At 71.5% G+C, this 56929-nt stretch carries 47 protein-coding genes (2 of these 47 cut by a window edge); 25 read left to right on the top strand and 22 right to left on the bottom strand.

Going from position 1 to position 56929, the window contains the following annotated elements; all coding sequences use genetic code 11:
- Positions 1–229, top strand: partial view of a PP2C family protein-serine/threonine phosphatase gene (locus tag ACRY_RS12920; RefSeq protein WP_012039805.1) — the end only. It extends 491 nt beyond the left edge of the window; only the last 229 of its 720 coding nucleotides appear in the window; the start codon falls outside the window, past its left edge; it ends in the stop codon at positions 227–229.
- 7 nt (positions 230–236) lie between these two features.
- Here the strand turns inward: ACRY_RS12920 and ACRY_RS12915 are convergent, their stop codons facing one another.
- From ACRY_RS12915 to ACRY_RS12885, 7 genes are all read right to left on the bottom strand, one after another.
- Positions 237–791: a PqiC family protein gene (locus tag ACRY_RS12915; protein WP_012039804.1), complete on the bottom strand. Its 555-nt coding sequence runs from the start codon at positions 789–791 to the stop codon at positions 237–239.
- Positions 791–2416 carry an intermembrane transport protein PqiB gene (locus ACRY_RS12910; RefSeq protein ID WP_012039803.1) on the bottom strand — a complete coding sequence of 542 codons (1626 nt, stop codon included), beginning with the start codon at positions 2414–2416 and terminating at the stop codon, positions 791–793. The genes ACRY_RS12915 and ACRY_RS12910 overlap by 1 nt, the downstream gene beginning before the upstream one ends.
- The gene (locus ACRY_RS12905) at positions 2409–3671 is read right to left on the bottom strand and encodes a paraquat-inducible protein A (protein WP_012039802.1); all 1263 of its coding nucleotides are present in this window, start codon (positions 3669–3671) and stop codon (positions 2409–2411) included. Before ACRY_RS12905 ends, ACRY_RS12910 begins: the two co-directional genes overlap by 8 nt.
- Before the next feature lie 120 nt (positions 3672–3791).
- The gene (locus ACRY_RS12900; RefSeq protein ID WP_012039801.1) at positions 3792–4409 is read right to left on the bottom strand and encodes a LysE family translocator; all 618 of its coding nucleotides are present in this window, start codon (positions 4407–4409) and stop codon (positions 3792–3794) included.
- Between the two features lie 135 nt (positions 4410–4544).
- Positions 4545–5120 (bottom strand): hypothetical protein, encoded by a 576-nt coding sequence (locus ACRY_RS12895; RefSeq protein ID WP_043509177.1) that lies wholly within the window; start codon positions 5118–5120, stop codon positions 4545–4547.
- A gap of 71 nt (positions 5121–5191) precedes the next feature.
- A complete protein-coding gene (locus tag ACRY_RS12890; protein WP_012039800.1) occupies positions 5192–6043 on the bottom strand; it encodes a lysophospholipid acyltransferase family protein in 852 nt (283 codons plus the stop codon).
- Positions 6044–6189: 146 nt separating this feature from the next.
- Positions 6190–7314 (bottom strand): alpha/beta fold hydrolase, encoded by a 1125-nt coding sequence (locus tag ACRY_RS12885; protein ID WP_231295256.1) that lies wholly within the window; start codon positions 7312–7314, stop codon positions 6190–6192.
- Positions 7315–7568: 254 nt separating this feature from the next.
- Here ACRY_RS12885 and ACRY_RS12880 point away from each other — a divergent pair, with 254 nt between their 5' ends.
- The 5 genes from ACRY_RS12880 to ACRY_RS12860 all read left to right on the top strand — a co-directional run bounded on the left by ACRY_RS12880 (position 7569) and on the right by ACRY_RS12860 (position 14101).
- A complete protein-coding gene (locus ACRY_RS12880; protein WP_007423450.1) occupies positions 7569–9221 on the top strand; it encodes an ABC transporter substrate-binding protein in 1653 nt (550 codons plus the stop codon).
- A 3-nt stretch (positions 9222–9224) separates the two neighbouring features.
- On the top strand, positions 9225–10190 hold the full coding sequence (locus ACRY_RS12875) for an ABC transporter permease (RefSeq protein WP_012039798.1): 966 nt from the start codon (positions 9225–9227) through the stop codon (positions 10188–10190).
- The gene (locus ACRY_RS12870) at positions 10187–11038 is read left to right on the top strand and encodes an ABC transporter permease (protein ID WP_012039797.1); all 852 of its coding nucleotides are present in this window, start codon (positions 10187–10189) and stop codon (positions 11036–11038) included. The genes ACRY_RS12875 and ACRY_RS12870 overlap by 4 nt, the downstream gene beginning before the upstream one ends.
- Positions 11035–13065: an ABC transporter ATP-binding protein gene (locus tag ACRY_RS12865; RefSeq protein WP_012039796.1), complete on the top strand. Its 2031-nt coding sequence runs from the start codon at positions 11035–11037 to the stop codon at positions 13063–13065. The genes ACRY_RS12870 and ACRY_RS12865 overlap by 4 nt, the downstream gene beginning before the upstream one ends.
- Before the next feature lie 73 nt (positions 13066–13138).
- Entirely contained in the window at positions 13139–14101 is a 963-nt protein-coding gene (locus ACRY_RS12860) for a LysR family transcriptional regulator (protein ID WP_007423581.1), read from the top strand.
- A 6-nt stretch (positions 14102–14107) separates the two neighbouring features.
- On the opposite strand, the gene ACRY_RS12855 is transcribed toward ACRY_RS12860, so the two are convergent.
- From ACRY_RS12855 to ACRY_RS12830, 6 genes are all read right to left on the bottom strand, one after another.
- Positions 14108–15226 (bottom strand): NAD(P)/FAD-dependent oxidoreductase, encoded by a 1119-nt coding sequence (locus ACRY_RS12855; RefSeq protein ID WP_012039795.1) that lies wholly within the window; start codon positions 15224–15226, stop codon positions 14108–14110.
- A complete protein-coding gene (locus ACRY_RS12850) occupies positions 15223–16401 on the bottom strand; it encodes an NAD(P)/FAD-dependent oxidoreductase (RefSeq protein ID WP_012039794.1) in 1179 nt (392 codons plus the stop codon). The genes ACRY_RS12855 and ACRY_RS12850 overlap by 4 nt, the downstream gene beginning before the upstream one ends.
- On the bottom strand, positions 16398–17891 hold the full coding sequence (locus ACRY_RS12845) for an FAD-dependent oxidoreductase (RefSeq protein WP_012039793.1): 1494 nt from the start codon (positions 17889–17891) through the stop codon (positions 16398–16400). The genes ACRY_RS12850 and ACRY_RS12845 overlap by 4 nt, the downstream gene beginning before the upstream one ends.
- Positions 17888–19138, bottom strand: coding sequence for a PLP-dependent transferase (locus tag ACRY_RS12840; RefSeq protein WP_012039792.1), 1251 nt, complete (start codon positions 19136–19138; stop codon positions 17888–17890). Before ACRY_RS12840 ends, ACRY_RS12845 begins: the two co-directional genes overlap by 4 nt.
- Position 19139: 1 nt before the next feature.
- Positions 19140–20381 (bottom strand): aromatic ring-hydroxylating oxygenase subunit alpha, encoded by a 1242-nt coding sequence (locus tag ACRY_RS12835; protein WP_012039791.1) that lies wholly within the window; start codon positions 20379–20381, stop codon positions 19140–19142.
- 302 nt (positions 20382–20683) lie between these two features.
- Positions 20684–21982, bottom strand: coding sequence for an MFS transporter (locus ACRY_RS12830; protein WP_007423676.1), 1299 nt, complete (start codon positions 21980–21982; stop codon positions 20684–20686).
- A 366-nt stretch (positions 21983–22348) separates the two neighbouring features.
- Here ACRY_RS12830 and ACRY_RS12825 point away from each other — a divergent pair, with 366 nt between their 5' ends.
- Positions 22349–24466, top strand: coding sequence for a putative bifunctional diguanylate cyclase/phosphodiesterase (locus tag ACRY_RS12825; RefSeq protein WP_012039790.1), 2118 nt, complete (start codon positions 22349–22351; stop codon positions 24464–24466).
- Positions 24467–24481: 15 nt separating this feature from the next.
- On the opposite strand, the gene ACRY_RS12820 is transcribed toward ACRY_RS12825, so the two are convergent.
- Complete coding sequence (locus tag ACRY_RS12820) at positions 24482–24952, bottom strand: Lrp/AsnC family transcriptional regulator (RefSeq protein WP_007423678.1); 471 nt, start codon at positions 24950–24952, stop codon at positions 24482–24484.
- A 120-nt stretch (positions 24953–25072) separates the two neighbouring features.
- On the opposite strand from ACRY_RS12820, the gene ACRY_RS12815 reads away from it, so the two are divergent.
- Together ACRY_RS12815 and ACRY_RS12810 are read left to right on the top strand one after the other, a co-directional pair.
- Complete coding sequence (locus ACRY_RS12815; protein ID WP_012039789.1) at positions 25073–27478, top strand: transketolase; 2406 nt, start codon at positions 25073–25075, stop codon at positions 27476–27478.
- A 125-nt stretch (positions 27479–27603) separates the two neighbouring features.
- Positions 27604–28815 (top strand): MFS transporter, encoded by a 1212-nt coding sequence (locus ACRY_RS12810; protein ID WP_012039788.1) that lies wholly within the window; start codon positions 27604–27606, stop codon positions 28813–28815.
- 8 nt (positions 28816–28823) lie between these two features.
- Here ACRY_RS12810 and ACRY_RS12805 read toward each other — a convergent pair whose 3' ends face one another.
- Positions 28824–30614 (bottom strand): patatin-like phospholipase family protein, encoded by a 1791-nt coding sequence (locus ACRY_RS12805; RefSeq protein ID WP_012039787.1) that lies wholly within the window; start codon positions 30612–30614, stop codon positions 28824–28826.
- 181 nt (positions 30615–30795) lie between these two features.
- On the opposite strand from ACRY_RS12805, the gene ACRY_RS12800 reads away from it, so the two are divergent.
- Together ACRY_RS12800 and ACRY_RS12795 are read left to right on the top strand one after the other, a co-directional pair.
- Positions 30796–31236, top strand: coding sequence for a DUF2267 domain-containing protein (locus ACRY_RS12800; RefSeq protein WP_007423744.1), 441 nt, complete (start codon positions 30796–30798; stop codon positions 31234–31236).
- Positions 31237–31246: 10 nt separating this feature from the next.
- Complete coding sequence (locus tag ACRY_RS12795; protein WP_012039786.1) at positions 31247–31912, top strand: phosphoribosyltransferase; 666 nt, start codon at positions 31247–31249, stop codon at positions 31910–31912.
- Here the strand turns inward: ACRY_RS12795 and ACRY_RS12790 are convergent.
- The 4 genes from ACRY_RS12790 to ACRY_RS12775 are packed head-to-tail and all read right to left on the bottom strand — an operon-like array spanning position 31888 to position 36353.
- On the bottom strand, positions 31888–32724 hold the full coding sequence (locus tag ACRY_RS12790) for an RMD1 family protein (RefSeq protein ID WP_012039785.1): 837 nt from the start codon (positions 32722–32724) through the stop codon (positions 31888–31890). The genes ACRY_RS12795 and ACRY_RS12790 overlap by 25 nt on opposite strands.
- Positions 32714–33673, bottom strand: a complete 960-nt coding sequence (locus tag ACRY_RS12785) for a ribose-phosphate diphosphokinase (RefSeq protein WP_012039784.1) — start codon at positions 33671–33673, stop codon at positions 32714–32716. Before ACRY_RS12785 ends, ACRY_RS12790 begins: the two co-directional genes overlap by 11 nt.
- The gene (locus ACRY_RS12780) at positions 33670–35013 is read right to left on the bottom strand and encodes a phosphotransferase (protein ID WP_012039783.1); all 1344 of its coding nucleotides are present in this window, start codon (positions 35011–35013) and stop codon (positions 33670–33672) included. The genes ACRY_RS12785 and ACRY_RS12780 overlap by 4 nt, the downstream gene beginning before the upstream one ends.
- A 2-nt stretch (positions 35014–35015) precedes the next feature.
- Positions 35016–36353, bottom strand: coding sequence for a nicotinate phosphoribosyltransferase (locus ACRY_RS12775; protein WP_012039782.1), 1338 nt, complete (start codon positions 36351–36353; stop codon positions 35016–35018).
- An 88-nt stretch (positions 36354–36441) separates the two neighbouring features.
- Here ACRY_RS12775 and ACRY_RS12770 point away from each other — a divergent pair, with 88 nt between their 5' ends.
- The gene (locus tag ACRY_RS12770) at positions 36442–37719 is read left to right on the top strand and encodes a DUF445 domain-containing protein (protein ID WP_012039781.1); all 1278 of its coding nucleotides are present in this window, start codon (positions 36442–36444) and stop codon (positions 37717–37719) included.
- Between the two features lie 2 nt (positions 37720–37721).
- The gene (locus ACRY_RS12765) at positions 37722–38702 is read left to right on the top strand and encodes an NAD(P)-dependent oxidoreductase (RefSeq protein WP_007424144.1); all 981 of its coding nucleotides are present in this window, start codon (positions 37722–37724) and stop codon (positions 38700–38702) included.
- Here ACRY_RS12765 and ACRY_RS12760 read toward each other — a convergent pair.
- Positions 38696–39385, bottom strand: coding sequence for a YggS family pyridoxal phosphate-dependent enzyme (locus ACRY_RS12760; protein WP_012039780.1), 690 nt, complete (start codon positions 39383–39385; stop codon positions 38696–38698). The genes ACRY_RS12765 and ACRY_RS12760 overlap by 7 nt on opposite strands.
- Here ACRY_RS12760 and ACRY_RS12755 point away from each other — a divergent pair.
- The 6 genes from ACRY_RS12755 (at position 39384) to holA (ending at position 46351) form a co-directional block, all read left to right on the top strand.
- Positions 39384–39986, top strand: a complete 603-nt coding sequence (locus tag ACRY_RS12755; protein ID WP_043509345.1) for a thiamine phosphate synthase — start codon at positions 39384–39386, stop codon at positions 39984–39986. The two genes, ACRY_RS12760 and ACRY_RS12755, sit on opposite strands and share 2 nt — an antisense overlap.
- A 170-nt stretch (positions 39987–40156) precedes the next feature.
- Positions 40157–41461 carry a porin gene (locus ACRY_RS12750; RefSeq protein WP_012039778.1) on the top strand — a complete coding sequence of 435 codons (1305 nt, stop codon included), beginning with the start codon at positions 40157–40159 and terminating at the stop codon, positions 41459–41461.
- A gap of 231 nt (positions 41462–41692) precedes the next feature.
- Positions 41693–42241: a DUF3576 domain-containing protein gene (locus tag ACRY_RS12745; protein WP_007424347.1), complete on the top strand. Its 549-nt coding sequence runs from the start codon at positions 41693–41695 to the stop codon at positions 42239–42241.
- A gap of 4 nt (positions 42242–42245) precedes the next feature.
- Entirely contained in the window at positions 42246–44840 is a 2595-nt protein-coding gene (gene leuS / locus ACRY_RS12740; RefSeq protein ID WP_012039777.1) for a leucine--tRNA ligase, read from the top strand.
- Entirely contained in the window at positions 44824–45342 is a 519-nt protein-coding gene (lptE, locus tag ACRY_RS12735) for an LPS assembly lipoprotein LptE (RefSeq protein WP_012039776.1), read from the top strand. The genes leuS and lptE overlap by 17 nt, the downstream gene beginning before the upstream one ends.
- Before the next feature lie 4 nt (positions 45343–45346).
- Complete coding sequence (gene holA, locus ACRY_RS12730; RefSeq protein WP_012039775.1) at positions 45347–46351, top strand: DNA polymerase III subunit delta; 1005 nt, start codon at positions 45347–45349, stop codon at positions 46349–46351.
- Between the two features lie 3 nt (positions 46352–46354).
- Here the strand turns inward: holA and ACRY_RS12725 are convergent, their stop codons facing one another.
- On the bottom strand, positions 46355–46588 hold the full coding sequence (locus ACRY_RS12725; RefSeq protein ID WP_043509175.1) for a hydantoinase/oxoprolinase family protein: 234 nt from the start codon (positions 46586–46588) through the stop codon (positions 46355–46357).
- Positions 46589–46716: 128 nt separating this feature from the next.
- Here ACRY_RS12725 and uvrA point away from each other — a divergent pair, with 128 nt between their 5' ends.
- Together uvrA and ACRY_RS12715 are read left to right on the top strand one after the other, a co-directional pair.
- Positions 46717–49590, top strand: coding sequence for an excinuclease ABC subunit UvrA (gene uvrA / locus ACRY_RS12720; RefSeq protein WP_007422974.1), 2874 nt, complete (start codon positions 46717–46719; stop codon positions 49588–49590).
- Positions 49590–50666 carry a class I SAM-dependent methyltransferase gene (locus ACRY_RS12715; RefSeq protein WP_012039772.1) on the top strand — a complete coding sequence of 359 codons (1077 nt, stop codon included), beginning with the start codon at positions 49590–49592 and terminating at the stop codon, positions 50664–50666. The genes uvrA and ACRY_RS12715 overlap by 1 nt, the downstream gene beginning before the upstream one ends.
- A 54-nt stretch (positions 50667–50720) precedes the next feature.
- Here the strand turns inward: ACRY_RS12715 and ACRY_RS12710 are convergent, their stop codons facing one another.
- The gene (locus tag ACRY_RS12710) at positions 50721–53009 is read right to left on the bottom strand and encodes an FdhF/YdeP family oxidoreductase (RefSeq protein WP_012039771.1); all 2289 of its coding nucleotides are present in this window, start codon (positions 53007–53009) and stop codon (positions 50721–50723) included.
- A gap of 323 nt (positions 53010–53332) precedes the next feature.
- Here ACRY_RS12710 and ACRY_RS12705 point away from each other — a divergent pair, with 323 nt between their 5' ends.
- The 4 genes from ACRY_RS12705 to ACRY_RS12690 form a co-directional block, all read left to right on the top strand.
- Positions 53333–54265 (top strand): LysR family transcriptional regulator, encoded by a 933-nt coding sequence (locus ACRY_RS12705; RefSeq protein WP_007424563.1) that lies wholly within the window; start codon positions 53333–53335, stop codon positions 54263–54265.
- Positions 54266–54304: 39 nt separating this feature from the next.
- A complete protein-coding gene (locus ACRY_RS12700) occupies positions 54305–55216 on the top strand; it encodes a bestrophin family protein (protein WP_012039770.1) in 912 nt (303 codons plus the stop codon).
- A gap of 66 nt (positions 55217–55282) precedes the next feature.
- Positions 55283–55924 (top strand): GbsR/MarR family transcriptional regulator, encoded by a 642-nt coding sequence (locus ACRY_RS12695; protein WP_012039769.1) that lies wholly within the window; start codon positions 55283–55285, stop codon positions 55922–55924.
- Positions 55921–56929, top strand: the 5' portion of a protein-coding gene (locus ACRY_RS12690) for a cytochrome ubiquinol oxidase subunit I (protein ID WP_012039768.1). Its footprint extends 410 nt past the window's final position; only the first 1009 of its 1419 coding nucleotides appear in the window; its start codon is at positions 55921–55923; the stop codon falls past the right edge of the window. Before ACRY_RS12695 ends, ACRY_RS12690 begins: the two co-directional genes overlap by 4 nt.

The following is a 56929-nucleotide window of genomic DNA, read 5'->3' as shown; positions in this document are numbered from 1 at the left end:
CGTCGGCGCCGACGACGCGGATCTCGAACTCGACAAGGTGATCGGCCGGATCGAGCCGGGGGACCGGTTCCTGCTCTGCTCGGACGGGCTGAGCAAGACATTGCCCGAGGCGGAAATCGCCGCCCTGCTCGGTTCGCCGGACGGCGTGCCGCCGCCGGAACTGCTGATCGCGGCCACCCTCGCCCGCAAGGGCAACGACAACGTGACGGCCGTGGTCGTCGCGGTCTGACCGCCCCTCACCGTGAAAGCCGCGCCGCGATCCGGTCGGCGAGCCGGCCGAGCGCGACGCTCATGGCGTGCGCTTCCGCCGCCGCGCCTCCGCCGCAACGCTCGGCGATGCGCACCCGCCCAGCCGCCACGGCCTTGCCCGCCCGCACCCCGCGCCAGTCCGCGGCGAGCTCGACATGGCCCGGATGCGGGATGAAGTCCGTCACCTCGACATGCACCAGCAGCGCCGCCCGCGGGACGGGATCGCCGGGCATGGCCACGCGCCGCTCGGGCAGGCGGCGCGCCAGGTCGCGTGCCAATATGGCCTGCGCCTGTCCCGCCAGCGGGGCGGTCCATCGCGCCCGCCGCGAGACGGCGCGCGTGTTCGGGCCGGTCGCGGTGGTCAGGTAGATCCGGTCGATCGTCGGCGGCATCAGCACGTGCGCCACCGCGATCGCCGCTCCACGGGTGTGGAATGTCGGCCCCGATGTCGGCGATAGCGCGAGATAGATGGTCCGCTGGCCGGCGCAGCCGGCAAGGCCGAGGGTCAGGGCCATCGCGAGTGTGGCGATCGTTCGGGTCATCAGCGTCCCTTGCCGAGGATCAGCGCATTGGGATGCGCGTTCAGTTCATCGACCAGTTCGCGCAGCGCCCGCGCGGCCCGGCCGAGTTCGTAGAGCGTATGCGGCATCGTCTGCGACTCCGGGGCGTTGGCCGCGCTGCCCTGGGCGCCGATCATGCCGCGCAGATCGCGCAGCGCTTCATCCGCCTCGTTCGCTGTCCGTCGCAGGTCGGCGAGAAGGTGCGGCGCCTGGCCGCGCGTCGTGCGGGTGATGGCCGCGACGTTCGCGGCGGTTTGCGCGAGCCGCTTCAGCGCGGCCCGCGTCCGCGGCGCCCGGCTGAGCGCGGCGAGACGCGCGCTGACGGCATGGAGGTTGGCCAGAATGCCGCCGGCTTCGGCCATGAGCCGGCCGATCGAGCCGCCGGCGACGGCTGGAACCGCGGGCGGCACGCCCTTGCCGAGCGTGGCCGGCGCTGCCCCGCGCATGATGGCGAGGGCGAGTTCCTGCTGGCCGATCACCGGTGTCGCGCGGGCGAGGTGGGCGCGCAGCCCCCGGTGGATCAGGCGCGCGAGCATCGCGTTCATCTGCGGGCGCGGATGCCGCAGGTTCCACGTCGCACCGGCAAGGCCGATCCGCGACGGATCGAGCGCGAAGCGGACCGTGCTCCGTATCGCGCCCGCGCGCGGCGCGTAGGCCATGGCCACGCCGGTCACCGCGCCGACCGTCGCACCCTCCAGCGTTACCGGCGCGCCGACCGCGAGGCCCCGTGGCCCGCCTGGCAGCACCGTTCTGTAGGCGACGGCATGCGGGCCCGGCGCGTCGCGCGCCGCGGCGGCGCTGGGGTAGAGGCGGAAACGGGCGCCGTCGATGGCCTGGCGGCCGCCGGGCGGCGTCGTCACTCCCAGCGCGCCGGAGACGAGCGCGGGCACCGACTGCATCGCGAGGCGGGGGCCGCCGCCGGAGGCCGTCACCCGTACGCCGCCGGCGTTCCAGAAGCGGCTGCGCGTGGTGATCAGGCGCTGGTAGCGCCGGCTGATGAAGGCGCCGATGGCAAAGCCGCCGCCGTTCGGGCCGAGCGCGATCTTCCGCACGGTTCCGATCCGGAACCCCTTGTAGAAGATGCCCGCGCCGGTCGAGATGTTGCCCTTCTTCGCCGCCGTCAGCATGACCGTCAGTCCGGCCTTCGCGGGGTTGACGGCTGGCGCATGGGCGAGGCCGGCGGCATGATGCCGGATCGGCCCGTTCCGTGGCGCCACCGCGATATGCGGACCCGCGATCACCGATTTCAGCGAGGCAAGGTTGCCGAAACTGACGTGCCGCCCGGCGATCCAGTATCTGGTGCCGCGCCCCAGATGTCCGTCCATGTCGGGATCGAAGCGCAGGCGCACCTTCATGGCGGCGAGCGAGGCATCGAGATGCACGCTGACCACGTGGCCCACCGTCGCGCCGCGATAGGTCACGTCGGTGCCGCCGGGCCTGATGCCGCCGGTGATCGGGAACGTGACGACGACTTCCGGGCCGCGCGTCGCCAGTGCCGCGACGCCGAGCCAGGCGACGATGAGCGCCGCGGCCACCGGAACCGCCCAGATCAACCCCGGCCAGCGCGTGCCACGGAAGCGGGCCTCCGGCGCGTCCGGATCAGCCATGGGCCGGCTCCCGTGCGGCGATCCAGATGCGGCGGGGATCGAGCGCCCGCGCGGCCAGCATGGTCAGCACGACGACGGCGAGAAAGGCCGGCAGCCCGTCGGCGACATCGATGCTCAGCAGGCCGGAGAGGTGCAGCAGCGGCAGGAACACGGCGACGGTGAAGACATCGATATGCGACCATCGGCCGATCTCGACGATGAGGCGGCAGACATGCCCCTTGAGCCGCAGCCGCCGGGTGGAATGGCGGTGCGAGGACAGGATGATCCAGGCGATGCCGAACAGCTTGATCAGGGGAATTGCGACGCTGGCGGTGAAGATGATGAGGCCGAGCGGCCACAGCCCGGCCTGGAACAGCTTCATCACGCCGGAGAGGATCGAGTGCGCATGCGCGGTGCCGGCGCGCATGTCGATTTCCATCGGGTAGAGATAGGCGATCGGGTAGAAGATGAAGCCGGCCAGGGTGAGGGCGAGGGCCTGCGCCGTGGCGTGGGGGCGCTGGCGCCAGAGCGTCGCGCGGCAGCGCGGGCAGCGCGTGCCGGCATCGGCGGCGGCGGCGACGTGGCCGCAGGCCGCGCAGGCGATGGCGTCGTGCCCGGCATGGCTGGATTCCGGCCCGATGGACCGCCAGATCGCCCGGCGCTCGAGCGTTGCCCGGGTGATCATCGTCATGAAGGCGGCGGCGATCACGCAGGCGCCGCCGGCGCCGATCCGCACCGGCAGGAACGGTGCCACGCGCGAATAGCCGATGATGCAGCCGATCAGGAAGACGTCGATGGTCGCCCACTCGTCGAGCCGCTCGGCGATGCGGAAGGCGGGGCCGAGCCATGCCGCCCGTCGTCTGGCGCGCAGCATCGCCAGGACCGCCGCGAGCAGGCCGAAGCGCGCCAGCGGCAGCGCGATCAGTTCGGCGGCCAGGACGATGCCGGCCAGCGGCCAGCCCTGATGCCAGAGCCCGGCGATGCCGGCGGTGATCGTGCTGCGGTTGGCGGTCCCGAGCAGCGAGACGCGCATCAGCGGCAGCAGAATGGCCGGCGGCAGCAGGACCAGCGTGGCCACGGCGCAGGCGAGGGCGGCATCGAGCCCGCGGCCCGACATGCGTTCGAGCGGCGCATCGCACCGGCGGCAATGGATGACGCCGGGCCCTGAACGCGCCGGCAGGCGCTGCACGAGACCGCACCAGGCGCAACCGATGACCCCATGGGGCGGGTCGCGCACGGCATCCGGCGTGCCGAACAGGAAGGACGCCAGGCTCATGCGCGCCACCGATGGTGGAGGCGGCGGGCATTCATCTGGCGTGACATAAGAAGGCGGCGGCGGCGGCGCAGCCGGAACGGCCGCGAATCGGCCGATCTCACGCGACAGTGATCGGCGGACTCAGGGGCGGCGGGCGATCGCGAGGCCGAGGGCGGCGCCGCAGAGCAGGCCGCCGCCGATCCGGTTCGGCAGCCGCCCGACGCCGGCGAGGCGCCGGCCCAGCGCGCCGCCGAGCAGCACCCAGAGACTGTCGATCGCGAGGGCGAGGCCGAGAAAACTGCCGGCGAGCACGGCGACCTGGGACGAGGCGGGGCGCGCCGGATCGATGAACTGGGGAAACAGCGCGCCGTAGAAGAACAGCGTCTTCGGGTTGGTGAGCGAGACGACGAAGCCGCGCACCCAGATGGCGCGCCGCCCGGGCGGGCTGGCCGGCGGCGCCGCCGCATCCACCGGCGGGCGCCGCCAGGTGGCGATGCCGATCCAGAGCAGGTACGCGACCCCGGACCAGCGCAGGACGCCGAACCAGGCGCCCAGATGGGCGAGCAGGGCGGTCAGCCCGAAGGCCGTGACCGCGAGCTGCACCGCCATGGCGGACGCCGTGCCGGCCAGGGTGGTGAAGCCGGCGGACCGCCCGTGCGAGATGCTGTTGCCGACGAGCAGCATCACGTTCGGCCCCGGCAGGAGCATCAGCAGCGTCACGGCGGCGATGAAGCCGAGGAACAGGTCGGGCGGCGGCATGGCGGGCATCCTGACGGAAACCGCGCGCCGCGTCATCCCTGAACGCGAGGATGACGGCGACGCCGCGGGATGGGCGCGCGCGGGCGCATCCGGCGGCGTTCGCCGTCGGGGGGTGAAAGGCGTCCGGTTGTCGGGTCAGGCGGGGGCGGGCGGCGCGCGCGGGCGGCGCGGCGGGCGCGGATGCGGGCTGGTCCGGGCCGGGCGGTGCGGCCGGGTCGGCGGGTCGGCGGCGGCCGGGGTGCCGGGTGCGCGGGTGCGGCGCGGGCAAGATTGCGGTGCTTCGGGGAGCAAAATCCCGAGGGTGCGGCAGAGCGGGCGGAGGATGCGGCCGAGCCGGGGTTCGGCGGCGATGAGGGCGCGGGTTTCGGGTTCGGCGAGGAAGGCGCGGAGTTGCGAGGCGGCGGCGGTGGCTTCGGGCACCGGGGCGAGCAGCCAGCCCCGGCGGCGCGGCAGGTCCGGCACGCCGCGGGCGCGGGCCGGGCGCGGGGTGTGCGGGCGCGGGCGCGGCGGCGGGGCGCCGGCGGCGAGGCGGGCGAAGCGGGCGATAGCGCGTTGCAGGCGGGACCAGAGCAGGACGGTCAGGGCGTGCGGATCGGCGAAGGCCGAGCCGCGACGCGACGTTTCGCGCACGAACGCCCCGTTAGCGCCGCGCCTGGCGACGGCGGCGCAGAGGCCTTGGATGATCGCGGCGAAGCGGGCGGCCAGGTTCATGCGGCGCAGAAGACCATGGAGGGGCGGGGGTGGGCAATCGCTTTTTCGCCGCCGCGGTGGCGTGAGAAAATCTAACGGAGTCGCCGCGCCCGTTCCGGGGCGAGGGCGAGGACGTGAAGCTGGAGCAGGGCGGTGAGCGCGTGGCGGTCGGTGATGGCGGCGAGGCGCTCGTAGGGGATCACCTCGCCGATCCGCACCTTGAGCGGAAGGCCGATGCGGCGCACCGCCTCGGGCACGATCAGCGAGAGGCGGAGGAACATGCTCACCCGGCTCGCCGCGTGGAACAGCGGGCTGTTCTGGCCGGGGAAATGGACCGGCAGCACATCCGCCCGGGCGAGATGGATCAGCTTCGCGGTGAACAGTTTCCAGGGCAGGTCCTCGGCGCGGCCGAACGGGTTGCGCGCCGTCGCGATGCCGCCGCTCGGGAAGACCGCCACCGTCTCGCCGCGATCGAGGCAGGCGAGCGCCTCCTTGCGGCTTTCGAGATTCCGGCGCAGCGCCTCCTTCGTTTCGGAAAAGTCGATCGGCAATGCGTAGCGCGCCATCTCGGGGACGCGCAGCAGGTCGTTGTTGATGAGGATGCGGACCGGACGGTCGAGCTGCTCGGCGAGGGCGAGGATGGCGATGCCGTCGGCGATGCCGAACGGGTGGTTCGCGATCATGACCAGGCGGCGGCCGGGCGGGTGCTCGACCGGCCAGCGCGGCGCCTGCACGTTCAGCGCGATGTCGAGAAGTTCGAGCAGGCGGTTCATCGGCCGCGCTTCCGCTCCGGCCAGCAGCGACTGCCAGGCGGCATAGCAGCGATTGGCGCGCGAGATGCCGCACATCGCCTCCAGCGACAGCAGGAACAGGCGGCGGGCGAGCGACATCTCCGCCGACGCGTAGCTCAGCGCGCTGCGGGGCAGGAACCTCGGCGAAGCCATGAGCGTGTTTCGTGCTGCCTTGACTGGAGATATGTGACGACTGGAGATATGTGACGGTTCGATGACGCGCTGTCGCGTTTTCTGACAGCATAAGTCTTTCGGGCCCGCATCGCAACGATGATCGGCGGCGCAAGCGGGCCGGCGCGTCAGTGCTCGGCGAGGAAGATCATCGCGTCGGTCGCGGCGGCGGAGGGGAGCGGGCGGCGCTTGTGGCGGAGGAAGGACAGGATGTCGCCGATCGGGGGGCGGCGTTCATGGTCGAGCAGCATCAGGTGATCGCCGGCGGGATACCAGGCGAGGGTCGCGCGGGCGCCGCGCGGAATGGCGCGCCAGCAGGCGGCGGTGGCGTGCGGCGGGATGACATCGTCATGCCCGCCATACATCAGCAGGACGCGGGGCGCGGCGAGGCGGGCGCAGTCGCGCTGGGCCGCGCCCATCATCCGCACCATGCCGGCGAGCATGCCGAGCGGGGCGGCGTGGAGGGTCAGCGGGTCGGCGGCGAGCGCGCGGAGGGCGGCGAGATTGTCGCTGAGGCGCAGGTGCAGGCTCCGGCCGGTCAGGCGCAGGCGGGGGGCGAGCGTGCCGGCGGCGGCCACCACCCAGTGCAGCGGCAGCGGAAACGTCGCGGCGCCCCAGACGGCGGGGGCGATCGCGACATAGGATGAAATGGCGGGATCGCCGGCGGCGGCGACGATGATCGCGATGGCGCCGCCCATGCTCTCGCCCATCAGCGTCAGGGGAATGAAGGGGTCGCGGCGGTGGAGGATGGCGGCCATCTGCCGCGCGTCGGAGACCAGGGTGGCGGTGCCGGGCCAGCGCCCGCGCCCGGGCGCGGCGCCGAAGCCGCGCTGGTCGGGGGCGTAGACCGCGATGCCATCCGCGGCGAGCTCGGGGCCGAGCGTGGACCAGGCGTTGCGGCTGTCCTCGAAGCCGTGCAGGGCGAGGACGACGGCGCGCGGCCGGCCGGGCGGCAGCCAGTCGCGATAGGGCAGGCCGATGGTCTCCCGCGGCGCCGGCGAGGCGGCGATGCGGAAATATCCGTCGGTGACGATCCGGGCGCGGGCGGCGGCGGATGGCGTGGGCGCGCGCGCCGCGCAGGCGGCGAGGCCGGCGGAAAGGGCGAGGGCGGCGATCAGGCGCAGGCAGGCGGGGGTGCGGCGGATCATGGCGGGGACGATCCTCGTCGGCAGGGCGGCGGGCGCGGGCATGACCGGCCGGCGCGGGCCGTGGCGTGGAACGGTGGGCGGGGTGCGGCGGGGCGTCAAGCTCATCGGTGTTTTCGCGGGATGATTTTCTGAAACGAAACTGTAATGGAATAAACGCTGGGCAGTCACGGCGGAACCGGCGATAGTGCGGACGGTCGGGGAGAGCCGACCCTATGACAAAAAATCAATTGAACTTGACTATATTTCACGCCAGACTGCCCAATGACAGGGAGATTTGAAAAAAACAAAGGCGCGGGCAGGGTTTTTCGCGCCTCGCGCGGCGGCGCGCCGCGCGGGATAACGGAACGGAGAACGGGGACATGAAGTTCAGACTGCCGAACCAGCAGGCGCGTTCAGGGCTCGACGAGCTGCAAAATCACGTGATCGACGAGTTCCTGGCCGGGCGGATCGACCGCCGGGGGCTGCTGCGGCATGGCAGCGCCTACGGGATTTCCGCCGCCCTGCTCGGCGGCATGATCGGCGAGGCGCCGGGGCGGGCGCTGGCCGCGGGCGGGGAGGGTGCGACCATCCGCGTCTCGATCACCGCGCCGTCGACCGCGATCAACCCCGTCGTCGCCGGGGATACCGGCAGCCTGTGCATGTTGCAGCAGGCGGGCGAATTCCTGCTGTTCGACAATCCGAAGACGCTGCGGCTGGAGCCGATGCTGGCGACGTCGTGGAAGTCGAGCCGGGATGGCAGGGTGTGGACCTTCACGCTGCGCAAGGGGGTGAAATTCCACAGCGGCGGCACGATGACGGCGGATGACGTGGTCTATTCGCTCGCCCGCCTCGCCGACCCGAAGAACGGCTCCAACGCGCTTTCCACCTTCAAGGGCGTGCTGAAGCCGGAGGGGGTGGTGAAGGTCGACGATCATACCGTCGCGTTCCATCTCGAAGCGCCGAACGGGAATTTCGCCTATCTCGTCTCCTCGGACAATTACAACGCGATCATCCTGCCGAAGGGATCGGTCGCCGCGGATTACGAGAAGACCTTCGATGGCACCGGGCCGTTCCGGCTCGACGCCTACACGCCGGGGCGCGGCGCGAGCTTCGTGCGCAACCCCGCCTGGTGGGGCGGCAAGGTGATGCCGGCGCGGACCGAGTTCGGCTTCTACAGCAACCAGCAATCGCAGGTGCTGGCGCTGCAGGGCGGGCAGGTCGACGTGATCCAGCAGATCGTGGTGCAGGGCGCGCAGGGGCTGCTGCACGACCCTTCGGTGAAGATCCTCAACATCCGCTCCTCGAACCATCGCGAGGTGCACATGCGCTGCGACAAGCCGCCCTTCACCGACAAGCGGGTGCGCCAGGCGGTGGCGCTGACGCTGAACCGGCCGGGCATCGTGCACGCGCTGTTCGGCGGGCTTTCCGACCTCGGCAATGACAGCCCGTTCGCGCCGATCTATCCCTCGACCAACACGAGCGTGCCGCAGCGGCACCGGCAGATCGCGCGGGCGAAGCACCTGATGGCGGAGGCCGGGCTCGCGCATGGCGCCGAGGTGACGCTGACCACCGAGCAGGTGCAGGAAATCCCCGACTATGCCGTGCTGATCCAGAACGCCGCGGCGGAGATCGGGCTGAAGATCAACCTCAAGATCGAGACAAGCGCCGCCTATTACGGAAAGGCAACGTTCGGCAATTCGGACTGGCTCGATTCCACCATGGGAATCACCGATTACGGCCATCGCGGCGTGCCCAACGTGTTTCTCACCGCGCCGCTGGAATCGGGCGGTTCGTGGAACGCCGCGCATTTCAACAACAAGACCTACGACAAGCTGGTGGCCGATTACATCGCCACCGTCGACCTCACGCGCCAGCGCGAATATTCCGGGCGGATCGAGCGGCTGCTGCTCGACGAGACGCCGATCATCTTCGCGTATTTCTACAACTACCTCGCGGCCACGAAAAAGACCGTCAGCGGGGTGGTGGTGACCGGGATGTCGCAGGTGTTCCTGCAGCACGCCACGGTGGCATAGGGCATGGCGCGGCGGCTGCTCGGCCTGCTCGCGGGGCGGCTGATGCTCGGCCTCGTGACGCTGCTGCTGCTGAGCATGGTCGTCTTCGCCGGGGCGCAGCTGCTGCCCGGCAATGTCGGCCGGGCGATCCTCGGGCCGCTGGCGAGCCCCGTCGCGGTCGCCGCCCTCGACCGCCAGCTCGGCACCAACCTGCCGGTGCCGGTGCAGTACTGGCACTGGATCAGCCGGTTCGCCACCGGGAACATGGGCGAGTCCTACGCGTTCCGCCGGCCGGTGGCGAGCTTCGTGGTGCCGGCGCTGCTCAACTCGCTGAAGCTCGCGTCCATCGCCTTCGTCATCGTCGTGCCGCTGTCGATCGGCGCCGGGGTGTATGCGGCGATCCACGCGCGCTCGCGGATCGACCGGGCGATCAGCCTCACCGGCCTGTCGATGACGGTGATCCCGGAATTCGTCTCCTCGATCGTGCTGATCCTGATCCTCGGCATCTGGCTGCGGGCGCTGCCGGTGACCGCGACGGCGCCGCGCCATGCCGGGGCGCTGGGGCAGATCCATCACCTGATCCTGCCGGCGCTGCCGCTGGTGTTCGTGCTGTTCGGCTACATCGCGCGGATGGCCAGGGCGGGGACGATCGAGGCGCTGGAATCCGATTACGCGCGCACGGCGACGCTGAAGGGCCTGCCAAGGCGGACCGTGATCGTGCGGCACGTGCTGCGCAACGCGCTGCCGCCGACGATCACCGTGGTGGCCACCCAGGTCGGCTATCTCGTCGGCGGGCTGGTGATCGTGGAGACGCTGTTCCGCTACCAGGGCATCGGCAGCCTGATCCTGACCGCCGCGCGGAACAAGGATTTCCCGATGCTGGAGGCGGGGATTCTCGTCATCGGCGCGGTGTATGTGCTGGTGACCGTCGCCGCCGACATGCTGCTGATCATGCTCAATCCGCGGCTGCATCGCGGGGCGGCGAAATGAGCGGCGCCGGGGCGGCGATGCCGGAAGCGGCCGCCGGGCGGGCGCGGCTGATCCTCGGCTCGGGCAGCGCGCGGGCGGGCATCGGCATCGTGCTGTTCTGGGCCATCTGCGCGCTGTTCGGCCCGTGGATCGTGCCCTGGAACCCCTATCACGACAGCCTGATGCACACGCTGGCGCCGCCGAGCCTCGCGCATCCGTTCGGCACCGACCAGCTCGGCCGCGACATCTTCTCGCGCGTCATCGTCGGCTCGCGCTCGATCCTTTCGGTGGCACCGCTGGCCACGCTGCTCGGCACCGTGCTCGGCACCTCGATCGGGCTGGTCACCGGCTATTTCGGCGGGCTGATCGACACCGTGCTGAGCCGGCTGATCGAGGTGCTGCTGGCGCTGCCGCTGATCATCGTCGCCCTGCTGGCGCTCGTCGCGCTCGGCCCGTCGACGCCGACGGTGGTGATCGTCATCGGGCTGATCTTCGCGCCGCTGATCTCGCGCACGGTGCGCGCCGCGGTGATCGCGGAGCGCGAGCTGGACTACGTCGCCGCCGCGGAGCTGCGCGGGGAGGGGGCGGCGCACATCATGTTCGTCGAGATCCTGCCCAACGTGATGCCGCCGATCCTGGTGGAGGCCACGGTGCGGCTCGGCTACGCGATCTTCACCGTCGCCTCGCTCAGCTTTCTCGGCTTCGGCATCCAGCCGCCCTCGGCCGACTGGGGGCTGGCGATCTCGCAGAACTACGCCATGATCACCGGCGGCTACTGGTGGACCGTGGTGTTCGACGCCATCGCCATCGCCTCGCTCGTGGTCGGCGTGAACCTCGTCGCCGACGGCGTGCAGGCGGCGCTGGAATGAGCGCGGTGCTGGCCGGCACGGAGCGGGACGGCGCCACCGCGGCGACCCCGGCCCTGGCGGTGGAGGGGCTCGAGGTCGCCTATCGCACGCGGGGGCAGGAACTCGCGGTGCTGCGCGGCGTGTCGTTCTCGATCGCGCCGGGGGAGTCGTTCGGCCTGGTCGGCGAATCGGGGTGCGGCAAGTCGACCGCGGCGCTGGCCGCCCTCGGCGCGCTGCCGCGCAACGGGCGGGTGCGGGCGGGCAGCATCCGCATCGGCGGCGAGGATCTCGCCCGCCTCGACGCCGGAGCGCTGCGGCGGCTCAGGGCGCGCCGGGTGTCGATGGTGTATCAGGACGCGAGCCGCGCGCTGAACCCGGCGCTGACCATCGGGGTGCAGCTGCGCGAGGCGTTCGAGCTGCTCGGCATTACCGGGGCGGCGGCCGGGGCGCGCTCGCGCGAGGCGCTCGACCAGGTGCGGATCGCAGCGCCGGGGCGGGTGCTCGCCGCCTATCCGCACGAGCTCTCGGGCGGGATGCTGCAGCGGGTGGTGATCGCCATGGCGCTGGCGAAGGACCCGGCGCTGCTGGTGCTCGACGAGCCGACCACGGCGCTCGACGCCACGGTGGAGGCCGAGGTGCTCGACCTGATCGCCACGCTGCGGGCGGTGCATGGCACCTCGGTGCTGTTCATCAGCCACAATCTCGGCGTGATCGAGCAGATGTGCGACCGGATCGGCGTGCTCTATGCCGGCAGCCTGGTGGAGCAGGGCGGTGCCGCGCGGCTGCTGGAGCGGCCGCTGCATCCCTACACGATCCGGCTGCTGCGCTGCCTGCCGGCGCCGGGGCGGAACAAGGTGACGTCGCGGCTCGACACGATTCCCGGCTTCCTGCCGCCGCCGGGGGCGATGGTTCCCGGCTGCGTGTTCGCGCCGCGCTGCGACCTGGCCGATCAGACCTGCCGGACCCGCCCGCCGCCGCCGCACCGCGAGGGGGAGCAGACGACGCGCTGCCATCACTGGCAACGCGCGGGCACGCTGGCGGACGCGCCCGCCGCCGCACTGGCGCCGCCGGAGGCCGCCCCGGCGGAGACCGTGCTGCGGGCGGAGAATCTTTCCAAGACCTTCGCGATCGGCGGGCGGGCGCTGCGCGCGCTCGGCGAGGTGTCGCTCACGCTCGGGCGGGGGGAGACGCTCGGCATCGTCGGCGAGAGCGGCAGCGGCAAGACGACGCTGGCGCGGCTGCTGCTCGGCCTCGTCCGCCCGGATGCGGCGAGCCGGGTGGAGCTTGCCGGGGAGATTGCCGCGCCGGAGGCGGCGGGGCGGAGCGATGCCCAGCGCAAGGCGTTGCAGATCGTCTTCCAGAACCCGGATTCGGCGCTGAACCGCGCGCACAGCGTGCGCCACCTGATCGGCCGGGCGCTGCGGCGGCTGGCGGGGCTGGCGCCGGGGCAGGCCGAGGCGCGGCTCGCCGAGCTGGTGGCGGCGGTGCGGCTGACCGAGCGGCATCTCGCGATGCGGCCGCGCCAGCTTTCGGGCGGGCTGAAGCAGCGCGTCGCCATCGCCCGCGCCTTTGCCGGCGAGCCGCGCGTGATCATCTGCGACGAGCCGACCTCGGCCCTCGACGTCTCGGTGCAGGCGGCGATCCTCAACCTGCTCGCCGACCTGCAGCGCGAGCGGCAGGTGAGCTACATCTTCATCTCGCACGATCTCGGCGTGGTCCGTTACATCTCCGACCGGATCGCGGTGCTCTATCTCGGGCGGATCATGGAACTCGGCCCGGCGGAGGCGGTGTTTTCCGGCCCGCACCACCCCTATACCGAGGCGCTGCTCTCGGCGGTGGCCACCCCGGGCGGGCGCAGCGGGCGGATCCGGCTCGCGGGCGAGATCCCGAGCCCGCTCAACCCGCCGCAGGGCTGCGCGTTCCACACCCGCTGCCCGCGCAAGCTCGGCGCGGTGTGCGAGACGACGGAGCCGGCGCTGGAGACGATCGGCGATCACGCGATCCGCTGCCACATCCCGCGCGACGCGCTGGGGCGGCGCGGGGCGTAGCGGCCGGCCGGGCGTGGCACCCCTTGCGCGCGATTCGTTAGAGAGGCAACCTGACGATCCGCATGGTCGTGGCATGACAGACAAATCGCCGATCAACCGACGCTGGCTGCCGCTCAACGCCCTGCGCGCCTTCGAGGCGGTCGGCCGGCATTCCAGCTTCACCGCCGGCGGCCATGCGCTCAACGTCTCGCAATCGGCGCTCAGCCGGCACGTGCAGACGCTGGAGGCGCTGCTCGGCTGCCCGCTGCTGATCCGCCATCCGCACGGGCTGGAGACCACCGAGGCCGGGCGGCGGCTGCTGCCGGCGATCAGCCGCGGCTTCGACGGCATCGAGCGCGAGATGAACGAGATCATCCGCAACCGCGGCCGCGACCGCCACCTGCGCACGCTGCGCGTGCACATGCCGCCGAGCTTCCTCCAGCAGGTGGGGCTGCCGGCGCTGAAATCGTTCCGCCGGGAATATCCCGACATCATCATCGACGTCGCCTCCTCCTACGTGACCGGCTGGCCGCGGGAGGAGCCGGACATCGCCGTGGTGTACGACCGGCCGCAGGCGGGGCAGTCGGTCACCGACCTGCTGTGGATGATCCATGTCGCCCCGGCCTGCGCGCCGGAGATCGCCCGCGAGCACGAGGGCAAGACGCTGGAGCGGTTCCTGCGCGACACCGAGCTGCTGCACGTGAAGCTCCAGGGCCAGGCGCGGGGGCTGATGTGGGCGAGCTATATCCGCCAGCGCGGGCTGGAGGTGGACACCGATCGCGGCCTCGCCTTCGAGACCGCGAGCGCGGCCACCGGCTATGCGATGACGGGCGGCGGGGTGGCGCTGATCGACCTCGTGCTGTTCGCGCAGGAGATCGCCGCGGGGCGGCTCGTGGTGCCGTATCCGGAGCCGGCGGAGGAGGGCTACGGCTATTTCCTGACGATGCGGCCGGAGGACATGGCGGACCCGATCCTCGCGCTGTTCCGCACCTGGATGATCGAGCATTGCGCGCGGCCGGAGCCGCCGCCGCTGCTGCGGGCGGCGGCCGCGCCGTAGGGTGACTCAGTCCGGGATGTCGAGCCCGGCGGCCCAGCGGGTGAGGGACGCCGCGTCGCGCTCGCCGGCGACGGCGCCGGCCACCGCGTCGCCCATCAGCACGCCGAGCTTGAAGCCGTGGCCGGAGCAGGCGCTGCACAGCCAGGCGCGCGCGCCCTCGCGGCGGAGGATGAAGCGCTCGTCCTCGGTCACCGTATAGAAGCAGGCCTTGCGCTCCAGCACGGTGTAGCGATCGAAGCCGCGCCAGGCGCGGGACGCGGCGTCGAGCAGGCGGGCGACGTCCTCGTCGGTGCCGGCGCGGTCGCCGTCGGGGTCGCCGGCGCGGGTGAAGCGGTGATCGCCGATTTTCAGCCGCGTGCCGGCGCGCGGCGGCAGGGTATAGGTGCCGCTTTCCTCGCCGAGATCGATCATCACCGGGGCGGCGGCCCAGGCGGCTTCGAGCTCGGGCGGCGGGGCGAGGAACATCACCGCCTGGCGCGAGGGCACCGCCGCATCCGCGAGCGAGGGGACCAGCCGCGCCGCCCAGGCGCCGGCGGCGACGATGACGGCATCGCCGCGCACCGTGCCGGCGGCGGTGCGGAGCGTGCCGGCCTCGGCGTCGATCGCCTCGACCCTGGTGTTGGCGTGCAGCGCGACGCCGCGCCGGCCGAGCAGCTTCACGAGATCGGTCAGGATGCGGACGGGGTAGAGGATGCCGCCGCCCGCCGTCCGCATCACGCGGGTGAGGCCGGCGGGCTCGATCATCGGGAAGCGGGCGGGGATCTCGGCCAGCGGGATGTCCGCATGGGCGATGCCGAGACGGTCGAGCGAGCGGCGGGTGGGCTCGTACCAGGGGGTTTCGCCGCGCATGAAGTAGATCACCGGCAGGTCGTCGTAATGGCGCGCGCCGGTTTCCGCCCAGAGCGCCTCCCACAGGCGGAAGGCGGCGGGCATCATGTGGGCGTAGCCCTCCAGCTCGCCATAGGCGTGGCGGATGATGCGGTGCTCGTCATGCGAGGAGGCGCGGGGGTTGGGCAGCGGGCCCTGCTCGAACAGCTCGACCGCGAAGCCGCGCCGGCTCAGCCCCCAGGCGGCGGAGAGGCCGGCGATGCCGCCGCCGACCACCAGCACGCGCGGCGCGCTCATGCCGGCATCTCCTCGCGCGCCGGGGCGGCGGCCGGGGTGAACCATCCCTGACGGCGCCGCCAGTCGGGGTCGAGATCGCGGAAGCGGGCGAGGGAGAGCTTGCCGAGATCGGCGAAGGTGCAGCGCCCCTCCACGACGATGTCGCGCAGGGCGCGGCCGGTGGCGGGCGAGAGGCCGAAGCCGACGCTCGACATCGTCGCCACCGTCACGTTGCCGGGATCGGCCGGGCGGTCGAGCACGGGCCGGCCATCGGGCGTGTTCTCGACGATGCCGGCCCAGGAGCGGATGACCCGCGCGTGCGCCGCCTTCGGGAAGAGCTCGGCGAGGCGGCGGGCGAGAGGGCGGATCGTCGGCGTCGAGGGGCGGGGAAGCGGGTTGTCCGCCGGCACGGCGTCGAGCCATTCGTGCCAGCCGCCGCCATAGGCGAGGTTGCCGCGCAGGGTCTGCCGCCCGTAGAGCCCGTTGCCGTCGACGCCGCCGAGCGGCATCGGCGGCAGCGCCTCGGTGACGATCATCTCGGCGCGGGCCGGGGCGAGCGGCAGGTCGAGCCCGGCGTCGCGGGCGAGGCGGTCGGATTGCGGGCCGGCGGCGATCACCAGCTGGTCGCAGCCGATCACGCCCGCCGCCGTGCGGACGCCGACGGCGCGGCCGCCGGCCATCGCGATGCCGAGGGCGGGGGTGTGCTGGAGGATGCGCGCGCCATGGTCCTGCGCCGCCCAGGCATAGGCCTGCACGGTGCGCTGCGGGTTGGCCTGGCCGCCGGTGCGGATGTGCACGCCGCCGAGATTGGCGCCGGCGAGCGGCACGGCGTCGCGCACCTGCCGCGGGTCGAGCAGGTCGACCCGGTAGCCGAGCTCGCCGACGATGCCCTGGATGCGGTGGTAGCGGGCGAGCTGCGCCTCGGTCACCGCGATGACGATCCGCTCGCCGCGCCATTCGGTCGGGTAGCCGAGCAACTCGTCCATCCGCGGCCAGAGGCGCTGCTCCTCGTGGAAGAGCGGGCTCTGGTAGTGGGTGCAGCCGCCGCCGTTGCGGCTGGAGGCCTCGTAGCCGACCACGCCCTTGTCGAGCACGAGCACGTCGACGCCGTCGCGCGCCAGCCAGAACGCCGCCGACAGGCCGGTGACGCCGGCGCCGACGATGACGACCGAGGCGCCCTTCGCCACGGCGCTCACAGGTGCATGCTCCCGGCGCGCCAGGCGTCCTCGCGCTCGGTGCCGATGGCGGCGTAGGGCACCCACTGGCTGAGGATGCCGAACCATACGTCCCACCCCGCCTCGTCGTCGCCGCCGGCGGCGAGGGCGGAAAGCGGCAGCGGGCGGACCGGGGCGCGGTAGCCGGCGAGGCCGATGGACGCGGCGGGCAGGCCGGCGCCGATCGCCATCAGCAGCGCCACCTGCTCGCGGCAGCGGCGGGCCTGGCAGGGGCCCATCGAGACGCGGGTGAGGCGCTTCATCTGGTCGTGGTCCGGCGGGCCGTCGCGCAGCAGCGCGGCATAGTCGCGCGCCGCCATCGCCGGGGGCGGCGGGCCGAGATAGCGCGGCGGGTTGAGGGCGAAGACGTCGGCCCGCGTCACCTCCTCGCACAGGCAGGCGGGCGCGTCGGCGCCGCCGGTGGCGAGCAGCGCGCGCATCCAGCCCATCCGGTAGTCGAGCCCCGGATCGTCGGCGATGCCGGCGCAGTCGCCCACCGCGACGACGCCGGGCGCGGTGCATCGCCCGGCATCGTCCAGCACCGGGACGTAGCCGCCGCGCGCCGCGTCCATGACGAGGCGGGCGCCGGCGACGTCGAGCAGTTCGACCGCCGGCACGAGGCCGATGGCGAGGCAGACCGTGTCGCAGTCGAGGCGCCGGGCCGGGCCGCCGGCCACGGGGACGACGTCGAGCCCGGCGACGCCGGCGGGCGAGGCCACCGCCGCGAGCGGGACATGGCCGCAGAGGATCTCGACGCCGCGCGAACGCACGGCCTCGACCAGCGGCGCCGGGCCGACGGGTGCGGCAGCGGCCTCGACCAGCGCCGGCACGGCGATGCCGCGATCGAGGGCGAGCAGCGCGGTGTCCAGCGCGAGGCGGCCGGTGCCGAGGATGACGATCTCGCGGCCGTCGAACGCGTCGTAGCGGGTCAGCAGCGCGGCCAGGCCCCGCGCGCCCATGACACCCGGCTGGTCGGCATCGCGGAAGGAGAGCACGAGGTCGCGCGCGCCGGCGGCGACGACGAGGCGGCGGAAGCCGCACATCCACGAGCGGCTGCCGTCCGAAAGCCCCGCCAGGCTGCAGGGCAGCACGGCGAGGCCCGGCCGCTCGACCCAGGCGCCCCAGGCGGAGACGCCGAGCAGGACCTCGACGCCGGCGTCATACGCCTCCGCGAGGCCGGGGGTGGCGGCGGCGATCCGCTCGACCATGCGCGCCGGGTTGGCGAGGGCGGTGCCGGCGCGGCCGCCGAAGAGATAGGGCACGTCGAGCCCGGCGAGGCCGACCGGCACCGGATGCTCGTCCACCAGCAGGACCGAGGCGCCGGAGCGCGCCGCCTCCAGCGCCGCGGCGAGGCCCGCCGGGCCGGCGCCGACCACCAGCACGTCGACCATCTGTTCGGGAGCGGGGAATTTGCCCGAAGCGGATTTCGGATCGGCCATGCCGTGCGGCGGCAGCGTCGTGTCCATGCTCATGCCTTTTCCAGCGCCTGGGCGAGGTCTTCGATGAGGTCGGCCTCGTGCTCGATGCCGACCGAGATGCGGATGGTGCCGTCGGTGACGCCGGCGGCGGCGCGGCGTTCGGGCGGGACGGAGAAATGCGTCGTCGTCGCCGGGTGGCAGATCAGCGATTCGGTGCCGCCGAGGCTGACCGCGAGGCGGAACACCCGGAGCGCGTCGAGCAGGCGGAAGCAGGACGCCTCGCCGCCCGCGACATCGAAGGCGAAGGTGGGGCCGGCGCCGTCGCACTGGCGGCGCAGCAGCGCGCCGGCCGGGCTCGCCGGATCGGCGAAGCCGGCCCAGGTGACGCGCGAGACCTTGGGATGCGCGGCGAGGAAGCGCGCCACGGTGGCGGCGTTCTGCCCCGCCCGCTCGACGCGCAGGCCCATCGTCTCGATCGAGCGCAGCAGCAGCCAGCTGCCATGCGGGTCGAGATGGGTGCCCATCAGCGTGCGCCGCTTGCGCAGCGGCTCGACCAGCGCCGTGGCCCCGGAGATGGCGCCGCCCAGCAGGTCGCTGTGGCCGCCGGCATATTTGGTCAGCGAGGTCATGCACAGATCGGCGCCGTGGCGGAGCGGCGCCTGCAGGGTGGGGCCGAGGAAGGTGTTGTCGACGATGACGACGGGCGGCCGGGCCTGGCCGGCGGCGGCCTCGCGCGCGACGCGGGCGATCAGCGCGATGTCGGCCAGGCCGGCGAGCGGGTTGGAGGGCGTCTCGATCCAGACCGCGGCGAGCGGGCCGTGCGCCAGCGCCCCGGCCGCGGCCTCGCGCACCGACCCCTCGTCCAGCGCGTCGGCGATGGCGACGGGGCGGACGCCGAGTTCGGGCGCCATCACGCCGGTCAGCAGGCCGTCGGTCCCGCCATAGAGGGGGCTCGTGTGCAGCACCGAGTCGCCCGGGCGGACCAGCGAGAGCAGCGCGGTGGCCACCGCCGCCATGCCGGAACCGAACGCCGCACAGGCTTCCGCGCCGTCCAGCGCCGCCATGCGCGCCTGCAGCATCTGCAGGTTCGGATGGTCGAGCCGGGCGTAGATGTAGCCCTCGGCGTCGCCCGAGTCGGGGGCGCGGCCGGCGGCGTAGCCCTCATGCGCCGAGCGGGCGTGCGCGGCGTCGCGATAGACGAAGGTGGAGCTCATGTAGACGGGCGGTTTCGCCGCCCCGTTATGCCTCGCCGGATCGTAGCCGTGGCCGACCGCGATGGTCTCGACGCGCCGCCCCGCCACGTCAGGCGTCGACCAGCTTCTGGGCCGGCGCCGCCACGCCGATGCGGCGGGCCACGCTGTTCACGTACCAGTCGGTAAAGCCGATGGCGAGACTCTCCGACGCCTCGCTGTAGGGGCCGGGCACGTAGCCGAGCGAGTTGACGCCGCGCTGGTTCAGCTCGACCAGCGCGCGGTCCTGCAGGTTGGTCTCGTTCCAGACATGCATCAGCCCGTCCCGCGTGTAGTCGACGCCTTCCTCGGCATCCTTGTGGACATACCACTTGGCGACGACCAGGGTTTCCTGCGGCGCGAGCGGCAGGGCGGAGAAGATGATGAGGAAATCGCCCACCGCATGGGCGAAGCAGTGCGGCTCCAGCGCCCAGCGCAGCGAGCCGACATCGCCGCCGTTGACGTGGCAGAGCGGCTTGGCGACGCAGGGCGTGCCGTCCATCGTCATCGACACGTTGCCGTCGCGCAGCGGGAAGCGCGAGGCCTGCCACCATTCGCCCTGCACCGCGGCGGAGGGCAGGCCGAGCGCCTCCATCCGCGCGATGAAGCCGGGCAGGTCGACCATGCCGGCGGTGCTGAAATTGCCGCGCACGTCGGTCGGGAAGGAGCGGGCGAGCTCGGGATGGCCGGCGCCGCAGTGATAGCACTCGCGCGCGTTCTCCATCACCAGCTTCCAGTTGCCGCGCTCGAACAGCGTGCATTCGGCGGCGAGCTTGGCGTTGCCGAGATCGTGGCCGGCGAGCATCGGCGCGAGATGGTCGTGGAAGGCGTCGAATTCGGGCGGCTCGGCGGCGAGGCAGACATAGACGGTGCCGGCGACGGTGCGGACATGGATCGGGTTCAGACCGTGGGCGGACTTGTCGAACTCGCGCGGCATGCGGCCGGCGCCGCGCAGGGCGCCGGTGTCGTCATACATCCACTGGTGATAGGGGCAGAGCAGGCGCTGCGCGTGGCCGCAGCCATCGGCCAGGATCTGCGCGCCGCGATGGCGGCAGGTGTTGAAGAAGCCGCGCAGCACGCCGTCCTGTCCGCGGAGCAGGAGGATCGGCGAGCGGCCGATGGTCATCGCGAGATAGCTGCCGGGGTCGGGGATCTCGGTTTCCAGCCCGATGAGCAGCCAGCTGCGGCCGTAGATCTCGCGCAGGTCGAACTCGAAGATCTCGGGATCGGTGTAGAAGGCCTGCGGCAGCGTGTGCCGGGGCGGACGCTGGGCGAGAAGCGCGGAGAGGCGGTTGCGCAGGGGCGTATCCGGCATCGGTGACCTCCAGTGGACACCGGACGTTAGTCAGCACGCCGGGGCGGCGGCAAATCGCATTTGTGCATAAGCCTATGAGCCGGCGCGCTGGCCCCCGGCGGCCAGGGTGATCCGGAAGGGTGCGGCCGATGGCGGCGAACGCCGCGTCATGTCCGGCGTTCGTCCACCGTGTTGATGGACCGCGTTCAGGGGCGTTCGGGGATGGACGAGGTGGCACCGGCGCGGGTGGAACCGGCCGGTGCCTTCGTCAGCTTGGTGCTAGACTATTGTTCTTATCGTTTTCCAGTGTCCGGGACACTGGCTCATTCGGCGGGGCTGACCGCGGGGCCGTGCACGGTCGGGGCCGTTTCGCGGACCCTGATCGTCAGCATCACGAGGCCGGCGGCGAACAGCGAGATGGCGAAGAGGATCGCCGTGGCGTAGAAATTGTGCGTCTTGTCCTGGAGATAGCCGCCCAGGAACGGCCCGAGATAGCCGCCGAGATTGCCGAGCGCGTTGATCAGCCCCATGGCGCCGCCGACCAGGGCGACGGGCAGCGTGCGCGAGGCGGCCGCCCAGAACGGGCCGTCATAGGACATCGCGCCGCCCATCGCGAGGCAGAGGAAGAAGATGGACAGCAGGATCATGCCCTCGCCGACCGTCACCGACAGGATGAGGCTGACGGCCGCCAGCGTCATGGGCAGGAAGACGTGGCGGGAGTAGCGGCGGTTGGTGTCCGCCCACCAGCCGTTGAACCAGAGCATCAGCCCCGCGACCACGTAGGGCAGTGTCGCGATCAGGCCGACCGCGCCGAAGCCCGCATGGGTGAGGGACTTGAGCAGGGTGGGCATCCACATGTTCAGCCCGTAGAAGCCGACCTGCACGAGGAAATAGACCACCACGAGGCGCCACACGGTCGCGGACTTGAAGATGTCGCTGAACGGTCCCGGCTCGGGTTCGTTGGCGCGGTCCTGGGCGAGCGAGCGGTTGATGTAGTCGCGCTCGGCGGGCAGGCACCAATGGGCGTCTTCGGGCCGGTCCTTGATGAAGATCAGCCAGAGCGGCAGCGCGATGATGAAGGGCAGCGCGCCTTCGACGAAGAAGAGCGTGCGCCAGTCCGAGCCGGCGACGATGAAGCCCGACAGCGGCTGGGTGATGATCGACGAGATCGCCAGGTTGGCGATCCAGAAGCCGTAGGCGCGGGCGCGCTCCTGCACGGGGAACCAGTGCGACAGCAGCACCAGCGTGGCCGGCCAGATCCCGCCCTCGGCGACGCCGAGAAGGAACCTGAAGATCACGAGCTGGGTGAAATTCTGCGCGAGCCCGCAGGCCAGCGCCATCAGCCCCCAGAAGCAGATCATGATGGCGACGAATTTCTTGGCGGACCAGTGTTCGGCCAGCCAGCCGCCGGGAATCTGCAGCAGCACGTAGCCGACGAAGAAGATGCCGCCCGCGGTGCCTTCGTCCGCCTTGGTGATGTGGAAATCGTGGCCGATTCCCGAAAAGGCGTAGGCGATGTTGGTGCGGTCCATGAACGAGATGATGTAGACGATCATCGCGATGGGAATGAGGCGGAACCAGCGGGTCATGCCCACCTCCGCCGCTCCTGTGCTTGAACTCATCGGTTTCCTCCGTATTGACGTGGCGTCGGGATCAAATTTTGCTCTTGCGGCCGGGCGGCCGTTGGTTGCGCTATCATCGGCATAGCAAAAGAGGCCCACCTCTCCCAAGTTGAGATTTATCGTTAAACTACCACCGATCGGACGGCAATCCGGCAGGACGCGGGATGTGGGTGTTCCGGCCGGAGACGTGCTTCGAGCGGCCGGTCAGCGGGCAGGTCATCCCTGATATGCCCCGGGATTTCATAACGATCCATTAAGAATTGCCGTGCTTAAGGCGCGTGAGGGAGTGGCGGACGCCGCAAGGGGGTCCGCCGGTCCGCGAGTATGGCGCCGGATCGTCAAGCCGATCCCCTGTCGGGAATTCACATGCGTAAGCCCAAGCGATCAGAGCCTGACGAAACAGCCGATCCCGAACTGGAGGAGCTGATCGAGAGGGATCGTGCCGAACTGCTCTATTCGTTGGGCGGCGGCAGCGTGTTCGTCACGGTCGCGGTGTCGTTCCTGCTCATCATCCTCGTGCAGGCGCCGGGCGAGTGGTCCGCCCTGCTGGCCTGGTTCGCCGCCATCGTCCTCGTTTCCGCGATCCGCTCCGTCGACATCATCATCCTGTTTCCCCGGGTCAGCCGGAAGCCTTTCGACGGCCGGAAGATGATCCGCCGCTTCGGGCTCGGCACGTCGACCCTGGCCCTGCTGCTCGGCAGTTTCCCGATCTTCTTCTTTCCGCATCTCGCCGTCGTCGAGCGGGCGTATGCGTTCATGGTGTGTTTCGGCATGGCGGGGGGGAGCGTCACCGTCCTGAGCGCCAGCTTTCCGCTGATCGTGACCTATTGCACCGCCGTCCTGCTGCCGGGGGTTGCGGAGACCCTGATCGCGTATCAGCCGGGCGGGCAGAAATTCGCGGTGATCGGCATCGTCGGCTACATCTCGTCGTTCTTCTTCGCCCGGACCACGTCGCGGACGGTGCTGCGCGGCTTGCGCCTGATGCGCACGAACCAGGTGCTGACGCTGCGCTCCGAGCAGGAGAGGGTTCATCTCGAAGCGATGAAGAGCGACCTCGCGGACGCCAACGAGAGCCTGGAGCGCCGGGTGTGCGAGCGGACCGCCCAGCTCGCGCACGAGGTGGCCGAGCGCGAGCGCTACGCGGCGGCCCTGAGCCGGCTCGCCTCGACCGATCCGCTGACCGGGCTCTACAACCGCCCGACCTTCACCGCCCGCCTCGCCGGGCGCGCGGAGGGTTCGGTGGGGGCGCCCGGCCGGGTCGCGCTGCTGTTCATCGATCTCGACAGCTTCAAGCAGATCAACGACCTGCGCGGCCACGAGATGGGGGACCAGGTTCTGCGGCAAACCGCCGAGCGCGTCGCCCGGGTGATCGGCGCGACGGGGGACGTCGCGCGGTGGGGCGGCGACGAGTTCCTCGTCGCCCTGCCGGACTGCGGCGGCGAGGAGGCGCTCCGCCATGCCGAGCGGCTGATCGAGGCGATCAAGACGCCGATCACGGTGGGCGCGGATGTCTGCCGGGTCGAGGCCTCGGTGGGGGTGGCGCTCTATCCCGACAATGGCGATACCGCCGACAGCGTGATCCGCGCCGCCGATGTCGCGATGTATGCGGCGAAGCGCGAGGGCAAGAGCCGGGCCAAGCGCTTCGACCCGGTTCTCGCCGATGACATGGCGGATCGCTACGACCTCGAACAGGGCCTGCGGGACGCCATCAAGGGGGATCAGTTCCGCCTGGTGTTCCAGCCGATCATCGACGCGCGGACGGGCGCCTGCACGGCGTTCGAGGCGCTGCTGCGCTGGAATCACCCGGTGCGCGGCGCGGTCAGCCCGGCGACGTTCATCCCGGTCGCCGAGCAGAGCGGGCAGATCGAGCGGATCGGCCGCTGGGTGCTGGAAGAGGCGTGCCGCGCGGCGACCGGCTGGCCGGACCCGTCGATCGCCGTCACCGTCAACATCTCGGTCTCGCATGTGCTGGTCGGCAGCCTGCTCGATGACGTCGAGCACGCGCTGGCGGTTTCGGGTCTGCCGCCATCGCGCCTGAAGATCGAAATCACCGAGACGATGTTCCTGCACGACGCCGACCGGTCGGCGCCGCTGTTCGACAGGCTGCGGCAGATGGGCGTGGGAATCCTGCTCGACGATTTCGGCACCGGCTTCTCGTCGCTGTCCTTCCTCGGCAACCTGCCGATCGACGTGATCAAGATCGACCAGTCCTTCGTGCGCGACGCCGGGCGCAACGGCTATGCGACGATCGAGGCGATCCTCTCGATCGCCCGCGCGCTCGGGCTGCAGGTGACGGCCGAAGGCGTCGAGACGCCGGAACAGAACCGCAACCTGGTGGAGCGGGGCGTCGGCAGCGTTCAGGGGTATCTGTTCAGCCGTCCGATTCCCGCCGCGGACGTGACGGACTGGCTGCAGATGACGGGGCGGGTGCCCGATCGTCCGTTCGATCCGGCCGCCGCGCCCGCCCTGGCGGCGAGCGCCTGAACGCGGGCTGGCCGGTCACGCCGAGCGCGACACCCCGGCCTTGACCCGGCGCAGCGGGATCGAGCTCTCGATCGAGGCGACGCCGCGCACCCGCGTCAGTTGCCCGACCAGGAACTGCTCGAACGCGGCGAGGCTCGTCGTCACCACCCGGAGCAGGTAGTCGCGGTTGCCGGTCATCAGCCAGCAATCGACCACCTCGGGGAACGAGGCGATGGCCGCCTCGAAACGCACCAGCGCGTCGTCCACCTGCTTGTCGAGCTTGACCGAGACGAACACCGACACGTCGAAGCCGAGGGCCGCCTCGTCGATCATCACGGTATAGCCGCGGATGATGCCCTCGCGCTCCAGCCGGCGCACGCGGCGGGCCACCGGGGTCGCACTCAGCCCGACCCGCTCGGCGAGGTCGAGCATGGAGATCCGCGCGTCGCTCCGCAGGGCGGACAGGATCTCCCTATCGAAATCGTCGATCGTGCCGGATTTCACCATGATGGTGCGGTTCCTTGCAGACTATCGCCACGATATTGCCCTGGGCCGCGCGAATCGCAAGGATTCGCTCCGCCCGCCCGCCTAGACTCGGCGCACCGCCCTCACGCCGGGAGACCGCGAATGACGCCGCATCTGAAAACCGCCGAACAGCGCCTGCTCTGGCTGTCGCACTGGATGATCCACAACGCCAACCACCTCCGGCCGAAAGTGGACGGGATCAAGACCGGCGGGCATCAGGCCTCCTCCGCCTCGATGGTGGGCATCATGGCGGCGCTCTATTTCACCGCGCTGCGCCCGGAGGACCGCGTCGCGGTGAAGCCGCACGCCGCCCCGGTGTTTCACGCGATGCAATACCTGATGGGCAACACCACGCGCGAGCGGCTGGAGACTTTCCGCGGCTTCGGCGGCACCCAGAGCTATCCGAGCCGCACCAAGGACGATGACGACGTGGATTTCTCCACCGGATCGGTGGGCCTCGGCGTCGCCATCACCTCCTTCGCCGCGCTGGTGCAGGACTATATCGCGGCGAAGCAATGGGGGCGGGATGTGCGGCGCGGCCGCATGGTCGCGCTGATGGGCGATGCCGAGATCGACGAGGGCAACATCCACGAATGCCTCCAGGAAGGCTGGAAGAACGGGCTGCGCGATGTCTGGTGGGTGATCGACTACAACCGCCAGTCGCTCGACGGGGTGGCCCGCGAGGGGCTGTGGCAGCGCATCGAGAAGATCTTCGAGGCGTTCGGCTGGGATGTGGTGCGGATCAAGTACGGCGCGTTGCAGCGCGCGGCCTTCGCCGAGCCGGGCGGGGAGGCGCTGCGAAACTGGATCGATTCCTGCCCCAACCAGCGCTACGCAGCACTCACCTTCCAGGGCGGCGCGGCCTGGCGCAAGCGCCTGCTCGACGAGCTGGGCGACCAGGGCGCGGTCTCGGCGCTGATCGCCCGGCGCAGCGATGCCGAGCTGGCCGCGCTGATGGAGAATCTCGGCGGCAACTGCGTGCAGACCATGGCCGACACCTTCGCCGCGATCGACCACGACCGCCCGACCTGCTTCCTCGCCTACACGATCAAGGGCTGGGGCACGCCGATCGCCGGGCACAAGGACAATCACGGCGGGGTGATGACGGTCGAGCAGATGCAGGCCTGGCAGCGCCACATGGGCGTGGGGCAGGGCGAGGAGTGGGAGCGTTTCGCCGCGGTGGCGGACGTGGAGGGCTTCCGCGCCTGGCTCGACGCGGTGCCCTTCTTCGCCGCCGGCCGCCGCCGGCACGACGATGCGCATCTGCCGGTCCCCGCCCTCGCTTCACCCGGCGAGCGGGAGATCTCCACCCAGGCCGCCTTCGGCCGCATCCTCGACGATCTCGCCCGCGGCGACAGCGCGCTCGCCGCGCGCATCCTCACCACCTCGCCCGACGTCACCGGCACCACCTCGCTCGGCCCCTGGGTCAACCGCCGCCGCCTGTTCGCCCGCGAGGCGATGGCCGACCTCTTCCGCGCCGAGAAGATCCCCTCGACCGCGCGCTGGGATTTCGCGCCCGAGGGCCAGCATCTCGAACTCGGCATCGCCGAGACCAACCTGATGCTGCTGCTCGCCGCCGCCGGCCTCGCCCGTTCGCTGTTCGGCCGCCGCCTCATCCCCATCGGCACCGTCTACGATCCGTTCATCGCCCGCGGGCTCGATGCGCTGAACTACGCCTGTTACCAGGATGCCCGCTTCCTGCTGGTCGGCACGCCCTCGGGCGTCACCCTCGCGCCGGAGGGTGGGGCGCACCAGTCGATCGGCACGCCGGCGATCGGCATGACCCAGCCCGGCCTCGCCGCCTTCGAGCCGGCCTTCGCCGACGAGCTGGCGGCGATCATGGAATGGGCGTTCGACCATCTCCAGCGCGACGCCGCCGATCCGTATACCGATCCGCGCACCGGCCTCGCCGATGCGGCGGGCGGCTCGGTCTATCTGCGCCTGTCGACCAACCCGGTCGAGCAGCCGGGCCGGCGCGGCACCGCCTGGCGGCAGGGGGCCACCGAGGGCGCCTACTGGCTGCGCGAGCCGGGGCCGAACGCCGAACTCGTCATCGCCTATCAGGGGGTGGTGGCGCCGGAGGCGATCCGCGCCGCCGGGGCGCTGGCGGAAAGCCGGCGCGATATCGGCGTGCTCGCCGTCACCTCGGCCGACCGGCTGCATGCCGGCTGGAGCGCGGCCCAGCGGGCGAGATGCCGGGGCGAGGCGGTGACCTCGCTGGCCGAGCGCCTGCTCGCCCCGCTCCCGCGCGACTGCCGCATCGTCACGGTGATCGACGGCCATCCCGCCACCCTGTCCTGGCTCGGCGGCGTCGCCGGCCATGCGGTGCTGCCGCTCGGCGTCGAGCGCTTCGGCCAGACCGGCACCATCGCCGATCTCTACCGCGCCAACGGCATCGACGCCGCCGCGATCATCGAGCGCGTCGGCACCTTCACCAGCGGCCGGCCGGTGCTGGCCTTTCCGGCCCGTCCGCGCGCCCGGTCCGGGGCGGCCGCGCTGGCGGGGTGATGCCGGCGGGCTTGGCATCGGCCCGCATATCGTCCTACCTGCGGATCAGGAGGAGCGGCGATGACGGACTGGGACTGGCGGCGCCCGCAAGGGCGGCATGATGCCCCGCCCCGCGCGTTGACGGCATGAGCGCCCCGCTCGGCACGGACCTCGCGCGGCCGCGCCTGCCGCGCGCGATCTGGGCGCTCGGCTGCGTGAGCCTGCTGATGGATATCTCCTCGGAGATGATCCACGCGCTGCTGCCGGTCTTTCTCGTCGTCACGCTCGGCGCCGGCACCGAGATGGTCGGGCTGATCGAAGGGGTGGGCGAGGGCACGGCCTCGATCGTCAAGGTGTTCTCGGGCTGGCTCAGCGACCGGCTCGGCCGGCGCAAGGCGCTGGCCGTCGCCGGCTATGCGATGGGGGCGCTGTCGAAACCCGTCTTCGCGCTCGCCCCGGCGGCGGGCTGGGTGCTCGGCGCGCGCGTGTTCGACCGGATCGGCAAGGGGGTGCGCGGGGCGCCGCGCGATGCGCTGGTGGGCGATCTCGCGCCGCCCGGGATGAGCGGGGCGGCGTTCGGCCTGCGCCAGTCGCTCGACACGGTGGGCGCCTTCGCCGGCCCGCTGCTCGCGATCGTGCTGATGGCGGCGAGCGGCGACGATATCCGCCTCGTCTTCTGGCTGGCGCTGCCCTTCGGCCTTGCCGCCGTGCTGCTGCTCGCGGTCGCGGTGCGCGATCCGCCGCGCAAGGCGAGCCACCGGCCCGCGCGCCTGCCGCTGCGGCGGAGCGAATTCGTCCAGCTCGGCCCGCGCTTTCGCGCCGTCGTGCTCGCCGGCGCGGTGCTGACGCTCGCCCGCTTCGGCGAGGCGTTCCTCGTGCTGCGCGCCCGCAGCCTCGGCCTGCCGCTGGCGCTCACCCCGGCGGTGCTGGTGGTGATGAACGTGGTCTACGGGCTTGCGGCCTATCCGGCCGGGCGGCTGGCGGACCGGCTGGACCGGCGGGGCGTGCTGGCGGCCGGATTCGGGGTGCTGGTGCTCGCCGATCTGTGCCTCGGCTTCGCGCCGGGCCTTGTGGTGGGCATGGCCGGCATCGCCCTGTTCGGCCTGCATATGGGGCTGACCCAGGGCGTGCTGTCGGCGCTGGTGTCCGACGCGGCGCCGGAGACGGCGCGGGGCACGGCGTTCGGCATCTTTCACCTCGCCGGCGGGGTGGCGCTGCTGGCGGCGAGCCTGCTCGCCGGCGTGGCGTGGAGCCTGGCCGGGCCGGCGGCGACCTTCCTGGCCAGCGCCGGCTTTGCCGTGATCGGGCTCGTCCTGCTTTTCGCGCTGGTGGATGCCGGCCACGCGCGCGCGCGGTAACGGGCGCCTCAGCCGGCGCCGCCGGCGCGCGGCAGCAGATCGTGCCGTTCCAGCGCCGCCCGGAAGGCGGCGACGATATCGCCGGTGATCCGTGCGGAGATGGTGCCTTCGGCGGCGTCGAACCAGAGATTGGCCAGCAGCCCCGAGATCTCGTCTTTCTGCGCGATGGCGAGAAGGGCGGCCACCCGCTGGCCGAGTGCCGGGCGCAGCGTTGCGGGGTCGAGTTGCCCCGCGGGCCAGGGCAGGATGCCGGCATAGCCGCCGGGCGCCGGGCCGAGACTGTCGGGGATCACCGGCAGCCAGTAGGCGGCGGGCGGCGTCGCGCCGTCCACCGTGGGCAGGGGGGCGCCATCGGCATCGAGCGCGCGGCGCTGCCGCTCGGCGAGGGTCCAGCCGTCGAAGAGCGGGTTGTCGGCGCGCAGGATGAGCACGCGGCGCAGATAGTCGCGCATGTTCAGCCGGCCGAGCATGAAATCGTGGACCCGGAAGGCCCGGCAGAAGAAGCCGCCGAAGGCGTGCAGGACGGTGGTGGCGGCGGCGGCGGCGCCCGCCGTCTTGCGGTCCGGCCGGACCGGCACGAGCTGGAAATGGCTGAAGATCCGCGGGTCGGCCATCATGTCGAGATCGGCGGTGAGGTAGTTGGCGCCGGCCTCCATCGCTCCGAGCGCGGCGAGGCCGATGCCGCCCATCCCGCCCGCCACGCGGCCGGGCGCGCGGGGCTGGTGCAGCGTGGGGTCGATCAGCAGCAGGGCGCGCCGCGCCGCGTCCGGCCCGGGTTCGAGCGGGGCGGCCATGCCGGCGAGTTCGCGATGCGCGAGCAGGACCGGATTGTTGTCGAACACGCCGCCATCGATGCCGGTGAAGCCGACCTGCCCGCCGGTGGTCGGCAGGCTGGACCAGTCGGGGACCAGCGGCTCGCAGATCGCGCCGGCCGGCGTCCGCAGCACATGCGGGCGATAGCGGTAGTGCGCGGCGGGGCGGGTGAGCGCGCGGGGCCGCAGCGCCATCGGGTAGGCGCCGCCGGCCAGCGCATATTGCATCAGCGTGCCGAAATCGGCGAAGCCCTCGCCGGACGGGTTCCGGCCGACCCAGAATTCGTCCGGCCGCCGCGCGCCGGCGGGGTCGGCGGCGATGCCGCTCGCGGGCAGCGCGAAGCGGGCGTAGTCGGCGTGCTGGGCGTAGTTTCCGCCCGTCCAGCCGGTGAAGGCCGGGACGTCGAACCGGTAGGGAATGCCTTCGACATTGGTGACGGACAGGATCATCCGGTACGGGTCGGGCAGATAGGCGCGGCCGAACCCGTTGGGCGTTTCGCCATAGCGGACCATGTCCCGCGCGATCTCGTCGAGGCGCCGGCAGTTGAGCAGCGAGGCCGCCGCGCCGCCCGCGAGGTCGGACGGGTCGAGAAAGGCGAGGCCGTCGACACGGTTGACCCAGACATCGAAGAGCGGATTGTCCGGCATCGCGGCGGTCGCCATCAGGGCGGCGAAATCGTCCGGCATCGGGTGATGGGCCTTGCGGGCGTAAAGGCCGAGAATCCCCGCCGTGATGCCGCCGCCCGAGCAGCCGGTGACGATCGGCAGGCGAACCCTGTGCGGCGGGTCGGTCGCCTCCCAGGCGTCGAGCAGCTCGACCAGCGCGTCGAGCGCGCCGGCGGTATAGGCGCCGGCCGAGACGGTGCCGCCGAGCACGAGGCCGAGTTCGAAGGTGCGTGGCGGCGGCGGCGGGCGCTCCAGGGGGAAATACCGGGCGAAGCCGGGCGGCGGGGCGGGCGCCGCCAACGGCGCGTCATCATCGTCCATCGAAGGATCCCCTTCAGCCGCCCGGCGGGGGCGGCTGCGCCATACGTAACAAGTCGAAACGAAATTCGCCAGTCGCCGGAACGCATTTCGCCGGACCGCATTGTAACCCGATCGGACGACTGCGTTGCCCCTGATTCTGCTCTAGCCTGCGGGCATGACGACATCGAACGGAGGGCCGGTGATGAAGGCCGCAAGTCTCGATACCTCGGTGCAGCGGGCGCATGAGTGGCTGCATGAAATCGCCGGCGAACTCGGCTTCGACAACGAGCGGGCGGCCTATGCGGCGCTGCGGGCGACGCTGCACGCCGTGCGCGACCGGCTGCCGGTCGGGCTGGTGGCCCATTTCGGCGCCGAGATGCCGACCATCGTGCGCGGGGTCTATTACGAGGGCTGGCATCCGTCGCCGGAGCGCCTGCGCGCCGCGCACAATCGCGATTTCGCCGAGGCGTTGCGCGCGGAACTCGCCGGGCATGACGAGTTGCAGGATGTCGGGCGCGTCGCCGGCGCGGTGATCCGCGTGATCGAGCGGCGGATGGCGCCGGGGCAGCTCGCCCACGTGGTCGAGGCGCTGCCGCGCGGGGCGCGGGCATTGTGGGCGGCGGCGCAGGCCGCGCCGGGCTGAACCCCGCCCCATGTTCCGCGACCGCGCCGATGCCGGGCGCCGCCTCGCGGCCCGGCTCCGCCACCTGCGGCACCGCCATCCCGTCGTGCTCGCCCTGCCGCGCGGGGGCCTGCCCGTCGGGTTCGAGGTGGCGGCGGACCTGGAGGCGCCGCTCGACATCGTCATCGTCCGCAAGATCGGCGCGCCGGACCAGAAGGAACTCGCCATCGGCGCCGTCGCCGAGGGCGATCCGCCGCTGGTGTATCTCGACGACGGGCTGATCCGCGCGCTGGCGGTGCCGGCGCGCTATGTCGAGGCCGAAACCGCGCGCCAGATCGAGGAGATCGCGCGCCGGCGCGCGGTGTATGGCGCGGGCCGGACGCGGGTGCCGGTGGCCGGCGCCGCGGCGATCGTCGTCGATGACGGGATCGCGACCGGGGCGACGATGCGCGTCGCGCTGCGCGCCACGCGGGCGCTGCGGCCGGCGCGGCTCGTGCTCGCCGTGCCGGTCGCGGCGCCCGACTCGCTGGCGGCGCTGCGCCCGCTGGCGGACGAGATCGCCTGCGTGGAGACGCCGGCCTCGCTCGGCGCGGTCGGCGCGTTCTATCTCGATTTTCCCCAGCTCGAGGACGGCGAGGTGACCGCCATCCTCGCCCGCGCCGCGGCGCGGCCTCAGCGCAGCGGCGGCAGCGCGTAGAGGGCGAGGCCGAGTTCGGCGAGGATCAGCGCGACGATGTACCACTCGACCCGCAGGCTGCTGCGCGCCTGGACGAGGCCGAGCAGGGTCTCCACCGTCCGGCCGGCGAGATCGAGCTTGCGGTCGAGCGCGCGGTCGCGCTCGCGGAGCTCGTATTCCTCGGCGAGATGCAGGTGCAGGCGTTCGAGTTCGGGATGGTCCCAGAGCAGTTCGGGCTTTTCCGCCGTCTCGGCGCGGCCGACCATGCGGTGCTGGATGCCGAGGACGACGCCGATCTGCCGCAGCAATACCCGCCCGCGCGCGTTCACCCGGCCCCGCGCCCGCAGCTCCGCGGCGAGCGGCTCGATCCGGTCGAACATCCCGGCCATCACCGTTTCGTAACGCGCCAGCACCAGGCTCTTCGCCAGCACGTCGGCGATCAGTTGCAGATGCTCGATCGCGCAGTGCGGCAGCGCGATGGCGCCCTCGTCGCCGGCCGGCGGCGGCCCGGGGCCGATCCGCAGGCGGGCCGTCTCGGTCTCGGGGCTGGCGAAGGGCTCGGCGACGAAGGGCGCGAGCGCGGCGAGAAGGCGGGCCGTTGCCCCCTCGTCGGCGCCGAACAGCACCGCGGCGCCGTAGCGGAACAGGACCGCGACGCCGCCGGCCGCCGGAAGCGCGAGCGCGAGCGGCGCCGTCGCCAATGGCTTCGCCCGGTCGAGCCGCCGCAGGTCCAGCCGCTCGCCGAGCAGCAGCGCCCGGACCGCGATGTCGCCCCGCGCCGTCAGCGCCGCGATCGCGTCCGCCGCGCCGGGGAGGGGAGGGTCAGCCGGCATCGTGGCAGGCGGCGATCGCCCGGGCGAGCGGCTCGGCGGCGTCGAGGACCGTCAGCCGCGCCCTGGCCGCCCCGGCGAGGCGAAACGGCGGCACCGTGCTGCTGACCACGATGCTCTCGAACAGGCCGGCGGCGAAGAGGTCTTCGGCGCCGCCGGTGAACAGGCCGTGCGCCGCGGCGGCGTGGATTTCGGCGGCGCCGGCCTCGCGGCAGGCGCGGGCCGCGCGCAGCAGCGTGCCGCCGGTGCTGATCAGGTCGTCGACGATGATGGCCACGCGGCCGCGCACGTCGCCGGCGAAGAGCGTGCCGGTCACCACCCCGCCGGAGCGGTGCTTTTCCATGAAGGCGGCGCTCACCGGGGCGCCGCGCAGGGATTCCAGCGCCTCGCGGACCTGTTCGGCGCGCTTGGCGCCGCCGGTATCCGGCGACACCACCACCGCCGGAACCCGGCGCAGCAGGGGCGCGAAATGCGCGGCGAACAGCGGCGCGGCGGGGACGTGCAGGCTCGGGCAGCGGAAGGCGTTCTCGAACGCGGCGAGGTTGTGCACCTCCAGCGTGATCACCTGGCCGATGCCGACCGCCTCGAACATCGCGGCGACGTAGCGGGTGGTGACGGGATCGTTGGTCTTGGTCCGCCGGTCCTTCCGCGCGTAGCAGAGATAGGGCGCCACCGCGGTGACGCGCGCGGCGCCGGCATCGCGCAGCGCGCCGCAGAAGAACAGCAGGCGGCAGAGCCGGTCATTCGCCGAATCGCCCTCGCCGCCGTGCAGGGTGTGCAGCACGAAGGCGTCGTGGCCGCGCACGTCCTGCAACGGGCGGGCCTTGTGCTCGCCATCCTCGAAGTCGCGCTCCTCGTGCGCGGCGAGGGCGATTTCCAGCCGGGCGGCGACCTGTTCGGCGAGCGGTCGGCTGCCATGCAGGCCGAACAGCGAGAGCGGGGCGCGGGTCATGGGGATGTCCTTTTCGCGGCATCGGGCGGGCGCCAGGCGGCGGCATCCGGCGGCACCGGGCCGAGGCTCCACAGCCCCTCGAACGGCGCGGCGTGGGCGGTGGCGAGGGCGAGGGCGCGGGCGCGGGTGGCTTCGTCGCCGAACGCCGCATCGATCACGACCGAGCAGCCGGCGGCGAGGGTTTCCGCCGCCTCGTGCCAGGCGGCGTCGCCCGCCGCATCCGGCCTCACGATCCGCGCGCCGGGCGCGGGCGCGGCGCGGCCGGCGCATGCCGCGGCACGGTGGCTCCGGTCCGCGCCGCCGCCGCCGACGGCGATCACGCGCGGCCGGGCCGGGGCGAGGAAATCGAGGCCGGCGGCGACATGGCGCCTGGCCTGCGCCGCCAGCAGCAGCGCCCGCGCGGAATCGGTCTGGCGCCGCGCGCCGCCGGCCAGCGCGTAGCTGCGGGTCGCGGCGCGCAGGGCGAGGAAAAGCGGCATGGCGCGCAGCCCCATCGCATCCGGCGCGACATCCGCATGGGCGTTGAACACCGCGTTGGCGAGGTCGCGCCGGCCGCGCAGCTCGAGGTCCATCAGCAGGAAGGCAAGGTCGTAGAGCAGGTCGATGCAGCCGATCTCGTCGCTGAACTCGATGCAGTCGAACATCGTCGGACGGCCGCCGAACAGGCAGATATTGGCGAGCCGCAGATCGCCGTGGCAGCGCCGCACCCGGCCGCTCGATCGCCGCCAGTCGAGCAGCGGCGCGAGCCCGGCCAGGGTGGCGCGGGCGTGGCGGCTCAGCGTGTCGACCGCGGCACCGTCGAGCGTGCGGGCGGTCAGGGCGAGTTCGCGCTCGTTGGCGGCGATCACGCGTTCGATCGCCTCGCTGCCGCCGTGGTCGGGCCGGGATTCGGCGGCGAGATGAAAGCGGGCGATGGCGGCGCCGAGCTCGCGCATCAGCGCCGGCGTGAGCGCGTCGCGCGCGGCCATCGCGTCGAACAGGTCGGACTGGTCGAAGCGCCGCATGACGACGACATGATCGACCGCGGTACCCGGACCATCGAAGGCGAGGTGGCCCTTTTCGTCGCGGGTGATGGCGCGGACGGTGAGATAGAGCGTCGGCGCGGTGCGGCGGTTGAGCACCAGCTCGGCCTCGCAGGCGGCGCGGCGGGCGGCGGGCGTGGTGTAGTCGAGCGCCGAATAGCGGATCGCCCGCTTGAGCTTGAAGGCGTGCGGACCGGCGAGAAAGACGATCGAGCAATGGGTCTCGATCCGCTCCACCGTGCCGGTGGCGAGGCCGTGGCTCTCCGGGCGGGAGAGGAAGGCGATGACGCGCCGCTGATCCTCGGGGTGCGGCGACATGCTCAGGGTTCACCGGCCGCCGCGCGGTCCGCCGCGGCGGCGAGGGCGCGGATGGCGGGGCTGATCGTCACCGGCACCGTGCCGGGTTCGAGCCGGCGCAGCGCCGGGGGCAGGCTGGCGAGCGCGGCGGCGGCCCGCTGCCGGGCGGCGGCGAGATCCGCCGTTGCCGGGTCGATGCGCCGGCCGGCGCGCATCACCGGGCGCAGCAGCGCCGTGCCGGTGGGCGGTTCGTCGTGCAGCCCGACGGTATCGCCGAGGATGGTTCCGTCGGCGGCGAGGCGGCGCCAGACCTGCTTGGCGCCGGGCCAGGTGGCCTTGCCCTCGCTGCGCTTGCGCCGCGGCCGGCCGGCATAGGCCTGCAGCTTGTAGGCGCAGTCGAGCGCCGGGGCGTCGCTCGCGGTGGTCAGCGCGGTGCCGATGCCGAACCCGTCGATCGGCGCGCCGGCGAGGCGCGCGATCCGCGCCTCGTCGAGCCCGCCGCTGGCGAAGATCCGGATCGCGCCGCATCCCGCCGCGTCGAGAATGCCGCGCACCGCTCGCGCGTGATAGGCGAGATCGCCGCTGTCGAGCCTGACCGCCGCGATCGCGATGCCCTCCGCCGCGAGGCGGGGCGCCAGCGCCGCGACCCGCGCGGCGCCGCGCTCGGTGTCGTAGGTGTCGATCAGCAGGCAGAGCCCGGCGGGGCGGGTGCGCGCGAAGTCGAGGAAGGCCTCGGTCTCGCCGTCATGCGCCTCGACGAAGGCATGGGCCATCGTGCCCATGAGCGGAATGCCGAACCGGCGGCCGGCGAGCACGGTGGCGGTGGCGTCGAAGCCGGCGAGCCAGGCGGCGCGGGCGGCGAACAGCCCGGCCTCGCCGCCATGGGCGCGGCGCAGCCCGAAATCGACGAGCTGGCGCCCGCCCGACGCGAGCACCATCCGCGCCGCCTTCGAGGCGATGACGGTCTGGAAATGAACGATGTTGAGGAGGCGGGTTTCCACGAACTGCGCCTCGGGCAGCGGCGCGGTGACCCGCAGCACCGGCTCGTCGGCGAAGACGGCCGTGCCCTCGGGCACCGCATCGACGTCGCCGGTGAAGCGGAACCCGGCGAGACTGTCGATGAAGCCCGGCGCGAACCGGCCGGTATCGCGCAGCCAGGCGAGGTCGTCGGCGGCGAAGCGCATGCCTTCGAGGAACGTCACCGCCTGGTCCAGCCCGGCGGCGAGCAGGAAGCCGCGCTCGGGCGGCAGGCGGCGGAAGAACAGTTCGAACACCGCGCTGCCGGTCATGCCCCGCGCCGCGTAGGCTTCGAGCATCGACAGCTCGTAGAGGTCGGTCAGCAATGCGCTGGCATCCGGCATGGCGGAATTCTGCGCGGCGCGGGCGGTGCGTGTCGTTGATTCTCGTCAACCGGCGCCGCGGCTTGCCCGGGTCGGCGGATCGGGCCACATGGACGCGATGACCGAAAACGACCCTGAAGCCGCGCTCCGTCGCTCGCTCTTCCGGCATCGTGCCTTCGCGACCGGGCTGCTGGCGCTGATGGCGGCGCTGATGGCGGCGGGATACGCCATGCCGCCCGACCCCGCCGCCCTGTTCCTGCGCGATGCCGCCAAGGCCGGGCTGATCGGCGGCATCGCCGACTGGTTCGCCGTGACCGCGCTGTTCCGCCACCCGCTCGGCCTGCCGATTCCGCACACCGCCATCCTGCCGGCGCAGAAGGAGCGGCTCGGCGCCGCCCTGGGCCGGTTCGTCGCCAACCACGTGTTCACCGGCGCCGATGTGACGCGGTTTCTCGCCGGGCTCGACATTCCCGCCCTGCTCGGCCGGTTCCTCGCCGATCCGGCGATGTCCACACCGCTGGCGGAGGCCATCGCCGGGGCGCTGCCGCGCCTGCTCGATTCGGTCGAGGATGGCCGGGCGCGGCGGGTGCTCGGCCGCCTGCTGCCGCGCATGGCGGGCGGGCCGACCGCGGGCCGCCTCGTCGCCCGCGCGCTGGCCTCGCTGGTCGAGAGCGGGCGGCACCAGGAGGTGTTCAGCTTCATCCTCGGCCAGCTCCGCCTGCTGCTGCAAAGCCGCGAGGCCGAGCTGAAGCAGGCGGTGCGCGAGCGCGTGCGCGAGCAGGGCGGCGCGCTGGTCGGCTGGGCGGTGGGGGCGAACATCGCCGCGCGCGTCGTCACCGCGCTCAATACCGAGCTGGAGCGCGTCGACCCCGATGGCTCCGAGCTGCGCGCGGCCTTCGACGAATGGGTGCGCCGCGAGATCGTCCGCCTCACCGAGGACCCCGAACGCGCCGCCGAACTCGGCGCCGCGCTGCGCGGGGTGGTGGGGCATGAGAGCGTGCGCGCCTGGGGGGCGGAGCTGTGGTCGCGGCTGCGCGCCGCGATCGCGGCGGACGCGGCGCGGCCGGGCGGGCACGCGCAGCAGCTGATCGCCGGCGCCCTCGCCAATTTCGGCGCGCTGCTCGCCGGGGATCCCACCATGCGCGCGCGCATTTCCGCCGGCGCGGGCATGGTCGTCACCCGCCTGCTGCCGGGGGCGCAGGCCGAGATCGCCGGGTTCATCGGCCGCGTGATCGGCAACTGGGACGCCGCGACGATCACCGAGCGGCTGGAGCTGCGCGTCGGCAAGGACCTGCAATATATCCGCGTCAACGGCACGCTGGTCGGCTTCCTGATCGGCGGGCTGATCTTCCTTGTCCTGCATTTCGGATTTCACCAGCCGGGGTAAGCATGCACATCCACATCCAGGAATTCGCCGACAGCCCCTATCTCAAGCTGACGGCGGCCGAATTTCACGAGGCCGCCGCGCTGGCCGGCGGGATCGGGGAGGGGCATACGCTGACCGTGGGCGAGAGCGAGGCGGAGTTCGCCGCCGCGGCACCCGGGATCGAGGCGCTGATCGCCACCCCCGCCGCGATCCGCCGGCTCGACCTCTCGATCGCGCCGAAGCTGCGGCTGATCCAGTCCACCTCCGCCGGCGTCGACCCGCTCGCCCCGTTCGACATGATCCCCGACGGGGTGATGCTGCTGAACAATCGCGGCGTGCATGCCGACCGCGCCGGCGAGTTCGCGATCATGGCGATGCTGATGCTGGCCACCCACATGCCCGCCTTCGCGACCGACCAGCGGGCGCATCGCTGGCAGCGCCGGTCCTCCGGCACGGTGGCCGGCATGCGGGCGACGATCGTCGGCGTCGGCGGGCTCGGCGGCGGCGCGGCGCGGCGGGCGCGGCAGTTCGGCATCCATGTCACCGGCGTGCGCAACGGCGCCGCGCCGCACCCCGATTGCGACGCGACGCGGCCGGTCGGCGATCTCGACCTGATCCTGCCGCACACCGATTTCCTGCTGCTGACCTGCCCGCTCACCGCGGCGACGCGCAACCTGCTCGATGCGCGGCGGCTGGCGCTGCTGCCGCCGCATGCCGGGGTGATCAACATGGGCCGCGGCGCGCTGGTCGATCAGCCGGCACTCTGCGCCGCGCTGCGCGCGGGCAGCATCGCCGGCGCGGTGCTCGACGTGTTCACGACCGAGCCGGTGCCGCCGGACGATCCGGTGTGGGACACGCCGAACCTGGTCATGACGCCGCATATCTCGTCGGACGATCCGGCGCGCTACAACGCGGCGACGCTGGCCAGCTTCTTCGCCGCGCTGCGGGCGCTCGCCGCCGGGCGCGTCCCGGCCACGCTGGTCGATTTCGCGAGAGGCTACTGAGGCGCGTGGCGGGCGCCGAACAGCGCCGAGCCGACGCGCACCTCGGTCGCCCCGCAGGCGATCGCGGTCTCGAAATCGTCGGACATGCCGATCGAGCGCACCGGCAGCCCGTGCGTGTCGGCCATGGCGACGAGGGTGCGGAAATGCGGCGCGGGGTCCTCGCCGAGCGGGGGAATCGCCATCAGCCCCCGCAACCGCTCGCCGAACCGGGCGCGCATCGCGCGGATGAAGCCATCCGCCTCCGCAAGGCTCACCCCGGCCTTCTGCGGCTCGTCGCCGACATTCACCTGCACCAGCAGCCGCGGCATCCGCCCGGCGCGCTCGGCCGCCGCCGCCAGCGCATCCGCCAGTTTCGGCCGGTCGAGCGAATCGATGCAGTCGAACAAAGCCACCGCCTCGCGCGCCTTGTTGGTCTGCAACGGCCCGATCAGGTGCAGCGCGAGGCCCGGATGCGCCGCGCGCAGGAGCGGGAACTTCGCCGCCGCCTCCTGCACCCGGTTCTCGCCGAACACGAGTTGCCCGGCGGCGAGTGCCGCCTCGATCGCCGCGACCGGCTTGGTTTTCGACACCGCGATGAGCGTGACCGCGCGGCCCTGCGCGGCCGTGGCGATGCGCGCGCGGATGGAATCGAGGGCGGGCCTGATCGTCTCGGGCCTGATCGTCTCGGGGCTGAATTCGCTCATGGATGAACAACTGATCGCGGCGGCGCGGGCGGTCAAGCGGCGCCATCGCTGCCGCCACCCCACGCTCTGGCTGTTCACCGATCGGGCCCGATTGCCCGACCCGCTCGGCGCGATCGCCCGCCTGCCGCCGGGACTCTCCGGCGTGGTGCTGCGCGACGATGCGGCGCCGGACCGGGCGGCACTCGCGGCGGCGGTGGCGAAGCTCTGCCGGCGCCGGCGAATCGCCCTCGTGGTCGCCGGCGATGCCCGGCTGGCGGCCCGTCTGCACGCCGGGCTGCACCTGCGGCGGGGCAGGGTTGCGCCGGGCCGCAAGCCGGGTCTGGTGACCGCCTCGGCGCATGGCCGGCAGGAGCTGGTGCGCGCGCGCCGGGCCGGCGCCGGGCTGGTGTTTCTCTCGCCGGCCTTCCCGACGGCGAGCCATCCTGGGGCGCCCGCCCTCGGGCCGGTGCGCTGGGCGGCGCTGGCGCGGCTGGCCGGCGGGGTTCAGGTGGTGGCCCTTGGCGGCATCGAGGGGCGGCGGATGCGGGCGCTTGGCCCGGCCTGCCGCGGTGTTGCGGCGATCGGGGCTTTGTCAAATCAGTGTCATACAGTGTGGCGTTGATACCACAGCGCAGCCAAATAGCCTTCACCGGCGCTTTCGGATGTTGCTTCCTGAGACTGAAATGCCTTTTATCCGCCTGTCTGACGCCTCGCCGCGACGGCTTTCGGGCCTTGAAGCGGCGCAGACGGCAAAGAATTCACGCCGGTCTGACCGGCAACATGGAGGTTTGAATGCGCAAGTATCTTCTGGCGTCTGCCGCATCGCTCGGCTTGATGGTCGCCGCGTCCGGTGCCGCTCACGCCCAGGCTGCCAAGGCCCCCGCTCCGGGTCAGATCGTCGTCCACCTGAACGGCCTGTTGAACGACCAGATCAACATGATCGGCGCGACGGGCGACAACGTCCAGGGCGGCAACAAGCTGAACCCGATCGGCATGGCCGGCTTCCTCCGCCTGTATCCGGGCTTCGACGCCACCACCGAGAACGGCATCGAATACGGTGTCGCGGCCGAGCTCCGCACCACCTATAGCTCCGCTGGCGTCGGCATCCACGAATCGACCGCCGGCACGAGCGGTGTGACCGGCCTCGCGATCCGCCGCGCCTACGCCTATATCGGCACGCCGCAGACCGGCTTCGTCCGTTTCGGCCAGACCGACGGCATCTGGTGGCTGCTGTCGACCGGCGAATACTACAATTTCGGCGACGGCAACCTGTGGAATGCTGACGGCGGCGTCGGCTCCTCGGTGCCGAACCAGGATCATCCGTCGGGCCTCTTCACCTCGTCCGGCTCGCTCTACACGACCAACAAGATCGTGTACATCTCGCCTGACGTCGCTGGCTTCAAGGCCGGCTTCGACTTCGAGCCGAACTCGAACGGCTTCAAGGAAGGCGAGAGCTGCAGCCTGACCACCGACTGCGCGACGCTGTCCAGCGCCGCTGGCGGTGCCGGCAATGCGCGCCGCAAGAACACCGTCACGGGCGGTCTCGAGTATTCGAGCGAGTTCAGCGGCACGGGCGTGACGCTGGCCGTCGACTACCTGCATGCGGCGCCGATCGGCGTCAGCTCGGGCGGCGTGACCGCGACCGGCTATACCTTCAACGGCTACAAGTCGATGGGCATCGCCGAGTTCTCGGGCCAGGTGAAGTATGCCGGGTTCACGCTGGGCGCGAACGTCAAGACCGGTCAGGTGAACGATGGCTACACCTTCCTGCTGCCGGGCCAGCGCGACCTGCTCTTCTATGAAGTGACCGGCATCTACGATTTCGGCCCCTACACGGTCGGCGCCTACTACTTCAACCAGCAGTCCGCCGGTGCCTACACGCTCGGTTCGAGCTATGGCCGCACCGCGACCAACTACGGCATCGCCGTCGGCGCGAACTACGCCCTCAGCAAGAACCTCGGCCTGTATGCGACCTATCTCTATGGTCACCGTCACCAGGCTGGCTATAACTTCATCTCGAACAGCGCGACTGTCGCGACCGGCTACGACAACGTGCAGTCCCAGGCGTTCAGCCTCGGTGCCGCTCTGAAGTGGTAATCTGACCCGAAAGGTGTTCAGGTGGGGCGGCGGAGCGATCCGCCGCCCTTTTCATTTGCCGGTGCCGCGTGGCGGTTGTCGCCTGGCGGCCTTCGTGGCCGCGTCGCCTGGCGGCCTTGATGCCGTTGTTTGGCGGCCTTGAGGGCCGCGCGGGCCTTGGCGCGGCCGCGCGGCAAGGTTAAAGACCATCGTTGCCGGCCGGATCCTCCGGTCCGAACTGCGGAGACGAATGTGCGCTTTCCAGACATGACCTGCCCGAACAACTTCCTCCGGCCTGCTCTGAAAGCCGCGGCGCTGGGCTCCGCGCTCGCGCTCGTGGCGTGCAGCAACGCGAAGCAGCCCAACCTGCCGAACATGGAAACCTATCGAACCCCGCAGGCGATGGCCTCCAGCGGCAATGGCGGGCTCGGCACGCTGTTCACGTTCGGCGGCAAGAGCCACGCGGAGCAGACCGGTGTGGCGGTCAATGCCTATCTCTGGCGCGCCTCGCTCGTCACGCTCAGCTTCATGCCGCTGGCCTCGGCGGATCCCTTCGCCGGCGTGATCGTGACCGACTGGTATTCGCCGCCGGCCAAGCCGGACCGGCGCTTCAAGGTGTCCGCCTATGTGCTCGGCACCACGCTGACCGCCAACAACCTGAAGGTTTCGGTCTTCGAGCAGGATCGCCAGGGCGGCGCCTGGGTCGACCAGCCGGTCGATCCCGCGGTTGCCAACGGCCTCGAGGATCGCATCCTCGCCCGCGCCGCCCAGCTGAAGGCGGCGGGGCAGCTGAACGGCTGAGACCATGGACCAGACCACGCACGACGCCTCCGCCTATGATTTCACCGCCGCCGAGGCGCGCTGGCAGGCGGCGTGGGAGGCGCGGAACTGCTTCGCCACCGCCGACGCGCCGCAGGGCGGCCGGCGGAAATGCTACGTGCTGGAGATGTTCCCCTACCCGTCGGGGAAGATCCATATGGGCCATGTGCGGAACTACGCGATCGGCGACGTGATCGCCCGCGCCCGCCGCGCCCAGGGCTATGACGTGCTGCACCCGATGGGCTGGGACGCGTTCGGCCTGCCGGCCGAGAACGCGGCGCGGGAGCGCAATGTCGATCCCGCCAAATGGACGCGCGACAACATCGCGGCGATGAAGGCCGACCTGAAGCGCGTCGGCCTCTCGGTCGACTGGTCGCGCGAATTCGCCACCTGCGACCCGGAATATTACGGGCACCAGCAGAAACTCTTCCTCGACCTCTGGCGCGCCGGCCTGGCCTATCGGCGCGAGTCGGCGGTGAACTGGGACCCGGTCGACATGACCGTGCTCGCCAACGAGCAGGTGATCGACGGGCGGGGCTGGAAATCCGGCGCGCCGGTGGAAAAGCGCAAGCTGCGCCAGTGGTTCTTTCGCATCACCGATTTCGCCGCGGACCTGCTCGCCGGGCTCGACACGCTGGAGAACTGGCCCGAGCGGGTGCGGACCATGCAGCGCAACTGGATCGGCCGCTCCGAGGGCGCGGAATTCACGATCCGGCTGGCGGCGCCGTGCGGCGGCATCGAGAGCGTGCCGGTCTATTCCACGCGGCCGGACACGCTGTTCGGGATGAGCTTCGTCGCCCTGGCGCCGGATCATCCGCTCGCCACCGCCGTTGCCGCGGCCAATCCCGAGGCCGCCGCCTTCATCGCCGAGTGCCAGAGCGCCGGCACCTCCGAAGCCGCGATCGAGGCGGCCGAGAAGCGCGGGTTCGATACCGGGCTGCGCGTCGTCCACCCCTTCGATCCGTCGCGGACCCACCCGGTCTGGATCGCCAATTTCGTGCTGATGGACTACGGCACGGGCGCGATTTTCGGCTGCCCGGCGCATGACCAGCGCGACCTCGATTTCGCCCGCAAATACGGGCTGGACGTTACCGTCGTCGTAGCACCCAAGGACGATCCGGGCCTCGCGGTGGGGGATGTCGCCTTCACCGGCGATGGCGTGATCGTCAATTCCGGCTTCCTCGACGGGCTCGACGTCGCGGCGGCGAAGTCCCGCGCCATCGCCGAGCTCGAATCGCGCGGCGCCGGCAAGGGCGTGGTCAACTGGCGCCTGCGCGACTGGGGCGTGTCGCGCCAGCGCGCCTGGGGCTGCCCGATCCCGATGATCCATTGCGAGGTCTGCGGCACCGTTCCCGTGCCGGAAAAGGACCTGCCGGTGCGGCTGCCGGACGACCTGCCGTTCGACCGGCCGGGCAACGCGCTCGACCATCACCCGAGCTGGAAGCACGTGGCCTGTCCGCAATGCGGCGCGGCCGCCCAGCGCGAGACCGACACGTTCGACACCTTCGTCGATTCCTCGTGGTATTTCGCCCGGTTCTGCGCCCCGCACGCGCCCGTGCCGGCGGACCCGGCGGCGACCTCGCACTGGATGCCGGTCGATCACTATATCGGCGGCATCGAGCACGCGATCCTGCACCTGCTGTACGCCCGCTTCTTCACCCGGGCGATGCACCGGCTCGGCCAGGTCGGCGTCGCCGAGCCCTTCGCCGGCCTGTTCACCCAGGGCATGCTCACGCATGAGAGCTACCGCACCGAGGACGGCAAGTGGCTCTACCCCGAGGAGGTGATCCGCCACGCCGATCACGCGACGACGCTGGATGGCCGCAAGGTGATCGTCGGGCCGATCGAGAAGATGTCGAAATCGAAGCGCAACACGGTCGATCCCTCGGCCGTCATCGCCCGCTTCGGCGCCGACACCGCGCGGTGGTTCGTGCTGTCGGACAATCCGCCCGAGCGCGACGTGGAATGGACCGAGGCGGGGGCGCAGGGCGCGTTCCGCTATGTCCAGCGGCTGTATCGTCTCGCCCGCAGCGTCGCCGCCGACCGGGCCGACGACGTGGCGCTGGAACGCGCCGAGGGCGAGGCCCGCAAGCTGCGGCAGGCGACGCATCGCACCATCGCCGCGGTGACCGAGGCGATCGACGGTTTCGCCTTCAACGTCGCCATCGCCCGGCTCTACGAGCTGGCGAACGCCATCGCCGAGACCGAGGGACGGGATGCGCCGGGGCTGCCGGCGGCGCGGCGGGAGGCGATGTCGGCGCTGATCCGCCTCGCCGCGCCGATCATCCCGCATGTCGCGGAAGAGGCGAACGCGCAGGTCTCGCCGGAGGCCGGGCTGGTCGTCAACCAGCCCTGGCCGGTCGCCGAGCCGGAGCTGCTCAAGCGCGATTCGGTGACGCTTGCGGTGCAGATCATGGGCAAGCTGCGCGGCACGATCGAGCTGCCGCCGGGGGCGGACGCCGAAACCGCCATCGCGGCGGCGATGGCCGAGCCGCGCATCGCGCAACTTCTGGAAGGGGCGACGATCGTCAAGCGCATCCACGTTCCCGACCGGATCGTGAACTTTGTCGTCCGTCCTTAAGATCCTGCCCCTCGCGGGCCTGCTCGCGCTCGCGGGGTGCGGGTTCCGCCCGCTTTATGGCGGCGGCCAGGCGGGAACCGCCGTCGTCTCGCAGCTCGACGAGATCGATGTCGGCCTGCTGCCGGACCGGCAGGGGCAGTTGCTGCGCCAGGCGCTCGAAGCCGAGTTGCAGCGCGCCGGCGCGCCGTCCTTCTATCGCTACCATCTCGCGGTCGACTATGGCTGGAACGTGCAGATCGTGGGCGTGCAGCCGGACAGCTCGAACACCCGAAACCGCTACATCGCCACCGCGCAATGGACGCTGACGCCCGAGGGCGACCGGAGCCGGATCATCGCCCGCGGCTCGACGCAGGCGATGGATGCGATCGACAACATCGACAACCAGAACTTCGCGGGCACCCTGGATCAGGGCGTGCTGCGCCATCGCTTCGCGAAGCGGCTCGCCCGGCAGATCACGCAGCAGCTCGCGGTCTATTTCCGCAATCACCCCGACCGGGGGTAAGCCGGTGAAGATCGACGCCCGCCACGTCGAGACATTCCTCGCCGATCCGGGCCGCGCGCGGTTCGTTCTTGTCTACGGACCCGACACCTCGCTGGTTGCCGAACGGGCGCGCCGGCTGGCGAAGCTGGTCGCGGGATCGCTCGACGATCCGTTCCGGCTCACCGAACTCGATGCCGACACCGCCGAGCGCCTGCCCGAGGAAGCCGGGGCGCAGGCCTTCGGCGGCGGCCGCCGGGTGGTGCTGCTGCGCGATGCCGGCGACCGGCAGGTGGCACCCGTCGAGGCCGCGCTGGAGGGGAAGGGCGATGCCCTCATCGTCGCCATCGGCGGTGATCTGCCGGGGCGGTCGAAACTCCGCGCCCTGGCGGAAAAGCACGCGGAGGCGGCGGCCATCGCCTGCTACCTGCCGGATGGCGCGGCCCGCGGCCCGGCGCTCGAGGCGGCGCTGCGGGCGGCCGGCGTGGGCATCGGCCGCGAGGCGCTCGCCCTCGCCGCGAGCCGGCTCGGCGGCGAGACGGGGGCGCTGCGCGACGCGGCGGAACGGCTCGCCCTCTATGCCGGGCCGAACGGCGCGGTGGATATCGAGGCGGTCGAGGCGGTGCTCGATGATCAGGGCTCGGCCTCGATGCAGGATGCGATCGATGCTGCCCTGGCCGGCGACGTGAAGGCGGCGGACCACGCGATCGGGCTGGCGCTGGAGGAAGGCGCCGCGCCGGTCGCGGTGATCCGCGTGCTGCTCGGCGAACTCGCCGGGTTGCGGCTGATGGCCGACGCGGTCGCCGGCGGCGCGAGCCCGCGCGATGCCGTTGCGGCGCGCCGGCCGCCGGTGTTCTTCAAGCGCCAGCCGGTCGTGATGAAGGCGGTGGCGCGCTGGCGGGAGCCGGCGATCATGGCGGCGATCGAACGGGGCCTGCGCGCCGAGGCGGACTGCAAGCGCACCGGGGCGGTGCCCGAGGCGATCGTGCGGCAGATGCTGCTGGGGCTCGCGCAGCGCGCCGCCCGCGCCTGAGGTTCAGGCGCCGTAGCCGCCGCCCGGCGTTTCGATACGATCGCGTCGCCGGCCGCGAGTTCGGCCTGGTCGCGAGCATCGGCACCGCAGCCCCACGCCGGCGATCTCGGTCTCGGAGGAACGGGCATAGGCGCCGTCGCAGAGCGCGACATCGGTCGAGGTTCCGCCCATGTCGTAGCCGACGATGCCGGTGAAGGTGCCACCGCGATCGATCCAGAACTGCCACGGCCCGCCCATGAACCCGCCTCTTGACGTTGCGCGCGCCTGTCCATCATGCGTCCGCCGGGCGCGCATCTGCCTCCACCCCCTTTCCAGCATGCGCGGACGGGGCCATATCGTCGCGGGGACATTTCGGGAACATGGCTATGGCAGGGTCGGGCTACATCACCGTGCGCGGCGCGCGTGAGCACAATCTGAAGAACATCGACGTCCGCATCCCGCGCGACCAGCTCACCGTGATCACCGGGCTGTCCGGCTCCGGCAAGTCCTCGCTCGCCTTCGACACGATCTATGCCGAGGGGCAGCGCCGCTATGTCGAGAGCCTGTCCGCCTATGCGCGGCAGTTCCTCGAACTGATGGGCAAGCCGGATGTGGACAGTATCGAGGGCCTCTCGCCGGCGATCTCGATCGAGCAGAAGACGACCTCGCGCAACCCGCGCTCCACGGTTGGCACCGTCACCGAAATCCACGACTACATGCGCCTGCTCTGGGCCCGCGCCGGAGTGCCCTATTCGCCGGCGACCGGCCTGCCGATCGAGGCGCAGACGGTGAGCCAGATGGTCGACCGGGTGATGGCGATGGCGCCCGGCACCCGGCTGCTGCTGCTCGCCCCGGTGGTGCGCGACCGCAAGGGCGAATACCGCAAGGAACTCGCCGAATTGCAGCGCCGCGGCTTCACCCGCGTGAAGGTGGACGGCAAGCTCTACGAGATTGCCGAGGTGCCGGCGCTCAACAAGAAGATCAAGCACGAGATCGAGGCGGTGGTGGACCGCATCGTCGTGCGCGAGGGCGCGGAACAGCGGCTTGCCGATTCCTTCGAAACCGCGCTCGCCCTCTCGGATGGCATCGCCTATGCCGAGAATGCCGACACAGGGGAGCGCACGGTGTTTTCCGCCCGCTTCGCCTGCCCGGTCTCCGGCTTCACGATCGAGGAGATCGAGCCGCGCCTGTTCAGCTTCAACTCGCCGCACGGCGCCTGCCCCGAATGCGCCGGGCTCGGCACCGAGACCGTGTTCGACCCCGCGCTGATCGTGCCCGACGAGCGCCGCTCGCTCGCCGACCAGGCCATCGCCCCCTGGGCCAACGCGCAGTCGCCCTATTACGACCAGACGCTGGCCTGCCTCGCGAAGCATTTCCGGGTGAAGCTGACCACGCCCTGGGAAGACCTGCCCGAGACGGTTCGCGAGGCGATCCTGTTCGGCGCCGGCAAGACGGAGATCGACTTTTCCTACAAGGACGGCGTGCGCGCCTATACCGTCACCCGCCCGTTCGAGGGGGTGGTGCGCAATCTCGAACGCCGGATGCGCGAGACCGACAGCGTGTGGGTGCGCGAGGAACTGGCGCGCTACCAGGCCGAGCAGCCCTGCCGGCGCTGCCAGGGCGCGCGCCTGCGCGACGAGGCGCTGGCCGTCCGGGTTGCCGGGAAAAACATCGCCGAGGCCTCGGATCTTTCGATCCGCGAGGCGCGCGACTGGTTCGCCACCGTGCTCGACACGCTGACCCCGCAGCGCCAGGACATCGCCCGCCGCATCCTCCGCGAGATCAACGAGCGGCTGCAATTCCTCGTCGATGTCGGGCTCGACTATCTCTCGCTCGCCCGCAGCTCGGCCACGCTGTCGGGCGGGGAAAGCCAGCGCATCCGCCTCGCCAGCCAGATCGGCTCCGGCCTGACGGGCGTGCTCTACGTTCTCGACGAACCCTCGATCGGCCTGCATCAACGTGATAACGAACGGTTATTGGGCACGCTGCGCCGGCTGCGCGATCTCGGCAACACGGTGCTGGTCGTCGAGCATGACGAGGATGCGATCCGCAGCGCCGACCACGTGATCGATATCGGCCCGCGCGCCGGCGTGCATGGCGGCGAGCTGGTCGCCGAGGGCACCGTCGCGGACATCGCCGCCAATCCGCGCTCGCTCACCGGCGACTATCTCTCCGGGCGACGTTCCATTGCGGTTCCGGAACGGCGAAGGCCGGTCGATCCCGCGCGGATGCTGAAACTCGTCGGCGCCCGCGGCAACAATCTCAAGACCGTCACCGGCGAATTCCCCCTCGGCGTGTTCACCGCCATCACCGGCGTCTCCGGCGGCGGCAAGTCCACCCTGGTGATCGACACGCTCTACAAGGCGGTCTCCCGCCGGCTGATGGGCTCGGGGCAGGTGCCCGCGCCGTTCGAGCGGCTCGACGGGCTCGACCTGCTCGACAAGATCATCGAGATCGACCAGTCGCCGATCGGCCGCACCCCGCGCTCCAACCCCGCGACCTATACCGACCTGTTCGCCCCGATCCGCGACTGGTTCGCCGAACTGCCGGAAAGCCGCGCGCGCGGCTACAAGTCCGGCCGCTTCTCCTTCAACGTCAAGGGCGGGCGCTGCGAGGCCTGCCAGGGCGACGGGGTGCTGAAGATCGAGATGCACTTCCTGCCCGACGTCTTCGTCACCTGCGACACCTGCAAGGGAAAACGTTACAACCGCGAAACGCTGGAAATCCGCTTCCGGGAGAAATCCATCGCCGATGTGCTGGACATGAATGTCGACGAGGCGATGGGCTATTTCTCCGCCCAACCCCGCATCCGCGACCGGCTCGAACTGCTCGGCAAGGTCGGGCTCGGCTATATCAAGCTCGGCCAGGCGGCCACGACCCTTTCCGGCGGCGAGGCGCAGCGGATCAAGCTCGCCAAGGAACTCGCCCGCCGCGCCACCGGCCGCACGCTCTACATCCTCGACGAGCCGACAACCGGCCTGCATTTCGAGGATGTCAGGAAATTGCTGGAGGTTCTCCATGCGCTGGTGGATGCCGGCAATACCGTGATCGTGATCGAGCACAATCTGGAAGTGATCAAGACCGCCGACTGGATCATCGATCTCGGCCCCGAGGGCGGGGATGGCGGCGGCGAGATCGTCGCTGCCGGCACGCCGGAAGAGGTCGTGACGAACGAGCGGTCTCATACCGCGAGCTTCCTCGCGCCCCTGTTGCCGAAGCCGGCGGCGCGGAGCGCCGGGCGGCGTCGCAAGGTGGCGTGATGCTGCCGGCCTGGAAGCGGGCGCTGCTCCGCTTCCCGCCGCTCGCCCGCATCGCCGCGCGGGAGGGCGCGCTGCACAACCGGGTCGCCGCCCTCGAAGCCGAGCTCGCCGCCCTGCGGCGGCCGCCGGCGCCGCCATTCCCGATCGTCCACGCGATCGAGCATTTCTGGTGCGACCGCTGCGGCGTGTTTGTCTGCGGCTGGATCCATGCCCATGCAGTGAAGGTGCGCGCGGTCGCGCTGCGCGTCGGCGACCGCCGCACCGATCCGGTGCCGCCGGCGCCGCGCCCGGACGTGCAGTCGCATTATCCCGAGATCGGAGACAGCGGCTTCAGCCTCTACCTCGAGGCTCCGCCTTTCCAGCCCGCCAGCCTCGAGATCGCGACCGATGCAGGCGACGTCTCGATCCCGCTCGAAGCGCCGCCGCTGTCGCCGCCGCCGCCCTCGCCGCTGGTGATCCGGCCCTTCATCGACGAACTCCGGCAACGGCGCGGCCGGGTGCTGGAAATCGGCGCCCGCCTCGTCAGCCCCGGTGCCTATGCGCGGGCCCGCGATTTCGAACCGGACTGCCATTATGTCGGCTGCGACATTCATCCCGCGCCGGGCGTGGACCTCGTGGCCGACGCGCACTCCCTGTCGGCGGCGACCGGCCGGGCCGCCTTCGAGGGCATCTTTTCGGTCGCGGTGATGGAACACATCGCCGAGCCCTGGCGCGTCGCCGCCGAGATCAACCGCGCCCTTACCCCGGGCGGCCTGACCTTCCACATCACCCACCACACCTTTCCCCTGCACGAGACGCCGAACGATTTCTGGCGCTATTCGGACGAGGCGATGCGGATCCTGTTCGGCCCGGCGCGCGGCTTCGAGATCGTCGATGCCGGCATGCGCAGCCCGGTCAGCCTGGTGCGGCTGTTCCCCGGCCGCGCGGCGGCGGACATGGAGATCACCCGTCACGCCGGCTATGTCGGCACCTGGGTGCTGGCGCGGAAGGTGGCCGAAATCGCCGACGACGCGCCGGATGCCGGGATGAGCGGCGATCTCGCCGAACGCAGCCGCGCCTATCCGAAGCGCGGCTGAGCCTCGGGGACGTTCCGGCCGGATGGGTCCACCCGACCGGACAGCGAGGCCCCGCTATTCCCCGGCGGCGAGCGGCGCCACCGTCACCGGCACCGACTTGTAGGTCGGCGTGCCGCTCTGCCGGTCGTGCCAGGCCAGCGGCATCAGCACGTTGGCCTCCGGGTAATAGGCGGCGACCGAGCCTTCCGCGATGTCGTATTCGATGGCGGTGAACCCGGCGAGGCGATGCGCCCCGTCCTCGGCATGGGCGACGTCGATCCGCCCGCCATGCTCGATGCCGAGCCGCGCCATGTCCGCGCGGTTCATGAACACGACGTCGCGCCGGCCGAACACGCCGCGATAGCGGTCGTCCATCCCGTAGATCGTGGTGTTGTACTGGTCATGGCTGCGGATCGTGGTCAGCAGCAGGGGGGCCTGCGCCGCGCCGGCACCGGCCGGCGGCATGAACTCGGCGCGGCCCGAGGCGGTGCGCCAGACGCGCTCGGCCGGCGGGATCGGCAGGCGGAAGCCGCCCGGCACGGCGATCCGCGCGTTGAAATCGGCGAATTCGGGGAACACCGCCTCGATCGCCTCGCGGATCAGGCTGTAATCGGCCACCATCTCGCGCCAGGGCACGGTGCTGTCGGGGAGGGTGGCCATGGCGATGCCGGCGACGATCGCCGGCTCCGAGCGCAGCAGTGGCGAGGCCGGCGCGAGCTTGCCGGCCGAGGCATGCACCATCGACATCGAGTCCTCGACGGTGATGACCTGCGGCCCGCTCTCCTGGATATCCTCCTCGGTGCGGCCGAGGCAGGGCAGGATGATCGATTCCCGGCCGATCAGCAGGTGCGAGCGGTTGAGCTTGGTGGCGACATGCACGGCGAGATCGAGCCGCCGCATCGCCGCGGCGCAGGCCTCGGTATCCGGCATGGCGATGGCGAGGTTGCCGCCGAGGGCGATCAGCGCGCGGGAGTCGCCGCGCAGCATCGCCTCCATCGCAGCGACCGCGTCATGCCCGTGGGCGCGCGGCGGGGTGAAGCCGAAGCGCTGCGCGATCCGCTCCAGCATCGCCTCGCCCGGCTTCTCGGTGATCCCCACGGTGCGGTCGCCCTGCACGTTGGAATGGCCCCGGAGCGGGCAGATCCCGGCACCCGGCCGGCCGAAATTCCCGCGCAGCAGCAGCAGGTTGGCGATCTGCCGCACATTCTGCGTGCCGGTCGCGTGCTGGGTGATGCCCATGCCGTAGGTGACGATGGTCGATTTCGCCCGCGCGTAATGCCCGGCCACGGTGGCGAGATCGGCGCGCGAGAGCCCGCTCGCCGCCTCGATCCGCTCCCACGGCGTCGCCCGCAGGTCGGCGGCGAGATCCTCGAACCCGTTCGTGTGCGCCGCGATGAACGCCCGATCGAGGATGCCGGCGTCCGGCCCCGCCTCGGCATCGAGTTCGAGCAGCGCCTTCATGATGCCCGAGAGTGCCGCGGCATCGCCGCCGACCCGCACCTTGAGGTAGGTCGAGGCGATCGGCGTCGCCCCCCGCGTCGCCATCTCGACCGCGTTCTGCGGGTCGGCGAAGCGTTCCAGCGCCCGCTCGCGCATTGGGTTGAACACGATGATCGGCACCCCGCGGCGCGCGACCTCGTGCAGCGTGCCCATCATCCGCGGATGGTTGGTGCCGGGATTGTGGCCCATCGCGATGATCAGGTCGCAATGGTCGAAATCGTCGAGCGAGACGGTGCCCTTGCCGAACCCGATCGACTGCGGCAGCCCGACGCTGGTGGCCTCGTGGCACATGTTCGAGCAGTCGGGGAAATTGTTGGTGCCGTATTCGCGGGCGAAGAGCTGGTAGAGGAACGCCGCCTCGTTCGAGGCGCGGCCGGAGGTGTAGAACTCCACCATGTCGGGGTCGGGCAGGGCGCGCAGCACCGCGCCGATGCGGGCGAAGGCGTCGTCCCAGCCGATCTCGCGATAGGTGTCGCTCTCATGGTCGTAGGCCAGCGGGTGGGTGAGCCGCCCGGCATCCTCCAGCGCGTGGTCCGACCAGCCGAGCAACTCGCTGACCGTGTGGGCGGCGAAGAAATCGGGGCCGACGCGCTTGCGCGTCGCTTCCCAGGTCACCGCCTTGGCGCCGTTCTCGCAGAACTGGAAGGTCGAGGTGTGTTCCTTGTCCGGCCAGGCGCAGCCGGGGCAGTCGAACCCGGTGGGCTTGTTGGTGCGCAGCAGCAGGCGGGCGGCGTCGCCGGCATCCATCTGGGTGCGGATCGCCTTGGCGGTGGCGCGCAGCGCGCCCCAGCCGCCGGCCGGCGCGTCATAGCGCCGGATTCCCTTCAGGTTGTGATCGGGCACGATGCGACGTCGGGTGGTCATGGGCAGCATCTCCGCTAGAGCGCCTTCCGATCCTCCCGGACCGGATGCCGTGCTCTATGATATTGACAATTAAAGCATCGTTACCGGACCGGACGATTCCATCCGGGCGGGTGACGCTCCAGGCTGGCCGCGCCGGCCCGGATGCCGGGCGCGTCCCGCACGTGACGCCGCGGGCCGGCCTCCGCAACCCCTCGGGCGGCAAAACTCCTGTGCAGGGCGGGGCAGGGCGCGCGGCCCCGCCGCCCCTTGCGGCGCGGCGGCGTATGGTCGACATCAGGGCACCGGCGCCGCGTGCGGGCGCCGCCCCTGCCGGAGGTCGGAACGTGGATTACCTGGGAGCCCTGCGCCTGTTCGGCCGCGCGGTCGAGCTTGGCAGTTTCTCGAAGGCGGCCGAGGCGCAGGGGGCCAAGGTCTCGACCGTCTCGCGCGCCGTCGCCGCGCTCGAGGCGGATCTCGGCGTCGCCCTGTTCCACCGCTCGACCCGCCGCCTGCACCTCACCGAGCCGGGCGAGCAGTTCTATGCCCAGGTGCAGGCCATCCTCCGCAATCTCGACGAGGCGCGCGATTCGGTCGCGGCGATGCAGGCGCGGCCGCAGGGACTGCTGCGGCTCAACCTGCCCGGCGCCTTCGGCCGCCGCCATGTCGTGCCCTTCATTCCCGACTTCCTGAAGCTCTATCCCGGCCTCAGGCTCGAACTCTCCTTCACCGACGTGCGGATGGACCTGCTGGCCAGCGGCGCCGACCTCGCCATCCGCATCGGCCCGCTGATCGACTCGACGCTGATCGCCCGCAAGCTCGCCGGCCACCGCCGCGTCGTCTGCGCGAGCCCGTCCTATCTCGCCGGCGCCCCGCCGCTCGCCGCGCCGCGCGACCTGCTGCGGCACAACGCGCTGATCTACACGCTGCAGCCGACCGACCGCTGGTTCTTCCGCCGCGGCACCGAGGCGGGCGAGCCGGAGGAGGAGGTGCCGATCGCCGGCATCCTCCGCTCGGATGATTCCGAGGCGCTGCTCGACGCGGCACTCGCCGGCGTCGGCATCGCCCTGCTGCCGGTCTGGCTGGTCGGCGAGGATATCGCGCGCGGCCGGCTGGTCCGCCTGCTGCCGGACTGGTTCTCGATGATCTCGACCCGGCCCGGCGGGATCTATGGCATCTATCCGCCGCATGCGCGGATTTCCCCCAAGGTGCGCGCCTTTCTCGATTTCATCGAGACCAGGTTCGGCCGCCCGCCCTACTGGGATGCCGGCACCGGCTGAATGCCGCCCCCGTCAACCGCACAAAGGACAAAGCCCGCGATGATCGTCCGCGATCGTGCCGATACGCTGACCCTGCTGACCACCCTGCGCGGATCGATCCTGCTGCGCGTCGCGCCGCGGCTGCTGGCCGTCTTTGTCCTCGCGCTCGGCGTGACGCTCGCCCATGCCGCCTATCCGCTCCCGCGCTGGCCGTTGGCGACGCTGCCCTTCACCCTGCTCGGCCTCGCCCTTTCGATCTTTCTCGGCTTCCGCAACAGCGCCTGCTACGACCGGTGGTGGGAGGGGCGGCGGCAATGGGGCGCGCTGATCGCGGAATCGCGCGCCCTGATCAGGGAGGTCGGCGCGCTCCTGCCGGAGGACGCGGCGCTGGCGCATCGCCTCGGCGGCCGCATCGTCGCCTTCGCCCATCTGCTGCGCGACCATCTGCGCGGCGAGGCGGGGGCGGGGTGGGAAGACTGGATCGCGCCCGCCGAGCGGGACTGGCTGGCCGGCCGGCAGAACCGGCCCGATGCCGCGCTGCGCCGGCTTTCGGGCGAACTCGCCGCCCTGGTCGCGGCCGGAAGGCTGAGCGACATGCTCTACCGCATCCTCGCCGAGCGGATTGCCGCGATGACCGGCATCCAGGCCGCGTGCGAGCGGCTGCGGGCCACGCCGCCACCCTTCACCTATTCCCTGCTGCTGCACCGCACCGCATGGCTGTTCTGCATCTTCCTCCCCTTCGGCTTCGTGCAGACCCTTGGCCTTGCGACCCCCGTCGTCACCGTGATCCTGGCCTATGCGTTCTTCGGCCTCGATGCGCTTGGCGACGAGCTCGAGGAGCCTTTCGCGCTGTCGCAGAACGCGCTGCCGCTCAACGCCTTCGTGCGGACGATCGAGATCGGGGTGCTCGAGGCGCTCGGCGCGGCCGACCTGCCGCCGCCGCTCCTGCCGGTCGATCACGTCCTGACCTGACCGCCCGCCTTGACAGGGCTGGATCAATGTCTACTTGGATTTCAGAAATTTCTGAAAGTTCAGGCAATGCCGTTATCCCCCCTCACCGAGGCCTTCGTGCTGCATTTCGGCGAAATGGGCAGCCATTGGGGCATCAACCGCACGGTGGGGCAGATCTATGCGTTGCTTTATGTCTCCGACCGCCCGCTGCCGGCCGACGAGATCGCCGAAACCCTGGGCTTCTCGCGCTCGAACGTGTCGATGGGGTTGAAGGAGCTGCAATCCTGGCGCCTGGTGCGGCTGCAGCATCTGCCGGGTGACCGGCGGGAGCATTTCTCCACCCCCGACGATATCTGGCAGATCGTCCGCACCCTCGCCGAGGAGCGGCGCCGCCGCGAGATCGACCCCACGCTCACCGTGCTGCGCGACCTGCTGATGGAGGCCCCCCGCTCGGAGGCGGACCGCCGCGCCCAGCGCCGCCTCGCCGAGATGCACGACCTGATCGAGCTGCTGATGCGCTGGTCGGAAGACGTGCAGAAGCTCGACAACAAGGATCTGGTCCAGCTCCTCCGCCTCGGCGGCCGCGTGGTCGCGCTGCTGGAACTGAAGAACCGTCTGCCGCTGCTCGGGCGCGGCAAGGCTGGCCGCTCCCGGCCCGAGACCACCGAAGCCGACACCCTCGCCGGCGCCGACGACAACCACAACAACGACGATACGGACAGAGAATGACAAGCTTGCATGCCGGCGGACTGGCGCTCGTGCTCGCGCGCGCCCAGTTCGGGTTCACCATCGCCTTTCACATCATGTTCCCGGCCTTCTCGATCGGGCTCGCCGCCTATCTCGCGGTGCTCGAGCTGATGTGGCTGGTCACCAAGCGCCCGGTCTATCTCGACGCCTACCGCTACTGGCTGAAGATCTTCGCCGTCATCTTCGCGATCGGCGTCGTCTCCGGCCTGGTGATGGCCTACGAGGTGGGCGCCAACTGGGCGGGCTATTCGGCCAAGGTCGGGCCGATCCTCGGGCCGCTGCTCGCCTGGGAGACGATGTCGGCCTTCTTCCTCGAGGCCGGCTTCCTCGGCATCATGCTGTTCGGGATGTCGCGCGTCGGCCCGAAGCTGCATTTCGCGGCGACCGCGCTGGTCTCGATCGGCACGCTGATCTCGGCCTCGTGGATCCTCGCCGCGAATTCGTGGATGCAGACGCCGCGCGGCTACGCCCTTGCCCCGGATGGCGCCTTCATCCCGAAGAACTGGCTCGCCATCATCTTCAACCCGACCTTCCCCTATATGTGGCTGCACATGGTGCTCGCCGCCTTCATCGCGACGGCGCTCGCCGTCGGCGCGGTCGGCGCGTTCCACCTGCTGCGCAACCCGAAGAATCCGGTCAGCCGGCTGATGTTCTCGATGGCGATGTGGCTGCTGACCATCGCCGTGCCGGTGCAGGGCTTCGTCGGCGACGAATCCGGCCGGGCGACGATGACCGACCAGCCGCTGAAGCTCGCCGCGATGGAGGGCGACTTCCACACCCGCGCCGGCCAGGCGCTGCACCTGTTCGGCTGGCCGAGCCGCAGCCTCGGCCGCCTGCTCTATGACGTGAAGATCCCCGATCTCGGCTCGCTGATCATCACCCACAAGCTGCATGGCGTGGTGCAGGGGCTGGATGCCTTTCCGAAGTCCGACTGGCCGGTGCTGATCCCCACCTTCTGGGGCTTCCGCGTCATGGTCGGGCTGTGGT

Source organism: Acidiphilium cryptum JF-5, assembly GCF_000016725.1.
Taxonomy (GTDB): Bacteria; Pseudomonadota; Alphaproteobacteria; order Acetobacterales; family Acetobacteraceae; genus Acidiphilium; species Acidiphilium multivorum.
This window is presented reverse-complemented; position numbering and strand designations above follow the sequence as displayed.

What these genes read in the sequence shown, in the direction of transcription:
- ACRY_RS12915 (WP_012039804.1), bottom strand. Translation starts at nt 791, where the DNA reads ATGACCCGAACGATCGCCACACTCGCGATGGCCCTGACCCTCGGCCTT.
- ACRY_RS12910 (WP_012039803.1), bottom strand. Translation starts at nt 2,416, where the DNA reads ATGGCTGATCCGGACGCGCCGGAGGCCCGCTTCCGTGGCACGCGCTGG.
- ACRY_RS12905 (WP_012039802.1), bottom strand. Translation starts at nt 3,671, where the DNA reads ATGAGCCTGGCGTCCTTCCTGTTCGGCACGCCGGATGCCGTGCGCGAC.
- ACRY_RS12900 (WP_012039801.1), bottom strand. Translation starts at nt 4,409, where the DNA reads ATGCCGCCGCCCGACCTGTTCCTCGGCTTCATCGCCGCCGTGACGCTG.
- ACRY_RS12895 (WP_043509177.1), bottom strand. Translation starts at nt 5,120, where the DNA reads ATGAACCTGGCCGCCCGCTTCGCCGCGATCATCCAAGGCCTCTGCGCC.
- ACRY_RS12890 (WP_012039800.1), bottom strand. Translation starts at nt 6,043, where the DNA reads ATGGCTTCGCCGAGGTTCCTGCCCCGCAGCGCGCTGAGCTACGCGTCG.
- ACRY_RS12885 (WP_231295256.1), bottom strand. Translation starts at nt 7,314, where the DNA reads ATGAGCTTGACGCCCCGCCGCACCCCGCCCACCGTTCCACGCCACGGC.
- ACRY_RS12880 (WP_007423450.1), top strand. Translation starts at nt 7,569, where the DNA reads ATGAAGTTCAGACTGCCGAACCAGCAGGCGCGTTCAGGGCTCGACGAG.
- ACRY_RS12875 (WP_012039798.1), top strand. Translation starts at nt 9,225, where the DNA reads ATGGCGCGGCGGCTGCTCGGCCTGCTCGCGGGGCGGCTGATGCTCGGC.
- ACRY_RS12870 (WP_012039797.1), top strand. Translation starts at nt 10,187, where the DNA reads ATGAGCGGCGCCGGGGCGGCGATGCCGGAAGCGGCCGCCGGGCGGGCG.
- ACRY_RS12865 (WP_012039796.1), top strand. Translation starts at nt 11,035, where the DNA reads ATGAGCGCGGTGCTGGCCGGCACGGAGCGGGACGGCGCCACCGCGGCG.
- ACRY_RS12860 (WP_007423581.1), top strand. Translation starts at nt 13,139, where the DNA reads ATGACAGACAAATCGCCGATCAACCGACGCTGGCTGCCGCTCAACGCC.
- ACRY_RS12855 (WP_012039795.1), bottom strand. Translation starts at nt 15,226, where the DNA reads ATGAGCGCGCCGCGCGTGCTGGTGGTCGGCGGCGGCATCGCCGGCCTC.
- ACRY_RS12845 (WP_012039793.1), bottom strand. Translation starts at nt 17,891, where the DNA reads ATGAGCATGGACACGACGCTGCCGCCGCACGGCATGGCCGATCCGAAA.
- ACRY_RS12835 (WP_012039791.1), bottom strand. Translation starts at nt 20,381, where the DNA reads ATGCCGGATACGCCCCTGCGCAACCGCCTCTCCGCGCTTCTCGCCCAG.
- ACRY_RS12830 (WP_007423676.1), bottom strand. Translation starts at nt 21,982, where the DNA reads ATGAGTTCAAGCACAGGAGCGGCGGAGGTGGGCATGACCCGCTGGTTC.
- ACRY_RS12825 (WP_012039790.1), top strand. Translation starts at nt 22,349, where the DNA reads ATGCGTAAGCCCAAGCGATCAGAGCCTGACGAAACAGCCGATCCCGAA.
- ACRY_RS12820 (WP_007423678.1), bottom strand. Translation starts at nt 24,952, where the DNA reads ATGGTGAAATCCGGCACGATCGACGATTTCGATAGGGAGATCCTGTCC.
- ACRY_RS12815 (WP_012039789.1), top strand. Translation starts at nt 25,073, where the DNA reads ATGACGCCGCATCTGAAAACCGCCGAACAGCGCCTGCTCTGGCTGTCG.
- ACRY_RS12810 (WP_012039788.1), top strand. Translation starts at nt 27,604, where the DNA reads ATGAGCGCCCCGCTCGGCACGGACCTCGCGCGGCCGCGCCTGCCGCGC.
- ACRY_RS12805 (WP_012039787.1), bottom strand. Translation starts at nt 30,614, where the DNA reads ATGGACGATGATGACGCGCCGTTGGCGGCGCCCGCCCCGCCGCCCGGC.
- ACRY_RS12800 (WP_007423744.1), top strand. Translation starts at nt 30,796, where the DNA reads ATGAAGGCCGCAAGTCTCGATACCTCGGTGCAGCGGGCGCATGAGTGG.
- ACRY_RS12795 (WP_012039786.1), top strand. Translation starts at nt 31,247, where the DNA reads ATGTTCCGCGACCGCGCCGATGCCGGGCGCCGCCTCGCGGCCCGGCTC.
- ACRY_RS12790 (WP_012039785.1), bottom strand. Translation starts at nt 32,724, where the DNA reads ATGCCGGCTGACCCTCCCCTCCCCGGCGCGGCGGACGCGATCGCGGCG.
- ACRY_RS12785 (WP_012039784.1), bottom strand. Translation starts at nt 33,673, where the DNA reads ATGACCCGCGCCCCGCTCTCGCTGTTCGGCCTGCATGGCAGCCGACCG.
- ACRY_RS12780 (WP_012039783.1), bottom strand. Translation starts at nt 35,013, where the DNA reads ATGTCGCCGCACCCCGAGGATCAGCGGCGCGTCATCGCCTTCCTCTCC.
- ACRY_RS12775 (WP_012039782.1), bottom strand. Translation starts at nt 36,353, where the DNA reads ATGCCGGATGCCAGCGCATTGCTGACCGACCTCTACGAGCTGTCGATG.
- ACRY_RS12770 (WP_012039781.1), top strand. Translation starts at nt 36,442, where the DNA reads ATGGACGCGATGACCGAAAACGACCCTGAAGCCGCGCTCCGTCGCTCG.
- ACRY_RS12765 (WP_007424144.1), top strand. Translation starts at nt 37,722, where the DNA reads ATGCACATCCACATCCAGGAATTCGCCGACAGCCCCTATCTCAAGCTG.
- ACRY_RS12755 (WP_043509345.1), top strand. Translation starts at nt 39,384, where the DNA reads ATGGATGAACAACTGATCGCGGCGGCGCGGGCGGTCAAGCGGCGCCAT.
- ACRY_RS12760 (WP_012039780.1), bottom strand. Translation starts at nt 39,385, where the DNA reads ATGAGCGAATTCAGCCCCGAGACGATCAGGCCCGAGACGATCAGGCCC.
- ACRY_RS12750 (WP_012039778.1), top strand. Translation starts at nt 40,157, where the DNA reads ATGCGCAAGTATCTTCTGGCGTCTGCCGCATCGCTCGGCTTGATGGTC.
- leuS (WP_012039777.1), top strand. Translation starts at nt 42,246, where the DNA reads ATGGACCAGACCACGCACGACGCCTCCGCCTATGATTTCACCGCCGCC.
- ACRY_RS12725 (WP_043509175.1), bottom strand. Translation starts at nt 46,588, where the DNA reads ATGGGCGGGCCGTGGCAGTTCTGGATCGATCGCGGTGGCACCTTCACC.
- uvrA (WP_007422974.1), top strand. Translation starts at nt 46,717, where the DNA reads ATGGCAGGGTCGGGCTACATCACCGTGCGCGGCGCGCGTGAGCACAAT.
- ACRY_RS12715 (WP_012039772.1), top strand. Translation starts at nt 49,590, where the DNA reads ATGCTGCCGGCCTGGAAGCGGGCGCTGCTCCGCTTCCCGCCGCTCGCC.
- ACRY_RS12710 (WP_012039771.1), bottom strand. Translation starts at nt 53,009, where the DNA reads ATGACCACCCGACGTCGCATCGTGCCCGATCACAACCTGAAGGGAATC.
- ACRY_RS12700 (WP_012039770.1), top strand. Translation starts at nt 54,305, where the DNA reads ATGATCGTCCGCGATCGTGCCGATACGCTGACCCTGCTGACCACCCTG.
- ACRY_RS12695 (WP_012039769.1), top strand. Translation starts at nt 55,283, where the DNA reads ATGCCGTTATCCCCCCTCACCGAGGCCTTCGTGCTGCATTTCGGCGAA.